The 57,671-nt window shown below is 37.6% G+C and carries 61 protein-coding genes (2 of these 61 only partly in view); 38 read left to right on the top strand and 23 right to left on the bottom strand.

Translation table 11 applies throughout. The features are described from left to right. Positions 1-927, bottom strand: partial view of a sulfate permease gene (gene sulP / locus MTO68_RS12290; RefSeq protein ID WP_244012658.1) — the 5' portion only. Its footprint begins 801 nt before the window's first position; only the first 927 of its 1,728 coding nucleotides appear in the window; the start codon lies at positions 925-927; the stop codon falls past the left edge of the window. 126 nt (positions 928-1,053) lie between these two features. Continuing rightward, on the bottom strand, positions 1,054-1,365 hold the full coding sequence (locus MTO68_RS12285) for a metalloregulator ArsR/SmtB family transcription factor (protein ID WP_244012657.1): 312 nt from the start codon (positions 1,363-1,365) through the stop codon (positions 1,054-1,056). Positions 1,366-1,598: 233 nt separating this feature from the next. On the opposite strand from MTO68_RS12285, the gene MTO68_RS12280 reads away from it, so the two are divergent. The 7 genes from MTO68_RS12280 to MTO68_RS12250 all read left to right on the top strand — a co-directional run bounded on the left by MTO68_RS12280 (position 1,599) and on the right by MTO68_RS12250 (position 8,902). Beyond that, on the top strand, positions 1,599-1,856 hold the full coding sequence (locus tag MTO68_RS12280; RefSeq protein ID WP_244012655.1) for a hypothetical protein: 258 nt from the start codon (positions 1,599-1,601) through the stop codon (positions 1,854-1,856). A gap of 6 nt (positions 1,857-1,862) precedes the next feature. Then, complete coding sequence (locus MTO68_RS12275; protein WP_244012654.1) at positions 1,863-2,606, top strand: zeta toxin; 744 nt, start codon at positions 1,863-1,865, stop codon at positions 2,604-2,606. 400 nt (positions 2,607-3,006) lie between these two features. After that, on the top strand, positions 3,007-3,423 hold the full coding sequence (locus MTO68_RS12270; RefSeq protein ID WP_244012652.1) for a YeeE/YedE family protein: 417 nt from the start codon (positions 3,007-3,009) through the stop codon (positions 3,421-3,423). 2 nt (positions 3,424-3,425) lie between these two features. Then, positions 3,426-3,836 carry a DUF6691 family protein gene (locus MTO68_RS12265; protein ID WP_034616528.1) on the top strand — a complete coding sequence of 137 codons (411 nt, stop codon included), beginning with the start codon at positions 3,426-3,428 and terminating at the stop codon, positions 3,834-3,836. A gap of 6 nt (positions 3,837-3,842) precedes the next feature. Next, positions 3,843-4,709, top strand: coding sequence for an MBL fold metallo-hydrolase (locus MTO68_RS12260; protein WP_244012650.1), 867 nt, complete (start codon positions 3,843-3,845; stop codon positions 4,707-4,709). Between the two features lie 534 nt (positions 4,710-5,243). Then, complete coding sequence (locus tag MTO68_RS12255; RefSeq protein WP_244012635.1) at positions 5,244-7,352, top strand: bifunctional diguanylate cyclase/phosphodiesterase; 2,109 nt, start codon at positions 5,244-5,246, stop codon at positions 7,350-7,352. 494 nt (positions 7,353-7,846) lie between these two features. Then, a complete protein-coding gene (locus MTO68_RS12250; RefSeq protein ID WP_244012633.1) occupies positions 7,847-8,902 on the top strand; it encodes a 3-deoxy-7-phosphoheptulonate synthase in 1,056 nt (351 codons plus the stop codon). A gap of 96 nt (positions 8,903-8,998) precedes the next feature. Here the strand turns inward: MTO68_RS12250 and gcvH are convergent, their stop codons facing one another. From gcvH to MTO68_RS12210, 8 genes are all read right to left on the bottom strand, one after another. Then, positions 8,999-9,373, bottom strand: a complete 375-nt coding sequence (gcvH, locus tag MTO68_RS12245; RefSeq protein ID WP_004720254.1) for a glycine cleavage system protein GcvH — start codon at positions 9,371-9,373, stop codon at positions 8,999-9,001. Positions 9,374-9,490: 117 nt separating this feature from the next. Continuing rightward, entirely contained in the window at positions 9,491-10,522 is a 1,032-nt protein-coding gene (locus tag MTO68_RS12240) for an AraC family transcriptional regulator (protein ID WP_004720255.1), read from the bottom strand. Positions 10,523-10,615: 93 nt separating this feature from the next. After that, entirely contained in the window at positions 10,616-11,065 is a 450-nt protein-coding gene (locus MTO68_RS12235) for a MaoC family dehydratase (RefSeq protein ID WP_004720258.1), read from the bottom strand. Positions 11,066-11,321: 256 nt separating this feature from the next. Continuing rightward, positions 11,322-11,810, bottom strand: a complete 489-nt coding sequence (locus tag MTO68_RS12230; RefSeq protein ID WP_096734191.1) for a GNAT family N-acetyltransferase — start codon at positions 11,808-11,810, stop codon at positions 11,322-11,324. Positions 11,811-11,946: 136 nt separating this feature from the next. Next, positions 11,947-13,146: an acyl-CoA dehydrogenase family protein gene (locus MTO68_RS12225; RefSeq protein ID WP_004821708.1), complete on the bottom strand. Its 1,200-nt coding sequence runs from the start codon at positions 13,144-13,146 to the stop codon at positions 11,947-11,949. Positions 13,147-13,170: 24 nt separating this feature from the next. Continuing rightward, positions 13,171-14,457 (bottom strand): acyl-CoA dehydrogenase family protein, encoded by a 1,287-nt coding sequence (locus tag MTO68_RS12220; RefSeq protein WP_244015974.1) that lies wholly within the window; start codon positions 14,455-14,457, stop codon positions 13,171-13,173. A gap of 258 nt (positions 14,458-14,715) precedes the next feature. Beyond that, positions 14,716-16,089 carry an AarF/ABC1/UbiB kinase family protein gene (locus tag MTO68_RS12215; protein ID WP_004720267.1) on the bottom strand — a complete coding sequence of 458 codons (1,374 nt, stop codon included), beginning with the start codon at positions 16,087-16,089 and terminating at the stop codon, positions 14,716-14,718. 151 nt (positions 16,090-16,240) lie between these two features. Then, positions 16,241-16,546, bottom strand: a complete 306-nt coding sequence (locus tag MTO68_RS12210) for a hypothetical protein (protein ID WP_004821703.1) — start codon at positions 16,544-16,546, stop codon at positions 16,241-16,243. A gap of 369 nt (positions 16,547-16,915) precedes the next feature. On the opposite strand from MTO68_RS12210, the gene MTO68_RS12205 reads away from it, so the two are divergent. The 3 genes from MTO68_RS12205 to aroC all read left to right on the top strand — a co-directional run bounded on the left by MTO68_RS12205 (position 16,916) and on the right by aroC (position 19,531). Next, positions 16,916-17,299, top strand: coding sequence for a lysozyme inhibitor LprI family protein (locus tag MTO68_RS12205; RefSeq protein WP_244012631.1), 384 nt, complete (start codon positions 16,916-16,918; stop codon positions 17,297-17,299). 114 nt (positions 17,300-17,413) lie between these two features. Then, positions 17,414-18,424 carry a 50S ribosomal protein L3 N(5)-glutamine methyltransferase gene (prmB, locus tag MTO68_RS12200; protein ID WP_004720275.1) on the top strand — a complete coding sequence of 337 codons (1,011 nt, stop codon included), beginning with the start codon at positions 17,414-17,416 and terminating at the stop codon, positions 18,422-18,424. Between the two features lie 12 nt (positions 18,425-18,436). Beyond that, positions 18,437-19,531, top strand: a complete 1,095-nt coding sequence (gene aroC / locus MTO68_RS12195; RefSeq protein WP_239045575.1) for a chorismate synthase — start codon at positions 18,437-18,439, stop codon at positions 19,529-19,531. A gap of 210 nt (positions 19,532-19,741) precedes the next feature. On the opposite strand, the gene MTO68_RS12190 is transcribed toward aroC, so the two are convergent. Then, a complete protein-coding gene (locus MTO68_RS12190; RefSeq protein WP_244012629.1) occupies positions 19,742-20,215 on the bottom strand; it encodes a hypothetical protein in 474 nt (157 codons plus the stop codon). Between the two features lie 129 nt (positions 20,216-20,344). Beyond that, a complete protein-coding gene (locus MTO68_RS12185; protein ID WP_244012627.1) occupies positions 20,345-20,824 on the bottom strand; it encodes a CinA family protein in 480 nt (159 codons plus the stop codon). A 464-nt stretch (positions 20,825-21,288) separates the two neighbouring features. Between MTO68_RS12185 and MTO68_RS12180 the strand changes: the two genes are divergently transcribed. Further along, complete coding sequence (locus MTO68_RS12180; RefSeq protein WP_034616591.1) at positions 21,289-21,519, top strand: hypothetical protein; 231 nt, start codon at positions 21,289-21,291, stop codon at positions 21,517-21,519. Positions 21,520-21,662: 143 nt separating this feature from the next. Here MTO68_RS12180 and MTO68_RS12175 read toward each other — a convergent pair whose 3' ends face one another. Next, positions 21,663-22,106 carry a universal stress protein gene (locus MTO68_RS12175; protein WP_234623531.1) on the bottom strand — a complete coding sequence of 148 codons (444 nt, stop codon included), beginning with the start codon at positions 22,104-22,106 and terminating at the stop codon, positions 21,663-21,665. A gap of 34 nt (positions 22,107-22,140) precedes the next feature. Beyond that, a complete protein-coding gene (locus MTO68_RS12170) occupies positions 22,141-22,602 on the bottom strand; it encodes a universal stress protein (RefSeq protein WP_004720286.1) in 462 nt (153 codons plus the stop codon). Positions 22,603-22,980: 378 nt separating this feature from the next. Between MTO68_RS12170 and ureE the strand changes: the two genes are divergently transcribed. The 16 genes from ureE (at position 22,981) to MTO68_RS12090 (ending at position 35,546) form a co-directional block, all read left to right on the top strand. After that, positions 22,981-23,463 (top strand): urease accessory protein UreE, encoded by a 483-nt coding sequence (ureE, locus tag MTO68_RS12165; RefSeq protein ID WP_244012625.1) that lies wholly within the window; start codon positions 22,981-22,983, stop codon positions 23,461-23,463. Further along, on the top strand, positions 23,450-24,115 hold the full coding sequence (locus tag MTO68_RS12160) for an urease accessory UreF family protein (protein WP_004821688.1): 666 nt from the start codon (positions 23,450-23,452) through the stop codon (positions 24,113-24,115). Before ureE ends, MTO68_RS12160 begins: the two co-directional genes overlap by 14 nt. A 58-nt stretch (positions 24,116-24,173) precedes the next feature. Beyond that, positions 24,174-24,788, top strand: coding sequence for an urease accessory protein UreG (gene ureG / locus MTO68_RS12155; RefSeq protein WP_004720292.1), 615 nt, complete (start codon positions 24,174-24,176; stop codon positions 24,786-24,788). 79 nt (positions 24,789-24,867) lie between these two features. Next, on the top strand, positions 24,868-25,434 hold the full coding sequence (locus MTO68_RS12150; RefSeq protein WP_004821686.1) for a HupE/UreJ family protein: 567 nt from the start codon (positions 24,868-24,870) through the stop codon (positions 25,432-25,434). Between the two features lie 43 nt (positions 25,435-25,477). After that, entirely contained in the window at positions 25,478-26,347 is an 870-nt protein-coding gene (locus MTO68_RS12145; RefSeq protein ID WP_244012623.1) for an urease accessory protein UreD, read from the top strand. 99 nt (positions 26,348-26,446) lie between these two features. Next, on the top strand, positions 26,447-26,749 hold the full coding sequence (ureA, locus tag MTO68_RS12140; RefSeq protein WP_004720298.1) for an urease subunit gamma: 303 nt from the start codon (positions 26,447-26,449) through the stop codon (positions 26,747-26,749). A gap of 28 nt (positions 26,750-26,777) precedes the next feature. Then, positions 26,778-27,086: an urease subunit beta gene (locus MTO68_RS12135; protein ID WP_151801394.1), complete on the top strand. Its 309-nt coding sequence runs from the start codon at positions 26,778-26,780 to the stop codon at positions 27,084-27,086. Between the two features lie 13 nt (positions 27,087-27,099). After that, positions 27,100-28,800 (top strand): urease subunit alpha, encoded by a 1,701-nt coding sequence (gene ureC, locus MTO68_RS12130; protein WP_004821679.1) that lies wholly within the window; start codon positions 27,100-27,102, stop codon positions 28,798-28,800. A gap of 193 nt (positions 28,801-28,993) precedes the next feature. Then, positions 28,994-29,608, top strand: a complete 615-nt coding sequence (locus MTO68_RS12125; protein WP_244012621.1) for a lysozyme — start codon at positions 28,994-28,996, stop codon at positions 29,606-29,608. Between the two features lie 208 nt (positions 29,609-29,816). Continuing rightward, positions 29,817-30,863: a hypothetical protein gene (locus MTO68_RS12120; protein WP_244012619.1), complete on the top strand. Its 1,047-nt coding sequence runs from the start codon at positions 29,817-29,819 to the stop codon at positions 30,861-30,863. A 96-nt stretch (positions 30,864-30,959) separates the two neighbouring features. Next, positions 30,960-31,541: a histidine phosphatase family protein gene (locus tag MTO68_RS12115; RefSeq protein ID WP_244012617.1), complete on the top strand. Its 582-nt coding sequence runs from the start codon at positions 30,960-30,962 to the stop codon at positions 31,539-31,541. Positions 31,542-31,556: 15 nt separating this feature from the next. After that, positions 31,557-32,615: a hypothetical protein gene (locus tag MTO68_RS12110; protein WP_244012615.1), complete on the top strand. Its 1,059-nt coding sequence runs from the start codon at positions 31,557-31,559 to the stop codon at positions 32,613-32,615. Positions 32,616-32,695: 80 nt separating this feature from the next. Beyond that, positions 32,696-33,661, top strand: a complete 966-nt coding sequence (gene puuE, locus MTO68_RS12105) for an allantoinase PuuE (protein WP_244012613.1) — start codon at positions 32,696-32,698, stop codon at positions 33,659-33,661. A 126-nt stretch (positions 33,662-33,787) separates the two neighbouring features. Continuing rightward, positions 33,788-34,309, top strand: coding sequence for a 2-oxo-4-hydroxy-4-carboxy-5-ureidoimidazoline decarboxylase (gene uraD, locus MTO68_RS12100; protein WP_244012611.1), 522 nt, complete (start codon positions 33,788-33,790; stop codon positions 34,307-34,309). A 33-nt stretch (positions 34,310-34,342) separates the two neighbouring features. Then, the gene (gene uraH / locus MTO68_RS12095; RefSeq protein ID WP_244012609.1) at positions 34,343-34,663 is read left to right on the top strand and encodes a hydroxyisourate hydrolase; all 321 of its coding nucleotides are present in this window, start codon (positions 34,343-34,345) and stop codon (positions 34,661-34,663) included. A 160-nt stretch (positions 34,664-34,823) separates the two neighbouring features. Beyond that, positions 34,824-35,546 carry an outer membrane protein OmpK gene (locus MTO68_RS12090; protein WP_244012607.1) on the top strand — a complete coding sequence of 241 codons (723 nt, stop codon included), beginning with the start codon at positions 34,824-34,826 and terminating at the stop codon, positions 35,544-35,546. A gap of 204 nt (positions 35,547-35,750) precedes the next feature. Here the strand turns inward: MTO68_RS12090 and MTO68_RS12085 are convergent, their stop codons facing one another. After that, positions 35,751-36,245 (bottom strand): ureidoglycolate lyase, encoded by a 495-nt coding sequence (locus tag MTO68_RS12085; RefSeq protein WP_244012605.1) that lies wholly within the window; start codon positions 36,243-36,245, stop codon positions 35,751-35,753. A 4-nt stretch (positions 36,246-36,249) separates the two neighbouring features. After that, positions 36,250-37,257 (bottom strand): allantoicase, encoded by a 1,008-nt coding sequence (gene alc, locus MTO68_RS12080; protein WP_244012603.1) that lies wholly within the window; start codon positions 37,255-37,257, stop codon positions 36,250-36,252. 213 nt (positions 37,258-37,470) lie between these two features. Here alc and hpxO point away from each other — a divergent pair, with 213 nt between their 5' ends. After that, positions 37,471-38,628 carry an FAD-dependent urate hydroxylase HpxO gene (gene hpxO, locus MTO68_RS12075; protein ID WP_244012602.1) on the top strand — a complete coding sequence of 386 codons (1,158 nt, stop codon included), beginning with the start codon at positions 37,471-37,473 and terminating at the stop codon, positions 38,626-38,628. Between the two features lie 172 nt (positions 38,629-38,800). Here hpxO and MTO68_RS12070 read toward each other — a convergent pair whose 3' ends face one another. After that, positions 38,801-39,733, bottom strand: a complete 933-nt coding sequence (locus MTO68_RS12070) for a LysR family transcriptional regulator (RefSeq protein WP_004821653.1) — start codon at positions 39,731-39,733, stop codon at positions 38,801-38,803. 294 nt (positions 39,734-40,027) lie between these two features. Here MTO68_RS12070 and MTO68_RS12065 point away from each other — a divergent pair, with 294 nt between their 5' ends. Continuing rightward, entirely contained in the window at positions 40,028-41,083 is a 1,056-nt protein-coding gene (locus MTO68_RS12065) for an aromatic ring-hydroxylating dioxygenase subunit alpha (RefSeq protein WP_244012600.1), read from the top strand. Positions 41,084-41,147: 64 nt separating this feature from the next. On the opposite strand, the gene MTO68_RS12060 is transcribed toward MTO68_RS12065, so the two are convergent. The 5 genes from MTO68_RS12060 to MTO68_RS12040 form a co-directional block, all read right to left on the bottom strand. After that, positions 41,148-42,629, bottom strand: a complete 1,482-nt coding sequence (locus tag MTO68_RS12060) for an aldehyde dehydrogenase (protein WP_244012598.1) — start codon at positions 42,627-42,629, stop codon at positions 41,148-41,150. 301 nt (positions 42,630-42,930) lie between these two features. Next, positions 42,931-44,073, bottom strand: coding sequence for an acetylornithine deacetylase (gene argE / locus MTO68_RS12055; RefSeq protein ID WP_244012597.1), 1,143 nt, complete (start codon positions 44,071-44,073; stop codon positions 42,931-42,933). After that, a complete protein-coding gene (locus MTO68_RS12050) occupies positions 44,066-45,052 on the bottom strand; it encodes a LysR family transcriptional regulator (RefSeq protein WP_224963512.1) in 987 nt (328 codons plus the stop codon). Before MTO68_RS12050 ends, argE begins: the two co-directional genes overlap by 8 nt. 35 nt (positions 45,053-45,087) lie before the next feature. Next, positions 45,088-45,759 carry a DUF1028 domain-containing protein gene (locus MTO68_RS12045; RefSeq protein WP_244012595.1) on the bottom strand — a complete coding sequence of 224 codons (672 nt, stop codon included), beginning with the start codon at positions 45,757-45,759 and terminating at the stop codon, positions 45,088-45,090. 24 nt (positions 45,760-45,783) lie between these two features. Beyond that, a complete protein-coding gene (locus MTO68_RS12040; RefSeq protein WP_004821640.1) occupies positions 45,784-46,197 on the bottom strand; it encodes a RidA family protein in 414 nt (137 codons plus the stop codon). A gap of 404 nt (positions 46,198-46,601) precedes the next feature. On the opposite strand from MTO68_RS12040, the gene MTO68_RS12035 reads away from it, so the two are divergent. Genes MTO68_RS12035 through MTO68_RS12025 form a run of 3 tightly spaced genes read left to right on the top strand, consistent with a single transcriptional unit; the run spans position 46,602 to position 50,776 of the window. After that, positions 46,602-47,891 carry an NAD(P)/FAD-dependent oxidoreductase gene (locus MTO68_RS12035; RefSeq protein WP_244012593.1) on the top strand — a complete coding sequence of 430 codons (1,290 nt, stop codon included), beginning with the start codon at positions 46,602-46,604 and terminating at the stop codon, positions 47,889-47,891. A 52-nt stretch (positions 47,892-47,943) separates the two neighbouring features. Further along, entirely contained in the window at positions 47,944-49,347 is a 1,404-nt protein-coding gene (locus tag MTO68_RS12030) for an APC family permease (RefSeq protein ID WP_244012591.1), read from the top strand. Positions 49,348-49,375: 28 nt separating this feature from the next. After that, a complete protein-coding gene (locus MTO68_RS12025; protein ID WP_244012590.1) occupies positions 49,376-50,776 on the top strand; it encodes an aminotransferase in 1,401 nt (466 codons plus the stop codon). Positions 50,777-50,948: 172 nt separating this feature from the next. Here MTO68_RS12025 and yddG read toward each other — a convergent pair whose 3' ends face one another. Next, positions 50,949-51,875: an aromatic amino acid DMT transporter YddG gene (gene yddG / locus MTO68_RS12020; protein ID WP_234623515.1), complete on the bottom strand. Its 927-nt coding sequence runs from the start codon at positions 51,873-51,875 to the stop codon at positions 50,949-50,951. 276 nt (positions 51,876-52,151) lie between these two features. Here yddG and MTO68_RS12015 point away from each other — a divergent pair, with 276 nt between their 5' ends. The 6 genes from MTO68_RS12015 to MTO68_RS11990 all read left to right on the top strand — a co-directional run. After that, positions 52,152-52,790 carry a VWA domain-containing protein gene (locus MTO68_RS12015; RefSeq protein ID WP_034613146.1) on the top strand — a complete coding sequence of 213 codons (639 nt, stop codon included), beginning with the start codon at positions 52,152-52,154 and terminating at the stop codon, positions 52,788-52,790. 17 nt (positions 52,791-52,807) lie between these two features. Further along, positions 52,808-53,452, top strand: a complete 645-nt coding sequence (locus MTO68_RS12010) for a TerD family protein (protein ID WP_151801410.1) — start codon at positions 52,808-52,810, stop codon at positions 53,450-53,452. A 14-nt stretch (positions 53,453-53,466) separates the two neighbouring features. After that, a complete protein-coding gene (locus MTO68_RS12005; protein WP_004821620.1) occupies positions 53,467-54,102 on the top strand; it encodes a VWA domain-containing protein in 636 nt (211 codons plus the stop codon). Positions 54,103-54,205: 103 nt separating this feature from the next. Then, positions 54,206-55,258: a TerY-C metal binding domain-containing protein gene (locus tag MTO68_RS12000; protein WP_244012589.1), complete on the top strand. Its 1,053-nt coding sequence runs from the start codon at positions 54,206-54,208 to the stop codon at positions 55,256-55,258. Positions 55,259-55,408: 150 nt separating this feature from the next. Next, a complete protein-coding gene (locus MTO68_RS11995) occupies positions 55,409-57,286 on the top strand; it encodes a PP2C family serine/threonine-protein phosphatase (protein ID WP_244012587.1) in 1,878 nt (625 codons plus the stop codon). A gap of 43 nt (positions 57,287-57,329) precedes the next feature. Beyond that, a protein-coding gene (locus MTO68_RS11990) for a lipopolysaccharide kinase InaA family protein (protein WP_244012585.1) crosses the window boundary here: on the top strand, positions 57,330-57,671 show its beginning. The gene runs 1,188 nt beyond the window's last position; 342 of the gene's 1,530 nt are visible here — the first part of the coding sequence; it begins with the start codon at positions 57,330-57,332; its stop codon lies off the right edge, out of view.

The raw sequence follows: 57,671 nt of genomic DNA, 5'->3' as shown, positions 1-57,671 counted from the left end.
AATCAGCTCTTGATTACTATTGAGCTCACTACGTTGTTGAAATGCTGTGGTCTGTGCAATAGAAATAGATTCGACAAAACTCACCATGGTAATCATGGCTGCACCGGGTAAAAGTTGGATCACCAAATCCCAACGCCAGTAAGGCATGGCAATTGCTGGAAATCCCGAAGGAATCTCCCCCACGGTTTTGATACCAAATTGATCTATATGCAGGAAATGTATTAACGTAATCGAAATAAACACCAGAACCAAGGGCAGTGCTTTCACCCAGAATTGTAGAGAATGTGCATAAGATTGGCATAACTTAGATTTAAAAAAAACGGGGATGTAAATCAAAAACAGAATCGCACAGACACCAAAAATTAAAGTCTCAATACTGGTAAAGCTAATGTATTGCCATATGCTTTGAATAAACTCGATAATATTGCCTGATTTTAAGGGAACATCGAGCATAAACTTAACTTGGCTGAGTGCAATCAATACTGCGGATGCGATGATAAAACTCTTAATCACAGGATGGCTGATTAAACGGATTAAAAAGCCGAATCTAAAAATTCCCAGTAAACTTGAAAGTATGCCGACGAGAAGTGCCAATAAACATGCTGCTTGAATATATACAGGTGAACCCACCTCATAGAGCGGTTCAAGCGTAGCAAAGGTCATCATGGAAATCAGTGCAACAGGACCAATAGAAAGCGTTGGACTGCCACCCACAATGGCATAGATGATCATGGGTAAAATACTGGCATATAAGCCAGTCACAGGAGGCAACCCAGCAACCATGGCATAAGCCATACCTTGAGGTACAAGCATTGCAATGACGATTAAAGCAGCAAGTAGATCAGCCCTAAATTTAGGGACATTATAGTCTTGCAGCCATTGCCATGCAGGGAGTATTTTACTGAGTTGAACTTTTGGGGCAGCCATTGGAACTTCATTAGCATATTTTCATATATATTATGCAGAAAAAATGCTAAGAAAAATAGCGACAGCTAACTTATATACTGAATTGTTTGTTTTTATTTTAAATTTATATAGACGCTAAGATGTGTATTAAACCTGTGGGCAATACAAATCATATAAGGTTGTTAATACCACTGTCAGTTTTTGATCTTTAATAGAATAATAAATTTGCTTCCCATCACGACGTGTTGAAACAACATCACTTTTACGTAACATCATCAATTGTTGAGAGAGCGTCGGTTGATTAATCTGAGTTTTTTCTTCTATTTGCGAAACATTTAACTCTTCTTGAGCAAGATGGCATAAAATGAGTAAGCGATCTGTATTGGCTAAAGATTTTAAAATAGCCACGACTGATGCAGCTGATTCACGCATTACATCAATTTCAAGATCACTAGACATCGGTAGGTTCCATCCATTATTTAATACAGTATAACTGTGTCAGTGCATGTCGTATGGCTTTTAGCTTATGTTTTTTGATGAATTTCTAAATCAATTTTGTGAATATATCTTCACATTCTGTTTTAACTTTCTACAGAACTAGATTTTCTCTGTTTACAGTTGAATAAATAGACAAAAATAAGTGATATGTTAAGATGTAACTACAGCTAAAAATAAAGCTGAGGATATTTGACATGACGACATTTACAGCAATGAAGACGACATTACGTGAGGAAGCAACGATTCCAGTGCTTGCTATCGATGCGTTTAGTGCGGCATTTAATCATGCAAGTCAGTCAAACGCTACAATCACTTATGTAAAAGATCAACAGCTGGTTCAACAAAACAATGGTGAAATCAAAGTTGTTGAAGATTTATCTTCTGCCTATGTGGTTCCCAAGCTTAAACACAGTGTGTTAAAACGTAAAAAGAAACAAGAGGTGATGGCATAACTTTATATGCGACAGCCGAGAATAAGAATGTTTGCTGGTCCAAACGGATCAGGTAAAAGCACAATTAAAGACTATTTAGCGCCCCATCAGATTGGGGCATATTTAAATGCAGATGAGCTTGAAAAACAATTATCTGCGACTCAAAGTTTGTGCTTAGATGATTATCATCATGATTTATCTAGCGTAGCGTTACTGAAATTTTTAAAACAAAAAAAACGTAAAAAGAATGACCAAGTCGTGCCGCTATTATCCTCAAAACCACAAATTGTGGATGGACTCATTGTATTTAACCGAGATGAAATTGATTCCTATCTTTGCGCACGCATTATCGATTTTATTCGGATGGAATTTTTAAGGTTAAAAATGAGTTTCACTTTTGAAACTGTGATGTCGCATATCAGCAAAGTAGAGTTTCTACGTGAAGCCCAGAAACAAGGCTTTAAAACGTATCTGTACTATGTGGCAACCGTTGACCCAAAAATTAATATTGGACGTGTGCAATATCGGGTCGCTACAGGTGGTCATGCTGTACCAGTGCAGAAAATCTGTGAGCGCTATTACCGCAGTTTAGATTTATTGATGTTGGCAATTGAAGCCTCAGATCGTGCATATATTTTTGATAATTCAAGTCACGGTGAAAAAGCAGCTTTTATTGCAGAGATCGAAAAGGCTGAAGTACTAAAACTAAATCCTGTTGTAGAGCATTTCCCTAAATGGTTTGTAGACAAAGTATTGAGTGAATTTAATTAATTTTAAGATTAGATCTGTTTGATAAACAAAAAATCATATTGAGTGAAACATATTGGTATTAAAAGTTTCTTCTTCGTTTGGGATAAGGCAAGAATGAGGGGATTTTATGTTGATTTATCGTATTAAAAAGGATTGATAAACGAAGTCTATTGGTAAAATATTAAAAATTAAAATAAATTGTAAGTTATTGATTTTATTCTTAAATATGAATAATACCATTCAGGGATTTAAATCAAAATTAAAAATTAGGCTGTGCAATTCGTAGCTAATCATATAGAGAGATTGTATTTGCAGTTATGCCTTTGATTTGCATATTTCTATATATCCTTATCTGAAGATGAGGTTGATTAATTTAAATAATTATATATTATAAAAACATATATTGTATGGGTTTAAAGCAATGCATGATTTTATACTGGCCTTTTTGGGGGGAGTCCTACTTGGGCTGGCTGTAGTTGGCTACTTATTTGTAAATGGTCGTGTTGCTGGGGTAAGTGGTCTAATTGCACAAGTCCTCAATCCACACAGAATTTTTAAAACACCCGCTTTGTGGTTTTTATTGGGCTTATTCAGCACACCATTTATTTATAGAGTGATTTTTAATCCTGAAATCGTGATGCTAACGACAAGCCCAATTTTACTTGTCATCGCAGGTCTATTGGTAGGCTTTGGCACACGATTAGGATCAGGCTGTACCAGTGGTCATGGAATTTGTGGGATAAGTCGTTTGTCTAAGCGTTCAATTGTCGCAACCTGTACCTTTATGCTGGCTGGGTTTATTACGGTGTATGTGATGCGCCATGTGATTGGAGCTTAATCATGAAAAATATCTTTGCATTTATCTTTGGCGGGCTATTTTCTGTAGGTTTAATGCTCTCGGGGATGTCGAATCCAGCAAAAGTCATCGGTTTTTTAGATATATTTGGCCAGTGGGATCCAAGTCTGGCTTTTGTGATGATTGGCGCAATAGTCGTTGCATTTATTCCTTTTCAAAAAGCGATACGTGATCCTGTAACTGTGTTTAATGAAGTGATCGAATTACCAAAAAATACCCAACTCGATACAAAGTTAATTGCAGGCGCTTTCATTTTTGGTATAGGTTGGGGAATAGCTGGAATTTGTCCAGCACCAGCATTTACATTGATTGGTTTAGGTTATTATCAAGCCCTATATTTTATTGTTGCCATGCTGTTTGGCGTATTGATTCATCGCAAAGTGACAGGAGCATAATTTTTTATGAATCCATTTGTACAAGATTTTTTTGATGAAGCCAGTAATACCTTTAGTTATGTGGTGGTTGATCCTGCAACTCAATACTGTGCCATTATTGACAGTGTATTGGATTATGATGCGTCATCTGCAACAACATCGACAATACATGCAGACCATATTATTGAGTATATTCAAAAACATCAGCTTACAGTGCAGTGGATTCTTGAAACACATGTACATGCAGATCATTTAACAGCTTCGCAATACTTAAAAGCACAATTAGGTGGTCAAATCGCCATGAGTGAAAAAATTGTGACTGTTCAAGATATTTTTAGTCAAATTTATAATCTTGATTATCAGGCTTTAAAAGCACAACATTCCTTTGATTATTTATTTAAAGATCATGAGATTTTTAAGATTGGTGAGTTAGAGGCATATAATCTCCCTACGCCAGGTCATACCCCAGCTTGTTTGACCTATGTGATTGGTGATGCAGCCTTTGTTGGTGATACTTTGTTTATGCCTGATTATGGCACAGCGCGTTGTGATTTTCCAAAGGGCAGTGCGGCACAACTTTATGATTCTGTAATGAAAATTTTTAACTTAGCAGAGCATACTCGGTTATATTTATGTCATGATTACCTGTCAGAATCACGCCTAGATTATCATTGCCAAACAGACATTAAGAGCCAACGTGAAGAAAACATCCATATCCATACAGGGGTAACTAAACAAGCCTTTATTGCGATGCGGGAACAGCGTGATGCTACATTGGCTATGCCGAAATTGATCCTTCCAGCCATTCAAATCAATATGAATGCAGGTCAATTTCCTGAACCTGAAATAAATGGTATTCGTTATTTAAAATTACCTTTAAATTATTTTAGGTAAATTGCTTAAATTAAAATGTATTTATTAAATGATAATGATTTGAATTTTTGTTCAATAATTATGCGATTTAATCACCATGATTATTTATTTAGTTTTTTAAAATAATTTTCTTTAATATGCTTGAAAATTACGCAATGATTGATTTTTTTATGAATATTGTTAAGATTATTGTAAATAAGTGCAGAACTCAAGCATGGAATTGAGTCTCTTTAGAATAAATCATAACAGGGGGATTTTTTCTCATATTACAAAATATAAAATTTATTTATCAGGTTGATATTTAAAGATAATTTAAATAAACATAGGTTTGTCATAAATTTGAAACATACCTAAAAACTTAAAAGAATAGATTTTATAAACATTATTGTATACAATTTAAACTTATTGGTTAAAGTGTGACTTATATCACATGGTTTTTTTAAAAAAATAACGACTCGACACTTGGGTTATACAAGAAGCTGTGGTTATTTAAAATACATATAAGTTTGAACAATGGTTTATCTTAATTTTTGCGTTGATAGATAGGATTAATTTATGGCAGGCATTTATTTACCTTTGCATTCGAGTTTGAATCAGGTGGGTTCATTTCCAAAGTCTATAACTCCTCGATCTGCGCAAATTTTGAATGAAGTCAAAGAAGCATTAGATCTGATACCCCACCTTATTTGGGTGACAAAATTGGGGATTGGCTATTGTAATACCCCATTAAAAGAATTTATTGGTGTAGATACGCACAATATTTGCGATTCCGATTGGATTAAATGCTTACATCCTGATGATGCAGAACATATCTATAATATTTGGATAACAGCGCAGAAAACTGGTCAGCGTTTTGAAAAAGAATGTCGTATCCGTCATGTGAATGGCGACTATCAATGGTTTTTGCTGATTGCTCAAAGTACGGTTTATAAACAACAGTTTTTTGATTGGACCATAACCTGCACCAATATTCATGAACGTGCAACGTTATTACGTGAAACCAGTGAGTCACTAAAAGCCAATACAGATATGCTTGATGTCAGTGTCGACTGTATCAAAATTATTACACCAGATGGTTATGTGTCACATATGAATAAATCTGGTTGTATTGCATTACTAGGACAAGAAAAAGTAAAAACTTTTGGTATGGAATGGCTTGGACTATTACCACCAGAAGTGCGTGAGCAGGGTAAAAAAGCCATTAAAGAAGCGGCAAAAGGGAAAAACGCCAGATTTGCAGGTAAAAGTGTCTTTGGTAATTTAACCATGTATTGGGACAATATTTTAACCCCAGTTGTCAATGAAAATGGTCAAACCACCAGTATTTTATGTGTTTCACGAGATATAACCAAACAACGTATTGCAGAAGAAAAACTCAGAGTGATCTGTGAATTTGATGAAATGACGAGTTTGATGAATCGTCGTGCATTTAAAAGAAGGCTAAAGGTATCAATCTCTAAAGCCAGAGAAAATCGAAGCAAAATTGGATTGTTACTGATTGATTTAGATCATTTTAAACATATTAATGACACATTAGGTCATTCTGCTGGTGATCATTTACTTAAGGTTTTATCTAAACGCCTTGCGCATTGTTTAGATGAAAATGCCTATATCTCAAGACTCGGGGGTGATGAGTTTGCGGTGGTGATTGACCATGTAGAAAGCCATGCACAGATTGAGGCTGTTTCCAAAAAATTATTACAACAACTCGATGCGCCTATTACTTATAGCGGTAAATTGCTGAACGGTGGTATGAGTATCGGCGGTTCAATTTATCCGCACGATGCCAAAGATGGCTCAGGATTGTTGAAATGTGCAGATGCTGCTTTAAATGATCTTAAAGAACGGGGTCGTGGCGGTATTCGTATGTTTGGTGTAGACATGTTTGAAATTGCCCAAAGTAAAGCCAAGCAATTAAATACAGCGCGCCAAATTATCCGTAACAATCAAATTGAACCATTTTACCAACCTAAAGTGAAACTGGATGATTGCTCAATTATTGGTTTTGAAGCATTACTCAGATGGCGAGATGTAGAGGGTAATGTTTATTTACCTGCGACTGTTGCTGAAGCATTTAATGATTTTGAGTTAGCGACCAAAATCAGTGAAACCATGCACGATAAAATATTTACAGATATTTCTCATTGGATCAAGCAAGGCTTTAACGTTGTACCGATTTCAATCAATGCTTCACCTGTAGAGTTTATGCGGGATAATTATGCCGAAATTTTATTAAAGCGCTTAACCCAGTATGCCATTCCACATCATCTTGTTGAAGTCGAAATTACTGAACATGTTTTGGCTGATCGTGGCTATGAATATGTCATTCGCGCGTTAAAAAAACTTAAACAAGAAGGCGTGCGGATTGCCTTAGATGACTTTGGAACAGGGCATTCATCGATGACGCATATTCGTGATTACCCTGTAGATAGTTTAAAAATTGACTATAACTTTGTAAATCGTATGCATGAAGAAAAGTCAATTAAAGCGATCGTAGAAGGGATTGCAAAATTAGGTCCAATCCTTTCTTTAGATATTATTGCAGAAGGGATTGAAACGATTCAGCAGCTTGAAAATTTAAGAGCCGTGGGCTGTAAATTTGGCCAAGGTTTTTTATTTAGCCAAGCAATTTGTGCTGAACAAGTGCAAGAAATGTTGCAGTGATGGGCTTTGGATTAACAACAATGATTGGGTTAAATTGTGCCTTAACTCAATCATTTGTATTGCATACATAAAATATAGAAAAACTTTAAAAAAGGGCTTGAAAAGTCTACAGACTACAGGTATTGTAAATTCAATATAGATTTTTATGAACGACATAAAGATGAAAAAGCAACCTGCAATCGCTACTTCTTATTATTTCTGGCAATTCTTTAGATAATTGCCTGAAGTCGTTCGGGCAATGAATTGGTTGCCCATCAAAGTTAATACCTGATCGGCAACACCGATCAGGTTTTTTTATATCTGAATGTTAAAAATATTTTGAATCAATTAAATGTAAAGATTTTGGAGAATGTCATGATGAAATTTAACTACGTATACTTTAGCAACTTTTATTGGACTTACTTTGGTCTAGTGAAAAACCTGATCGCCCATTTGAATAGATCCCATACGCTCAAATAAAAGTTCGGACTTTGTAGAGTCCAAAGGAATACATCATGAATGCACTAAATATTGCTTTACAACAAAATCAAACCATAGAAACTCAACTCAGTTTGCCTTATGAGTTAAAAGAAAAATTTGCATTAAAACACAAGCTTGCTTTACAAATCGCTGAGCAACGCCAAACAATTGAAAATATTCTCGATGGTACAGATGATCGTCTGTTGGTGATTACTGGCCCATGTTCTATTCATGATGAAAAATCCGCATTGGAATACGCAGATCGCTTAATACAATTACAAGAAAAAGTGTCAGATCAGATCTTTCTAGTGATGCGTGCATATATTGAAAAGCCACGTACAACAGTGGGATGGAAAGGGTTTTTATACGATCCAAATTTAGATGGATCTGCCAATATGCAATTGGGCTTAGAAAAATCACGCCAATTGTATTTACAAATTATTGAAAAAGGTTTGCCAATCGCCAGTGAAATTCTAAGCCCTATGGCAACTGCATATTTTGATGATTTGTTGGCTTGGGGTGCAATTGGTGCACGGACCAGTGAATCACAAATTCATCGTGAAATTTCAAGCCATATGCCTTTTAGTATTGGCTTTAAAAATGGGACAGATGGCTCGATTCAAATTGCTTTAGATGCAATTCAATCTGCAAGTCATCCTCATCAGTTTCTAGCCATGGGTCAAAAGGGATTGCCTTGTATTGTACATAGTCATGGTAATCCTTTAGCACACATCATTTTACGTGGTTCAAATAAGGGCACAAACTATGATGCAGAATCGATTCAGCAGATCCGCCAACAGCATCAAGGGAAATTGCCCGCATTGGTGATTGATTGTAGTCATGGTAACAGCAGTAAAGATCCTTTAAAGCAACCGTTGGTTTTACAGCAAATCATTGAAGAAAGACATATAACCCATGTACGTGGTGTAATGCTAGAAAGTCATTTGGTGGATGGTAATCAAAAAATCTCTTGTGATATGACTTATGGTCAATCCGTTACAGACGGTTGTTTAGGTTGGAATAAGACGGAGCAATTGTTGTTGGATGTTGCAGAGCAGCTTTCGAAACAGGAGTTGTTGCAGACGGCTTGATGTACCTTATTTTCCGTTACGATATAAACAAAAAGATCAGACTCATCTGATCTTTTTGTGTTTAAACATTATTTTTAAGCATTAGGATTTTAAAAATTAAAGCCCAGCTTCATATTCGCTATTGCTGAGTAACTTTTCAACATCTGCAATATTGTCTGGTTTAATCTTATAAATCCAACCTTTGCCATACGGGTCGTCATTCACAAAATCTGGATCATCTTCAAGGGCAGTATTCACTTCTACAACTTCACCCGAAACAGGCGCATGAATATCAGATGCTGTTTTAACGGATTCAACTACACCAGCCTGAGCGCCAGCAACCACATGGCTACCCACTTCAGGCGCTTCAACGTAGACTAAGTCGCCTAAAGCATCTTGAGCATGGTCAGAAATACCAGTAATCACAAGATCACCTTCAATTTTTACCCATTCATGTGTTGCTGCATATTTCAAATCTGAAGGATGATTCATAATGACTCCATTAATCAATTTATTTTTGGCACGAGTTATACAGGTTTTTTAATCAAAACAGAAAGCAGAGATACTGATAAACTTATTCATCGAAACAAATAATCATGATAAATCACATTATAAGTATGGGTCTTTGCGCCAACTACTTGGGCTACGACCACTCCAGCGTTTAAATGCACGACTAAAGTTTGCAACATCACTATATCCGAGTTCATCTGCAATTTGTTCCAGTGTATAGTCAGTACGTGACAGTAACGATGTGGCATGGCGATAACGTACTTCATCTACCAGTGTAGAGAAAGAAGTACCTTCTGCAGCCAACTGACGCTTTAATGTACGGTCTGACATATGCAGACGATCTGCGACATTTTCAATACTTAAATAATGCTGTTCCGAATGAGTCAAGATATCACGTACACGCATTGCCAAACGACGTCTTTCACCCAAAGCTGAAAGTTCTGCTTCACATTGATTAATCGCAATTTGACTGGCAATCGGGTCAGCATTGACCATTTTTAAGCCCAAGTAGGATTTGTCAAAACTTGCAATGAGATGCGGCTGTTCAAAACGCATATTGTATTGCTTTGCCAGTTTCTCTATGTATTTGTCAAAACCATCAGGCTTGGGAAAATCAAAATCGATATCGCCATGCAAATAATCAATACCAGTCAAAGCTTTTGCCATGGTCATAATACCAAAGGTTAGCCCCATCACAATTTCTGTACGTAACGGTTCGATTTCGATATCACATTGCAATTGAAGTGTGGCTTTTTCACCAAAAGTAGAAAAATACAATTGTAGAAAGGGCATACGCAACTGGATAAAACGGTTGGCTAAAACAAGCGCATCGGTAATATCGTGTGCTGTCATGATGGCATAACCAATAAAGCCATGAATGGAAATACGCATTTGTGTACCGAGATGAAAGCCTAAGGTACTTTCACCTGTGAGTTTTAATGCGTGTTTAATCAATTCATTGGCAAGTGGTGTTGGAATCCGACACTCAGGATCTGCTAACTGTTCGCTTGTAAAATTAAAAGGTGCGAACAGTGTTTCTGCGCTATACCCCCAACGAGAAACAATATCTAATAATAATAGTCCATAAACACCAGGAATTCCCTGATCTTGGCGAGCTGAGACTGTTTTCATGTGCTTTCCATTGCTCTGAACATTGTTTTTACTTGTTTAATCATATTGTCATGATATGGAAAAACCCTTAAATATTGTAAGACAAATTTAGGATTAATGTGCATCAAAATTGCGCTTAAATACCACAATTTTAGTGGTTGAAATCAGCAATACATCATCATCTTGATTTTTTGCTTGTGTTACATAGGTCACAATTGCGCGATCATTTTTGGTTTTAGACGGCTGGATAGATACAATTTCGACATCGACATGTATTTTATCGCCCACACGCGTGGGTTTTGGCCATCTTAAACTTGATTCTGAACCAATTAAGCCATAAGCAACAGGGAAGCATTCAGTCCAAAGACGCATGGTGACCGCTGAGGTATGCCATCCACTTGCAGCAAGTCCTTTAAAAATCGGGTGATCTTTGGCTTTTTCAGCATCAGTATGGAAAACTTGCGGATCATACTTATGTGCAAACTCTAAAACCTCATCTAAAGTCATTTCGTACTCACGACTTTTAAAATGATCACCAATATTTAAATCTTCCAAATACAACATTGTTTATACATTCCCTTAATTTCACACAATACTCATAAATGATGATGTTCTACGCATAAAAATTAAATTATCTAAACTTTTTCATTGTAAATCACCATTAAGCAATTTCAATGACTGTTTTGCCAATCATCCATTTTTTTAAGTCGCATTGAAATATCACTCAAAATATCGAGTGATTTAGACCATAATAACATTGTGTAATGTCCTGAAAGTAATGGAAATACGACCAAAGTGAATTGAGTAAGCTTATAGCATGTTAAAGCAATGTTTTAAGCATCCAAACTTCACAAACATGACTATGACCGGTATTACCTTTAGGTTGTGATAAATGCTCAAAACCTAACTTTTCATAAAGTTTAATGGCTTGCCAGAGATCTTGAGTGGTTTCTAAATAACAAGACTGAAAGCCTTGTTGTTGTGCAAATTCAAAACACTTTTCTAAAATTTTCTTAGCAAATCCTAAACCACGAAGTTCAGGCAAAAAATACATCTTTTGAATCTCTAAAACAGTTGCATCACCTTGTAATGGTGAAAGACCTCCGCCACCAACAACGCGACCATTTGCATCCTCAATAATCCAATATTGGGCATTGGGTTGAGCATATACCTGATATAAATCATCCAAGATCGGGTCGGCTACAGCAAAGCCTGATTCAGGTGCTAAGCCAAATTCTTTAGATACCTCACGAATGACTTGCGCGATCGACGGATTGTCTTGTATTTGTATCGTTCTAATTTGGTACATAAGTAAATGAAAATAAAAAAGGTAGAATTTTTATAACAAAAATTCTACCTTTTGTGATCAGTTAAAAATTCAACTGATCAAAACTTTACCACTTGAATCGTGGTAAATAAGTAAATTTACAGCTCTTGCTGCAATACTATTTTAATTCACTCGAAGATTTACCCAATTCTCGACGGGCAATAATCAGCTGTTGAATCTGTTGTGTTCCCTCAAAAATATCTAGAATTTTTGAGTCACGCGCCCATTTTTCTAATAATTCATCTTCGTTATAACCCACACTGGCAGCCAGCTCTACACATTTTAAAGTGATTTCATTACAAATACGTCCAGCTTTAGCTTTGGCGATAGAGGCCTCACGAGAGTTTGGTTTTTTGTTATCTGCCATCCATGTGGCTTTTATGGTGAGTAAGCGTGCAGCTTCCCATTCTGCCTCCATCCGATAGATTTGCGCAGCCAAATTGGATGTTTGCAAATATGGAGTAGCATAATCGGGATCTAGTTCATCTTTAAAGATTTCTTTAATCCGTTCTAAAGATGCTTTGGCACAACCCACTGCCATGGCTGCAACAAGTGGACGGGTATTATCAAAGGTTTCCATCACCCCCGCAAAACCTTTGGCTATATCAATTTCTGCATTACCGAGTAAGTTTGCCCCAGGGACACGGCAGTCAATAAAACTAATTGCCGCTGTATCGGATGCCTTAATGCCAAGTTTATGTTCAAGGCGTTCAACTTTCATGCCGGGTGTACCTTTAGGTACAACAAAAGATTTAATTGCAGCACGGCCCAATTTCTTATCTAAAGTTGCCCAAACCACGACTGAGTCAGCACGTTCCCCAGAAGTGACAAATATTTTTTCACCGTTCAGAATGTAATCATCACCATCTTTAGTTGCAGTTGTACGAATCGCAGCAGAGTCAGAACCACAACCAGGTTCAGTAATGGCCATCGCAGCCCATGTCCCCTTAAAACGCTCAAGCTGTTCATCATTGGCGACGGCAGCAATCGCTGAATTGCCTAGCCCTTGACGAGGCATGGTCAGCAGTAGGCCTGTATCGCCATAACACATTTCGATCACACCCAAGGCAGTCGACATATTGGTGCCATTTTTATTATTGCTGTCGATATCGCCACGTTTATTGATTGCAGCGCCAGCATTGAGTCCATCACCACCGTCGTTCATACCATCCAGTAAGGAAGCCAACATATCGAGTTCTTTGGGATAAGCATGTTCTGCTTTGTCGTATTTACGAGAAATTGGGCGTAAAACATTCAATGCAGTTTCGTGTGCTTGATCTAAAAGCATCTGGAATTTTTTTGGATTTTGTAAATTCATGATTTTTATCCTTTGTCTTCTAAGTTAGGCGTGTAAGCCAGAATGTAGAACGGCTGTTGCACGTAAGTCGCGGTACCAACGCTCAGCTGGATGTTCCTTGGTAAAACCATGGCCACCTAAAATTTGCACACCATCTGTAGCAATTTTCATGGATTTTTCTGCACAAAGTAGACGGGCTAAATACGCTTCTCTATGGAAGGGTTGTCCTGCTTCTGCAAGACTGGCAGCATTTAAAATCAGCATACGCATTGCATCAATTTCAATCGCCATATCTGCGATCATAAATGCCACGCTTTGGCGGTGTGAGATAGGCTCACCAAATGCAGTACGTTCATTGGCATATTTGATACTGTATTCTTTAACCGCTTCACAGCTACCAACAGCCATTGCACACCACATTAGATTGCCTAAATCTAAAAATGCAGGGTAATTAAAATCGTCGTCACCTAGACGTTGGGCAGGGGTATTGTCAAACTTCAAAGTTACCGTTTCAGTTGCTTTTAAACCCATTGCCGGTGATTTTTTCACTGTAATACTTGGGTCTCGCTTTACAACGAAAGCATCCGCTTGACCCTTAAAGTCTGCACTAACAAGGAATAAATCTGCTGTTGCACCCAATAGCACTAAAGTTTTTTCTCCAGTAATGCTGAATTGTCCATTGTTGGCAGTCGCTTTGGTTTTTAAGCGTAAGGGATTAAATGCTGGGGTTGCTTCTTGTACCGCAAAAGTGGCTTGAATATCGGTATCATTGGCAAAATTTGCTAAATAAACAGATTGAACTTTTTCAGAACCCCATTGTGTGATTGCATTGATGACACTAAAAGTAGAGAGCAGACCTGCAGCAAGTGAAAAATCACCTTTAGCCAAGCGTTCGGCAATTAAAATATTACTCACAATATTTTTTTCAGATGCAACACCGCCTAAAGCTTCAGGCAGTGCATAGTAATTTAGTCCTAAATCGGTACTGTGTTGCCAAAGCTCAACTGGAAACTTTTCGTCGTGATCCGCTTGATGGGCCAGTTGATAAAGTACTTCGGACGCAAATTGATCCATGGCATCCACCGTCATTTGCTGTTCTTCAGTCAAACTCAGATCAAATAGGGACTTTTGCTGATTGGGCAGACGTTGTTTGGTTACATTTGAATCTGATTTAAATGCTTTTTGTGTTGCACTTAAGGTTTTAAAACCAGCTTTAGAACCTTGATAAAGTGATCTTTCGATAAATTTGCGCAATTTAAACTGATCAAGTAAATCACTACCTGCAATTTTTGTAATTAGATTTAAACCCAAACCTTGAGCTTTATTTACCATATTGGTCATGCCGAAGTCCCTGTATTTTAGTGTCGGTATACAACAATCCTGACATGCATAAAAATAAAAAACTATGTCAAAGCTGACAAAGTGATTGACCTTAGATGAATGGTAGAGTAGATGATATATTTGTTATTAATATTCTGATTTTTATTGTTTATTTTTAAATAAAAAAACCCAACATTTGTTGGGTATTGGTAAAAGTGACATTTTTAAAACGTTTACAATCTCGTTTAACCTGTATGAAAACTAAAAAGATTAAACAAAAGGTACAATCATTTTACGAACATTGGTCTTTGCTTCAATCACCGTCATAAATGTATAAGCACCAATAAATTTACGACTGATAAACATAAATTCTTTTGGTGGAATACTGAAGTAACGTGAAGCCATTGATTTTGAAGCACGTTGCATCACACGGCTATGTAGCTGGCTTTTTTTCCAGTCATAACGGTTATGTTGATCCATCACGCCAGCAGGTAAATCTGGGTTATTTAAAGGTGTACTAAATGCTTCTGTTGCCAATAAAAATACTTTTGCCATATCGGGTTTAATGCTTAAAGGCATTGCATCAAAGAATTCATAGCCCGACATCGCATTGACCATTGCTTCTGCATCGTGGTTATAACCCGCTTTGATTAAATTACAAGCTACGCGAAGTAATTGGTCATCGAACTGACGTATAGCTCCAAAATCTAACAAAATAATTTTATCTTTTATCTCTTCACCATTGCCCAAACGAACAAGATAATTACCAAAGTTCGGGTCGGTTTGCATTTCGCCCCACTCAAACAATTCACGAACTGCGATTTCAAGTGATGCTTCACCTAAAAGATTACGTCGCTCTTGTGGTAAAGACAGCATGACAGGGCTGTTGATGGGTACACCACGTTCAAAGGTCATGCACAGGACTTGATTGGTACAATAGTCATCAATAATTTGTGGCACGCCATAACGTGGATCTTCTTTAAGTCGCTGGCCAAAACGACGGGTTGTTGCCGCTTCAACTTTATAATCAACTTCACGATGCATCATTTCACGCACTTCATCAAACCACTGATCGAACTCACGGGTTTGTGGCACCATACGTGTCAATTTAAGCATATTTCGAAATAGGCTCATATCTGAGTCGATGGCGTCGGCTACACCAGGATATTGGATTTTAAGAACCAACTCTAATCCATCTGACTTACGTGTTGCACGGTGAACCTGAGCCAGAGAAGCTGTACCAATCGGCTCATGATCAATGGTGAGATCGTTGAGTTTTGAACCCAATTGACTGACCAATTGCTCTTTAATCGCAGGCCATGCAAGGGCAACTGTTTGATTATTGAGGGTGTTTAATGCTTGAGTAATTTCTTCAGGTAAAAAATGCTCGCCATAAAGCGCCATCATTTGACCGATTTTAACAATTGAACCTTTTAGCTTGCCAATTTCTTGAACAAGATAATTGGCTTGTTCTTTCATAGCTTGTTTACGTTTTTTTTCTTTTTCTTCTTCACTTGAAAAGATTGAACTCGCACTTGAAGCTGCCCAGCGTGTACCTGCCAATAATGATGCTTTTGCAATTGATAAGCGACGATCCATTGATGAGGTTTTTAACTGTTTGAGCTTTTCGTTCTGATCTGACATGAAGATAAAATCCTTTATAAGAGATTCGAAAAGATAAAAAGATGACTAATTGTAAGGAATATTACATGGAATGACTGTATTTAAACAGTTCAATTCGCTGAATGGGGGAATTAAATTAATTCCATCAAAATAGCCTAAGCAATATTAAAATTTACATTCTAAATTGGATTTTAAGCGCTTTGCGGAGTATTAAACCCTGCTTATTTGAAGCAATGTAATGAATGATCAGATCCTTAACGCTTTGATTAGTAAAGCCCAGTGCATAGCCTTTAACAATGATAATGCTGGGCAAGCTAAAGAAAAAATATTTTACATCGTCTAGAGAAGGTGCTTCGTAAACACCTTGTTCAGTGAGAGTTTGTTGAAAAAATTGCTTTTCAATTTTGACATTTGGAGTGGATTCATCATCCCACCATGACTGACGCATTGCCATGAGGTTATTATGTTTGTAGCTCATAAATTGACTAAATTCATAAATATTTAAAAACTTGTTGTATATATAAAGGTGAAATGACCCAATTTCAAGTTAAGTGCTCAATCTCAGCAATTTTGCCACAAATAAGTTTATATTTTATAACCAAGCAGATTGATTTGTTTTAAAAACATACAACAATAGGCTTGAAAATAAACCTAAAAAACGAGTGATATGGCAAAACAAAGCTGATTGTTTTAAATCAAGTTTTAACAATAATTTATCTGCAATGATTGTATTTAGTTTCAAATCTTTTACACTCTTTTACATAGGCGATTGTTGCTAATCAGTGCCTGAGTTCTTTGGATTAAAAGTTTTTGAATTAAAATAATGATTTTGGGATAGGGGAATTGGATGTATTTAAAGTATTGGGGTATCAGTTTAGTGGTATTATTGCCGATGCACACGCAGGCGATCGGTTATAGCTCAGATTATTTAAGCTGTATGAATTCGGCAGGTTCAAGCTCGGCAACACTTGCCAGCTGTATGAAAACTGAGTTGAGTAAGCAAGATGATCGTTTGAAATCATTATTTAAACAGACACTGGACCTGTATACAGACAAGCAACAGAAAGCTCAAAAGAAATATCAGAAACAATGGTTTAAACTTCGATATCAGCAGTGTGATGAGTCGAATAAATCAGTTTCTGATGATTATAAAATGAAGTATTACAATTGTGCCCTCAAACAAACAGTCAATAGAGCCAATATGTTAGAGAAACAAAGCTATCGTTTATAGTGCTTTATTGCGCTATAAAATAATTGCTAAGTAAATTGTCGTAAAGCATTATAAATGTCATGCAAAACAAGGTATCATAAGGCGTTTAAAAATATGACCTTGGAGAAACCTTAAGTGGATCGACCGACTATTAGCCCTGAACATTTACAGGAAGCTGCTGAAAACCTATCAACAATTCGTGATTTTATTCGTTTTGGGGTTACAGCTTTACGTCAATACGATGCACATTTGGGTCAAGGTACAGAAGATTATTTCGCAGAAAGTTCTGCCTTGGTTTTACAAACGCTTTCTTTGGAATGGAAGGCGGATGCTGAAATTTTAGATTCAAAATTATTGCCAAGTGAAAAAGCTGAGTTTTTAAATCTACTCGAACGTCGTGTAAATGAAAGAATTCCAACCTCTTATTTACTTAACCTCTCTTATTTCTTTGGTAAGCCATTCTATGTTGATGAGCGTGTGTTAATTCCTCGTTCACCAATTGCTGAATTGATCGAAAACCGTTTTGCACCTTATTGTTTAGATGAAAATGGACAAACGCGTGCAGGCGTGAATAATTTACCTGAAAACCCAAATCCAAAAACACCGCAACGTATCTTAGATATGTGTACGGGTTCAGGTTGTATTGCGATCGCGCTGGCATATGCATTCCCTGATTCAGAAGTAGATGCAACTGATATTTCTAAAGAAGCATTAGAAGTGGCTTCTATTAATGCTGAGCACCACAATAAGCAATATCAGGTGGCTTTGCTTGAGTCAGATTTGTTTGCCAAAATTCCAGCTGAAAATCAATATGATTTGATCGTTTCAAATCCACCGTATGTGGATGCCGAAGATATGGCTGATCTTCCAGATGAATTCCATCATGAGCCTGAACTTGCTTTAGCTGCGGGTCAAGATGGTTTGGATTTAGTTCGAAAAATGTTGGCTCAAGCTGCTGATTATTTAACTGAAGACGGTTTAATCGTGATTGAAGTGGGTAACTCAGAATGGGCAATGAAACAGAATTTTAATACCATTGATTTTTACTGGTTACAGTTCCAAAAAGGCGGTACAGGCATTTTTGCTTTGACTGCTGAACAATGTCGTACATTCCGTGATTTATTTATTCAATCTATTCAAGCTTAAGGAGTCGTAAGCATGGCAGGTAACAGTATTGGACAACTCTTCCGTGTAACGACTTGTGGTGAATCTCACGGCGTAGGCTTGATGGCAATTGTTGATGGTGTGCCACCGGGTCTTGAATTATCTGCTGAAGATTTACAAATTGATTTAGATCGTCGTAAACCAGGAACGTCTAAGTTTGCCACTCAGCGTAAAGAGCCAGATGAGGTTGAGATCATTTCTGGAGTTTTTGAAGGTAAAACGACAGGAACTTCGATTGGTTTATTGATCCGTAATACAGATCAAAAATCTAAAGATTATGGCAATATTGCGCAAACTTTCCGTCCAGGCCATGCAGATTACACCTATACGCAAAAGTATGGTTTCCGTGATTATCGTGGTGGTGGTCGTTCAAGTGCACGTGAAACGGCGATGCGTGTGGCAGCGGGTGCGATTGCAAAGAAATTTCTTTTTGAGAAATTTGCGATTGTGATTCGTGGCCACGTGACGCAAATTGGTACAGAAAAAGCACAAGCTTTAGATTGGAATGAAGTTCCGAATAATCCGTTCTTCTGTGGTGATGTCAATGCGGTTCCACGTTTTGAAGCGCTGGTGACATCATTGCGTGAACAGGGGACCAGTTGTGGTGCAAAGCTTGAGATCCTTGCAGAAAAAGTACCTGTAGGTTGGGGTGAACCCGTATTTGATCGTTTAGATGCTGATATTGCCCATGCCATGATGTCAATCAATGCGGTGAAAGGTGTTGAAGTTGGTGATGGTTTTGCAGTTGCAGAACAATTTGGCCATGAAACCCGTGATGAACTTAGCACAGATGGGTTTTTAGCCAATCATGCTGGTGGTATTCTTGGTGGTATTTCTTCAGGCCAAACCATCCGTGTAGCGATTGCGTTAAAACCAACCGCAAGTATTACTACACCGGGGAAAACCATTAATCTAGATCGTGAAGATACAGATGTACTGACCAAAGGTCGTCACGATCCTTGTGTGGGCGTGCGTGCGACACCTATTGCTGAAGCCATGCTTGCCATTGTATTGATGGATCATTTTATGCGTCATCGTGCACAAAATGCGGATGTGGTTGCACCATTTGCACCAATTGAACCTAAATAGCAAATATATTTGAGATAAGAGAGGGTATTTTAGTTTTGAAATACCTTTAATTATTAGAGTAAATTTCAAATGATTTGTTTTTTTACTTAATAGAGTTATTGCTCAACAAATTTAGCTGAATGATCTTGGATTCATTATTTTAAGTTAAAGATTTTGAGTTAAAAAAACCAGACATTTTGTCTGGTTTTTTATATCTATACTTGCTCAGTCTTATTGAGTAACAATTTGACCTGTATAACCCTTTAAGAAAGTCAGGTACGCAGAAGACTGTTGACCATCTGCCTTTAAGATTGAACGTTCAACATCACCCTGGTTGGTTACCAATTTAAGTGAGATTTCTTTACCATTACGGAATGAGTTAAGAAAGCTGACTGGAACATTAATCGAGTTTAATGAAACTGTACCCGCGTATTGTGTCGTGTTAATGGTTGAATATGTATATGGCTGACCATCCACTAAAAAGACAAATTGGGTAATATCATATTTTGTTGGATTGTTAATTTCTGCTGTGATTTTAAATCCATCACGGACTTCATCTTTCCAACGCATAGAAAGTTCAGGGCAAACTTCATTTGCTTCACAGATTAAAGGGCCTTTTGTAACAACTCTTTCTGGATAAGAGCCAGCACAACCCGCCAAAGTTAAACATGCTAAAGAAGAAATTACCGCAAATTGAAGTTTCATACCGCTTCCTAATAAGTTCATTTGTGTTATTGATATGTTGATAATCTATGTAAAATTTACCGCTTTTTAGTTAAAAAGTGAATTAAATATTTCAGTAATTTGTATTTCAGTTAAGACATAGCATAAATCTTAAACAAAATTTAAGATTTTTAATATTTCCTTTGCAACATTTTCAGTTAATTGATTTAAACGAGTCAACGGCGAACCTTCGATAAAATATTTAAAATTCAACAATGTGTTTTGATAATAGATTGAGATAAAGAAAGTACCTTCTGGTTTTTCAATACTAGCACTACCACCAGGTTTAAGTAAGCCCGTACAACTGACAATGATATCTGCAGCGCTAAAGAGTTTTTTCCCTTGAACTGCCATTGCTTTCGTGACTTCAACTGATTCAGCGCTATATTTTTCGATGAGGGATGGATCAACTTGTAAAATTGAAATTTTAATAGAGGGGTCGTAGCTGACTAAACCGCCTAATAAAATATCTGCACCACTGTTTTTATAGATCGAAAACTGGCTGGATAAATAACCAGAACTTGCACTTTCAATAAATGCGACTGTTAAATTCTTTCTTTCAAGCAGATCACAACATTGTTTTAAAAGCATCGGTATGGCTCTAAATTAATTATTTATATTCAATAATTTAACTATAAGTGAATTGAGGGAATTTGCAAGAAAAGCAAATAAAAAATAAGCATATTGAGCTATGAATTTAATTATTTTTGGATATTTTTATATATAAATCAGAATATTAGCTTATATCGTTTGTTAAAGACAAAATTAATCAAAAGAACGCTGAGTTGAAATAAGTTTGTCATATTCATTTGCCATAATGACGGCACAAAACAACAAAAGCGAAGAATAAGCATCAAATAACAATCACAGAAAGTTAAAAGAATAATCAGCGTAAAGTCTGTAAATATGCAGTCAACCCACTTCTCAACAGGTGGGTTTTCCTTTTTTGGGCCAATTGTAGAATTACTATGCAATATGATGAATTTTTATATTTCAAACGCGTCAAAAAGTGATATAAATAAAAATAAAGTGCATATGAAAATGGAGTGCGAATGATGAAAACGACTGTTAAGTATGTTGTCTTAAAAAGTAGAGAATATCAGCTTGGCACAGCCTTATTTGAAGAAAGTATTGAAGCCGAAGGAAATTATTTTGATCAAATACCTGAGGTCATCCACTATCAAAATCATAATTTTAAAGTAAAGTCCAAAGAACTTAGCCGTAAGCAAATTTTTGATGATTTTGAAGAATCTCAAACCATTTTAGTCAAAGTTATCGCGGTTTAATAATTTTCCCAAGTTATCTTTGATCTGGACATTGCATAAATAAAACCCAGTTTAGCTGGGTTTTATTTATTTGGTTTTTAGGGACGTTTGACAATTCGTCTACAACGCAAATCATTTATAAACTGTCAATAGACCCTAAGCAATCACTGTTTAACAATCAATACAGGAAGTTTGGTTTGACCCAGTACATCTTGCGCAAAGCTACCTAAGAAAAACTTCTGGAAGCCTTTACGCCCATGTGATCCCATGATAATTAAATCTGTATGTAATGATTCAGCAGTTTTAATGATGGTTTCAGCTGCAACCGAGTCTCTCACGACTTGTGTATCAATTTGAACACCTTGCTGTTCAGCCAATTGTTTGGCTTTGCTCAAACCTTCTTCCGCATTTTTAATTGCTTCTTGAATGTAATCTTTTAACATATCTGGCGAATAGTAAAAATCAGCAGCAGCAAAAGGGTCTTCAGCAACGACACTGATCGCAGTGACTTTGCTTCCAAAGGCTTTGGCAATCGCAGCAGCATGTTTTAATGCAGAAAAAGAAATGTCAGAACCGTCAACTGGGACAAGAATATTTTGATAACTCATAATCACACCTTTTTAATTAACATTTCAAATAAAATTAAGCTTCTTCTTGGGTAGATTTAATAATCAACACAGGCAGTGGAGAAATCGACAACACTTCTTGTGCAACACTCCCTAAGAAGAATTTTTTCAGACCGGTACGTCCATGAGAACCCATTACAATAAGGTCCACATTCAGTTCATCTGCAACATCTAAAATTCCAGTAGCAGGAGGAACTTCACGCACCACTTTGGTATCTACTGTCGTTACACCATGGTGAACTAAAGTTTCTTGAATATCTTTTAAACGCGCTAAAGCATTTTTTTCAGCTTCAAATAAATATTGAGTTACAGCAGGCGCTATTTTATAAAAATCGACGCCTTTAAAAGGATCAACTGCGATCACACTCATCACAGTAATTTTACAGTTAAAAGCAAGTGCAAGTTTTTCTGCATGTTCAAGTGCAGCATAAGAAATAGGAGAGTCATCTACAGCAAGAAGGATGTGTTGATAAGCCATTATAAGTTTCTCCCTTTTTTGTCTGATTATTTATTTATTGATAACACATTGCGCTGTTAGTCGCAAATTGTCGATAAGAATTTTAGTTGATCAAAAGTGTGTTATTTCAAGCTTTTGTGAAATACACATAATTTTATTATGGTTTTATTTTGTAACGTTTAATTGTTCTTATTTTTTATTGAAATCTCGCTCATGTAAATTTGATCTTAGGTTTTAGGTTTTAGGTTGGTGTTCTAAATAAGATGCAGTTTGAATTCTTACGATTTTAAAAACTGGCATGATAAATGCTTTAATTTAATGCAAACCGATATTTATGAATAAAATTTTGGCATCAATTTGGAACATTTTAAATCGAGTGCCATAGATAAGTGGATCAGTATGAAAATTTATACGCAACGTCTAGACTATATAGAGTCAAACATTGAGGCTGAAAGTATTGAATTGACTTTTGATACTCGGCAAAAGAGCCGTTTTCGTGCAACTTTAAATAATGGGCGCGATATTGGTGCGGATTTACCACGTACAGGCATTTTGCGTAGTGGTTCTTATATTGCAACTGAACAAGGTGAAGTGTTACGTGTAGATGCCAAAGCTGAAAAATTAATGCAAGTTTCGGCGCTGCATAGTTTTGACTTACTTAAAGCTGCATATCATCTGGGAAATCGCCATGTCCCATTAATGCTTACTCCAACAGCACTTTATTTTGAACCTGATCATGTCCTTGCAGAAATGATCCAAGGTTTAGGGCTAACTGTAGATGAAGTTGAACATCCATTTGAACCTGAAAGTGGGGCATATGCACAACATCAGCATGATCATCGTTTAAGCCCGATTAAGGCTTTACATCATGTCCATCACTAACGCATCGCAACTATTAAGTCTATTGACCCTGTCATCGACAGCCTTACCCATCGGTGCATATTGCTATTCGCAAGGGGTGGAAAGTGCGATTGATCAAGGCTTGATTCATGATGAAGCAAGCAGTATTGCTTATTTTGAAGAAGTGCTGGAAATGTTGCTGGTTAGGTTTGAACTCCCCGTTTTAAAACGTCTGATGCAACATTATTTAGACGAAGCTGAATTTTTAAATTGGGCTAACTTTTATAAAGCGAGCCGAGAGTCGAAAGAATTACGGGCTGAATCTCAGCAGTTGGCATTTTCTTTGAATGCTTGGATTCGTGATGTTTTAAAACAGCAACCTGAGATTAAAAAGCAGTTTGGTTTTGTCCCTGTTTATGCACATTTATGCGGAACATTAAAACTTAATCTGGTGGATGTGCTGACAGCATATAGCTTTACTGTTTTAGAAAACCAAGTGCTAGGTGCGGTTAAAACTGTCCCTTTAGGGCAAATGAGTGGTCAAAGAATTTTGTGGCACTTACATGACTTAATTCCTCAAGCGGTAGTGCGTGCCTTGGCCTTAGAAGATGACGAGTTAAGTAGTGCCTTGCCCAATTATGCGATGTTAAGTATGTCGCATGAAACTTTATATTCACGATTATTCAGATCATAAATGACACGTTTCATTCGCTATTTTTTATTGAGAATGAAGCATAGAAAAGGAAAAAATGATGACAGAACGTAGCCCTTTACGTGTTGGAATAGGTGGTCCTGTTGGTTCAGGTAAAACAGCATTAACCTTGAATTTATGCCTTGCTTTACGCAATAAATATAATATGGCAGTTGTGACCAACGATATCTATACCAAAGAAGATTCTAATTTTTTAACTCGTCATGAAGCGATGTCGCCAGAACGTATTGTTGGCGTTGAGACAGGTGGATGTCCACATACTGCAATTCGTGAAGATGCCTCAATTAACTTGGCTGCAATCGATGATCTTTGTGAAAAATTTGATGGTTTAGAGCTGATTATTATCGAAAGTGGTGGCGATAATCTAGCGGCTACGTTTAGTCCCGAATTGTCTGATTTAACCCTTTATGTGATTGATGTTGCAGGTGGTGAAAAGATCCCACGTAAAGGTGGTCCCGGCATTACCAAGTCGGATTTATTGATTATAAACAAAACAGATTTAGCCCCAATGGTCGGTGCAAATCTCGATGTGATGGATCAAGATGCAAAACGCATGCGTGGTGACAAACCTTTTCTATTTTCAAATATGAAAACTCAAGATGGTTTAAAGCAAATTATTGAGTTTATTGAAAAACAAGGTTTATTTAAAGCTTAGCGTAGAGATTAAAGCTTATTCGCGATATTAAAAATAATTGTATCTATTTGAATTGAAAAATAATCAAAGGAGAATTCGAATGCGTTTTTTTAAACACAGTCTGATGGCATGTGCTGCATATTTACCTGTATTGGCTTTGGCTCATCCTGGACATGATCACCATAGCGGTTTTTGGGCAGGTTTTATTCACCCATTTACAGGTTTAGATCATTTGATGATGGCAATCGCATTTGGTGTATTGATGTGGACGGCAAATCAACGCTGGAAGCTTTTCGGCTTGATTGGCTTAGCTGTAGCGATGGTGATTGGCTTTATGATCGGTAGCCAAGGATTTATTCCAGCGGCAGTTGCTGAGTACGGCATCATTGCGTCATTGATTTTATTGGCTGTTGCGCTTTGGACAAAAACAAATCAAGTTTTACCTATCGCAGCAGTTCTATTGGCAAGTTTTCACGGCGTTGCACATGGCGCTGAATTAGGCCAATCAGGTCATGCCAGCTTACTGATTTTAGGTATGGTGACAGCAATGGCATTGATCTATGCGGGTGGATTAGGCATTGGTGCTTTTATCAAAAAGTACGTTCCATATGGCAAAAAAATTATTGGTACTTTGGCTGCAATCGTTGCCGTTATTGGTTTGGCTTAATGTTTAAGCACTTAATTGCGGATTTCAATTTATAAAGGCGGTCATGATAAGTTTAGTGGAACATCTTCCTGATCAGCGCCTGTGGTATGCCAAACTCGAATTGGGTTTTCAGGCTCAAACTGAGCGAACGGTATTGACGCATCGTAGACATTTTGGACCTGTACGTGTGCAAAAGATGCTGTGGCCAGAAAAAACTGGAATTTGTCATGCGATTATTGTCCATCCGCCTGCGGGTATTGCAGGTGGTGATCATTTAACATTTGAGATCAGTGTAGATACTGCTGCCCATGCCTTAGTCACAACGCCAGGTGCTGGTAAATGGTATCGGACCAATGGCAAACAAGCTTATCAACATATCCATATCTCAGTTAAACACAATGCTGTGTTTGAATGGCTTCCACAAGAAACCATGTTATTTGACGGTGCCAATGCTCACTCAGAAACCTTGATTCAGCTTGATCAGACAGCAAGCTTTATCGGTTGGGATATGTTGGTAATTGGTCGACAAGCTCGAGATGAAAAATTTCAATCTGGTGCTTATCACAGTCATTTTAAATTATGGCGAAATCAGCAATTACTGGTGGCAGACACACTGAGTTTTAAAGGCAATGATCGTTGGCTCAGTTCTTGTCTAGGCATGAATAATCATGCCGTTATGGGCAGTTTATGGGCAGTTCCTCCTGAAAAATTCCGAGCAAACATTTATTTAGAGGCACATATCGATTTAATTCGTGAGTTGATGATGCGAATGGATATGCCTGTAAGGTTAACCTTATTGGGTGATGTCATTAGTGCACGTTTTTTAGGCGATGATGTTCGACATTGTCATGATGCCTTTGCTGCAATTCGTGCCAGATTAAGGCGATATTGGTTTGATTTGGATGAAGCATTTCCACGCATTTGGCGAACTTGATTCATTCAAAGATCACCTTTTAGAAATAAAATCTGCGTGTTTAATTTAAAACTGAGCACATATTTTGCATAAAAAATGTGAGAACTTTAGGAAATACATATGGAACTCAATCCTACTGAAAAAGACAAACTGCTGATTTTTACAGCGGGTTTGGTTGCAGAACGTCGCAAAGCACGTGGATTAAAACTCAATTATCCTGAATCTATTGCATTTATTTCCGCAGCACTGCTTGAAGGTGCGCGAGATGGAATGACCGTCAGTGAGTTGATGCATTTTGGCACCACCTTACTCAGTCGTGATGATGTGATGGAGGGTGTGCCTGAGATGATTGCCGAAGTGCAGGTAGAGGCTACTTTTCCAGATGGCTCGAAGCTCGTCACAGTCCATCAACCGATTGTATAGAACACTTCTTCAAAATTAGGATAAGCATATGATCCCTGGTGAAATTATTACACCTGATTGTGATATTGAAATGAATGTCGGTCGTGAAGTACTGAAAATTTCAGTATCAAATATAGGTGATCGGCCGATTCAAGTGGGTTCACATTTTCATTTTTATGAAGCTAATGATGCTTTGCAATTTGATCGTGAACGTGCCAAAGGTTTTCGTTTAAATATTGCGGCTGGTACAGCGGTTCGGTTTGAACCGGGGCAGCGACGTGATGTAGAAATCGTTGCACTGGTCGGAAAACGTGAAGTCTATGGTTTCGCAGGGCGTGTGATGGGTAAGTTGGACTAAAAGGATAATCAAAATGAAAATGTCACGTCGAGCTTATGCTGAAATGTTTGGTCCTACCGTTGGGGATCGAGTACGTTTAGCAGATACCGAACTTTTTATAGAAGTTGAACAAGACCTCACCACCTATGGTGAAGAAGTTAAATTTGGTGGTGGTAAAGTTATCCGCGATGGGATGGGGCAATCTCAATTACTTGCAGCAGATGTTGCAGATACGGTGATTACCAATGCATTGATTGTCGATTGGTGGGGAATTATTAAAGCCGATGTGGGATTAAAAAATGGGCGAATTTGGAAAATAGGTAAAGCCGGCAATCCTGATATTCAACCTGATATTACCATTCCATTAGGTGCGGCAACTGAGGTGATTGCCGGTGAAGGACAAATTCTTACAGCAGGTGGTATTGATACTCATATTCACTGGATTTGCCCTCAACAAGTTGAAACAGCGTTAATGTCAGGAACAACGACCATGATTGGTGGTGGTACTGGTCCTGCTGCAGGAACATCGGCAACAACGGTAACACCGGGGCCATGGCATATTTCCACCATGCTGCAAGCCATTGATGATTTACCTATGAATATTGGCTTATTGGGTAAAGGTAATTTGAGTCAACCTGAACCGATTGCGGAGCAGATTAAAGCAGGTGTGGTGGGGTTGAAATTGCATGAAGACTGGGGTTCTACCCCTGCTGCAATTGATAATTGTCTAACTGTGGCAGATGAATATGATGTACAAGTGGCGATTCATACCGATACTTTAAATGAAAGTGGGTTTCTTGAAGAAACACTGGGGGCATTTAAAAATCGTACTATTCACACTTATCATACTGAAGGTGCGGGTGGTGGTCATGCACCTGATATTTTAAAAGCCATTGGTCAAGCAAATGTTTTACCATCTTCAACCAATCCAACCCGCCCCTATACCATCAATACCATTGATGAACACTTAGACATGCTCATGGTCTGCCACCATTTAGATCCAGCGATAGCTGAAGATGTCGCATTTGCTGAGAGTCGTATTCGTCGCGAAACGATTGCAGCAGAAGATATTTTGCAAGATCTCGGCGCAATTTCAATGATGTCTTCTGATTCTCAAGCCATGGGGCGTGTGGGTGAGGTGATTTTACGTACTTGGCAAACGGCGCATAAAATGAAAGTGCAACGTGGACCATTAGAAGGCGATAATCAGTATCATGATAATAATCGGGTGAAGCGTTATATTGCAAAATATACAATAAATCCCGCCATTACTCATGGTTTAAGCCACGAAATTGGTTCTATAGAAGAAGGAAAACTTGCTGATTTGGTGTTGTGGAAACCCGCGTTTTTTGGGGTAAAACCATCGATGATCATTAAAGGTGGAATGATTGCGGCAGCGCCAATGGGGGATATTAATGCCTCAATTCCAACACCACAGCCGGTACATTACCGTCCAATGTTTGGAGCGTATCCAAGAGGCGTGCATAATACCTGTATTACTTTCTTGTCACAGGCCGCAATTGAACTTGGTGTTGCTGAAAAATTACAATTAAAGAAGTTAATTTCACCTTGTAAAAATACCAGAAACATCACTAAACAAGACATGAAGCATAATAGCTATTGTCCTGTGATGGATGTGCATCCTGAAACCTATGAAGTTCGTGCAGATGGTGTACATCTAACTTGTGAAGCTGCTGAAGTATTACCAATGGCACAGCGTTATTTCTTGTTTTAATTTTATGTTTATCAACAGCAACAAGAAGATAAAACTCCTTTCTTATGATAAGAGCGGAGTTTTTCTATTTAAAATCAATAGATCCATACCCAATGCAACCAAAGACAACTTTATTTATTCAAAAAGCTATGTTTAATATTGGGTGGTATTGGTACAGCGATATAACCTTTTCCTTTTTTTTTGAGTTTTATTGATGACGCGATTTTGGTCTAAATTTTTTTCCAAGTTATTTTCTATGTTGTTTTCAAAGCCATTGAATCAACAGCAGCGCGAATCGAATAAACATAGGGCTGATTATTCCAATTCAAATATCGGTGTCGCTATTGATTCTGATACGAATGTCATTGGCTTTGCACAAGATCAAATTACTCATGTAAGTCCTCAAGGCGTGGATTTGATTTGTGGTTTTGAGGGATTAGAGCTTAAAGCTTATGATGATGGTGTTGGTGTGTGTACCATCGGTTATGGAACAACGATTTACCCGCATGGAAAAGCTGTTCAGTATGGTGATACTTGTACCATTGAACAAGCAAAAAACTATATGCAATATGACCTTAGACGTTTTGAGCAAGCAGTAACTGCTGCTGTAAATGTGCCGTTAAATCAAAATCAGTTTGATGCGTTGGTTTCATTGAGCTATAACATTGGTATTGGTGCTTTTAAAAATTCAACTTTATTAAAATTATTGAACGCCTCTGATTATCACGCTGCCAGTGATCAATTTGATGTTTGGATCAAAGCAGGTGGCAAAACAGTACAAGGTTTAGTAAACCGAAGAGCAGTAGAGAAACTCTTATTTAACTCATAATTTTAAAGCTCTTTGCTAAATTAAAAAATGCTCATCTGGAGTGAATCATATAGCTATAGAAGGTTCCTTCTCCCTTGGGGGAGAAGGCTAGGATGAGGGGGCTTTTATGTTGATTTATGATTTAAAAAAGAGCTGATGAAAGAAGCCTTTTGAAAATGAAGATGATTTTTAAAATATCAAAAAAGAGAAAAATATAAGGGCCAATTTGATGATTAGAGTATTAAAAATAGCAATTTTTATTGCTTTTATAGGGATGAATAAATTTGCGTATGCTGATGTGCGGTCTGAATTAAATTTAATAAGCCAAGATTTATTAATAGCATGTAAAAATGAAGATGATTATAGACCAATAAAAAACTTGAATAACTTCTTAAATGACTCAAAAGGAAGTGATATTCATGTATATGATCTTATGTTTATATTTAATTCAGATTTTTTACTTTTTATAAAAGATAAAAATTGTGCTTTGGCAGCAAGTAAATTTTCAGCTAATGGTATTTCAATTAAAGAAAAATATTTTAAAGATAAATATGATATAGAGAGAATGTTGAATAATGAAGTTTATAGGCAAGCAGGTTATGCTAATTTAATTGAGTATTCTTGGACGATGGATAACCAAAAATTACAACAAGCTCAAGAAAATTTTAATATTTATTTAAATAGAAATATTATTTCAAAAAATGAGAAAAGCCGATGTGGAGAGTTATGTAAAGATTATGTATATCTAAAAGAAGATCATGGATTTTATCTTCCTCTTCATTATGTGGGTATTTTAATGGCATATCATGATCTATTTCAACATCATTATAAAAATTTAAAAAAAACAGAACAGCAGATCACACAACTTCAAGAAATATTTGATTTAACTAATGATTTTGAAATCAAATATATAAAAAAAACAGGTTTAAATTCTTTCCCCTTCGAAGTTGCATCAATTGAAAACTTTAAATTCATTTTTAAAATTGATGACCGAAACATTAAAAATATTTTCTATGCAAAACTAGATGCTTATATAAAATATCGTATTGAAAACAATCTTCTTGATGATCGCATGATAGAAAATATATATGAGATTTTAAGCAAAGAAAGCAGATACTTGTACACAAAGGTTGAATATCTAGGTACACATGAGACTAAAAGCAAAAGTGTAACAAGTTATCAATTAGGTCAGCACATTTATAGTTTTATAGTTTCAGACAATAAGTTAAAACTAATTATGGAGCCGATAAATTTTTCTAACCAAAATTCTGGATGATTAATCTTCAAAAATGATGATTGAAATATGAGTTGTAAATTGATTGACTAAAAATTATTGATTATTTTCAAAATAAAGGTGAGGTAAGAGAATTTTATGAGCATTTATTTAATCCGTCATGCACAAAGTTTAGGTAATGTAAATGGTAAAACTGAGTCACATGCAAGTATTCCCTTAACCGAATTTGGACATGAACAGGCGCAAAAACTTGTTGATGTTTTACCTCCAGCAAAGCAAATTTTTATCTCGCCATTCCTCCGTACACGTATAACAGCTGAACCAATTTTATTACGAGATCAGATTACCCCTCAAGTTTTGGATATTCAGGAGTTTTCTTACTTATCTGATACGCGATGTAAAAATACCACTTTAGAGGAACGAAAACCTTGGGTAGATGATTATTGGAATCAAGCAGATGTGAACCTAGTAACAAGTGAAGGCGCTGAATCTTTTGCAAATTTTTATCAACGCGTTACGGACTTTATTTCACACTTGGATTCATTAAAAGCGCATTATCAACATGATCATTTACTGGTATTTAGCCATGGTCAGTTTTTACAGTTATTGAAAATGCTGGTTGAGCAAAAGAGAGAATTATCGTCACAATTAATGCGTGATTTTCGTTATGCATTGTTAAATCATCAATTAGACAATACAGAGTTTTTTATTTTTAAATAAAATGAGATTAACAGCATGAATTTTATAATAAGAAAAATTGCTCTATTGACGGTTTTTACGTTTATACCTGTATCTATATATGCAGATATTGTGGCTTTAAAGTCAGATTTAACTCAATTTGCGCAACCTCTTGAAACACAATGTAAGAGGCTTGAAAACTATATGCCTCTTAACATGTTGCATAAATTCTTAAATCGCTCAAATTCTGAAAAAATAGATGTGTATTCGATGGATGTTATTTTTGTTTCAGATTTTTTGGGTTATTTAGAAGATAAAAATTGTGCTTTAGCGGCTTCTGATTTCACCATATCGGGAGTTAAAATTTTGAATCAATATCGTGATTTATGGGAGAAAGATTTACCAAAAGAGAGAAAAATCTTGAGATATGAAACCTACCTTGCAGCAGGTGATGCAAGTTTGGTGAAATATAAATGGACGCATAAGATTCAATATCTAGATGACGCGTATCAATTTTATGCACAGTACTTAGTGACCAATGCAATCAGTCAACAACAAAAACAACAATGTGGGAAAAAATGTGCTGAATACTTAGCTGATGTAAGTAAGATGCAATACTTTAATCTGTATGATTACGCGTCTATATCCTATGAATATCAAAAACTTTTTCGTGATATCTATGAACAATATTCACAACAAGATGCAAATTTTTCAGACAATCTCGAAAGTCTGAATCTGGTTTTTGAACGTACTGATCAATTTGAAGTGAGTGCAATTAAAGCCACAGGATTAAGTTCAGTAAATAAAGAGGTGGCTTCTTTAGATAATTTTGATCGCATTTTTAGTTCTGGTGATAAAAAACTTATAGAACTTTATACAAAACGTTTAGATCAATATCTACAAAATAGAATCCAGCATAAATTATTAGATGCAGAGATGACGGATAAAATTTATCAATTTTTGTTAAAAGAATCGAATGAAAATAATACGATGATTGTACGTACTCAGCAGGAAAGTGCTCTTCAACCTAATCAAAGTTTTCAAATTGGAAAACACCACTATATTTTCAATGGAAAAAGTCATCACATGCAGTTAACTTTCCAACCCGTTGACTAAAACATGAGTGAGATTGGCACAAAAACTGCTTGATCATTCACACTAAAAAATGGTGATTGAAAAGTTTAAAGGCGGTTTGAGTGAGTAAAACTTATTTACGTGGGCAAGACTTAATAGACCAAATCCAAAATACTCCCTATTCACGAGATCTCATTGGCTATCACGGTGAAGTACCTAAAGTAGCATGGCCTAATCAAGCCCAAATAGCAGTACAGTTTGTCCTTAACTATGAAGAAGGTGCTGAAAACCATATCGAACATGGTGATGCCGGTTCTGAACAGTTTTTATCTGATATTGTGGGAGCAGCAAGTTTTCCCGACAAACACATGTCGATGGATTCGATGTATGAATATGGTGCTCGTGCAGGATTCTGGCGTATTCATCAAGAGTTTAAAAAGCGTAACTTACCCATGACCATATTTGGAGTGGGCATGGCACTGGCACGTAATCCATATATTGTGGAAGCCATTCAACAAGCCCATTACGATGTGATTTCACACGGACAGCGTTGGCTAAATTACCAAACTATAGATATTGAAACGGAACGTCAGCATATTGATCAAGCGATCAGCATTCTAGAAACCTTGTTTGGCACTACACCAATGGGGTGGTATACAGGGCGAGATAGCCCAAATACGCGTAAATTATTGGCTGAATTTCCACAGATCAAATATGACTGCGATTACTATGGTGATGATTTGCCATTTTGGACAAGCTTAACCAATTTACAAGGCCAAAGTCGCCCGCACCTGATCATTCCATATACATTAGAAAGTAATGATATGAAATTCTGTGCGCCTGCTGGTTTTAACAGTGGCGAGCAATTTTACCAATATTTAAAAGATGCCTTTGATGTGCTTTATGCAGAAGGTGAAACTGAGCCGAAAATGCTATCGATTGGCATGCATTGTCGTATTCTGGGACGTCCCGGTCGTTTTAAAGCATTACAACGTTTTTTAGATTATATCCAGACACATGAAAAAGTCTGGATCTGTCGTCGTGGTGATATCGCTGAACATTGGTTTAAACACCATCCAGCCGCATAATTGTCGCTATGAGGATGTGGCTTTTAAGGTAAGCACTTTAATTTTAATTGAATGAAGTAAAGCGCGTTGCAAAGTTTATATAAAAGTGTTTGAAAATTTTAGCGAACTCAAGCATAGGTATTATTCGTGAAAATAGAAGAATTTAATCAAGCATCATCAGAAGAGCTTACAACCTTGCTCAAGCATTTTGTGCACATTCAACGTTGGTCAGATGAAATTTTGTCACAACGTCCATTTGGTAGCACTCAAGCGTTAATGGATTTTGCAAAAGCACAAGCCTCAACTTGGACATGTTTAGAGGTTGCAAATGCATTAGCGACACACCCACGGATCGGTGAAAAAAAGGCTCAGGCTGTGCTGAGTGAAAAAGAGCAAGCATTTTCCAATCAAGAGCAATCAGCAATAAAACAGAGCACTGAAACACAACATGCTTTATTGCAAGGCAATATTACTTATGAAAAGAAATTTGGTCATATTTTTTTAATTCGTGCTATGGGCTTAGATCAGACTGAAATTCTACAAGCACTGAAATATCGTTTATTAAATGATCCTGAAACAGAACAGCGTATTGTTAAACAACAACTTGGTGAAATTGCAATGTTAAGACTCAGTCAAGAACTGAGTGAAGATGAAAGCTTAAATGATTGATTGCATTAAAATAATGTTTAGAAAGGAAATAACATGATCAGTACCCATATCTTAGACACGCATCTCGGTAAGCCTGCCGTAAATGTCCTGATAAAATTATTGGATAGCCAAGACAATATTGTTGCAGAATCAAGGACCAATGAAGATGGACGGGTAGCAGATTTTAATTTAAGTGGAATTAAAACAGGGAATTATAGTTTGGTTTTTTATACTGCTGAATATTTTGACCGTTTAGCCTTAGCAACGTTTTTCCCAAAAGTTGTGATTCATTTTTCAGTCCTTGATTTGGCACAACATTATCATATTCCTTTATTAATCAGCCCATTTGCTTATTCCACATATCGTGGAAGCTAGCTTTTGTAGAACTAGATTTATAGAACTCGTTTTTTCATGATTTTAAAGCCCATTGATTTGGGCTTTTTTTTTTGAAATTTTGACCAAGTGTAAAAAATTGGCTTTGTTTTTGCTTATTCACGCAGGTGTTTACCGCTATTTCTGATGGGGAATTTATACAATGAAATTAACACAATTTGCTGCGCTTTCAACTTTCGTTTGCACCGCTTTTAGCACTCATGCTGCGCCTATTTGGCAAGACTTTAGCATTACTGGATTATATGGAAAAAATTATGAATTAATTGCTCGGGAAGATGACCAATCGACCATTACTTTTGAATATGCAGCCAAATTAAAATATGGGGACTTCTTTGCATTTGCGGATCGTACCAATAATGATGTTTCAGGCAATGAGACCTATTTTGAAGTTTCACCACGATTGAGCTTAGGCGCGATTTCAGGGCATAAGTTGGAAGCAGGACCTATCAAAGACGTTCTCATTGCCACAGCATGGGAAGGCGGTGAAGGGTTTAACAATTATCTGTATGGGATCGGGGTAGATTTGGCGATTCCATATTTCCAATATGCACAATTAAACTTTTATAAAGCAGACAATTACAAGAACACAAATGATGATTATCAGCTGACTTTTGTTTTTGGTGTGCCTTTTAAAATTGCATCAGAAGATTTTCTTGTTGATGGTTTTCTGGATTGGTCAACCGCTGAAGATGATCATGCCAGTGAGTTAAACTGGACCACCCAGTGGAAATGGAATGCGGGTAAACATATTTCACCGGATACGAAATTGTATTTAGGCGTTGAATATTCCGTTTGGAATAATAAATACGGCATCTCAGGCAAAGATGAAAATAATGTCAGTGCTCTAATTAAATATCATTTTTAAAATGATCTTTATCTGATCATATTTTTAAATGCATGAATAGGATTGAGATAAGCTTAAGATCATTTTTCCAAACCAGCGCAACACTGAGTGATGCTGCACTGGTTTTTTAACAACATAGGGTAAAATCTTATCTCAGTACTTCTCAGCACTTTTAGAGGAATGTTTTGATCCATGTATTTTTTATTTGCTGTTATGAAATGGTGATTATAAGGTCAGGACAATATTTTCATTAAATTGAAAAACATCACAATTGTGACCCTCACCAATCCGATCGATTACAGCAAAGTCACTGGGTGCTTCAAGCGTCAATAACGGATGATGCCAAGTGCCTGCACGATAGTTTACAGCCTGTTGGCCATTGCTTATAAAGGCATAAATATGATCAAGATCAGGTTGATCCTGATCTAAAGCCACTGCAACAACAACCAAGAAGGATTGACCTTGCATCGGGATAAATGCCTGTGAACCGATTGGATGGCGTTCAAGCATTTGAATTTCGCAAGGCACTTGGGTTTTTTGAATATTACGGAAAATACTTAATCCGACTTCAGCATTAGTCGCTTGAGCCAAGGATAAAGCATGATAGCGTTCCGTATGCGCGCCATTGATATGGAAAAAGTCATTGCCAGCACAGGCAATGACCTCACCAAATGCGGCAAAAGCTTCAGCAGTTAATGGCTGAATTTGAATATATTTCATAAAATCACTCTGCAATTTTACCCCATAATCGGATACGGCTAATGCCACCGTCTGGAATCATATTGACACGAATATGTGAAATTTTTTCATGTTTTAAAATGTCGGCTACATAATCATGAATATGATCCATTTGCATATCCTGAGCATTGAGTAGAAATGGCCAAAACATACTTTGCGGAATTAATTGTGGATCAGTCGCATTTTCAATATATATCGCCTGAATCGATACTTGAGCGGGGAAATTGCCTTTAAAATGTGCGGTATCAATTTCAATTTTTTCAATTACACCACTTTGACCGAGCGCCAAAATACACCAGTCAAATCCAGGTGCACGGCGGCGTTTGGTTTCCCAACCATCACCCATATTGATCCCACGATTCGGATTGATCAAATTACGAGGATGGCCAAAATGGGCATCACTATAGGCAATCACGCGTCCACCATTTTCAAGTGCCAGTAAATCTAATGTATGTTGGCGATCTTGGATCTGTATTTGCACTTCACCATAGACGCGAAAACGTGCAATGCCACCATCAGGAAAAATATTTAAGCGGACATGGGTAAAGACTGCTGAATTTTTAATGTCAAAAATATGATGTTGGCTTGGTCCAAGAACAGAATTGTCTAGAATGGGCTGCCATAGTGCATTGCTTAAGTCCCCATTTGGTGCATAACAGGCTTCAATTGAAGCAGAAGCAGGGTAATTCCCCGTAAAAAAAGTGGTATCAATATCAAATGCTGTAATTTTTCCAGCAACACCTAATTTAACAATTGCCCAGTCATAGCCTGCATGGCGTTTACGGCGGGTTTCCCATCCATCCATCCATTTGCCGTGATCATCAAATTTATCTTCTACAAAAATGGGTGGATTAAATTGCAACATTCGTTGTGCTTCTGCAAAAAAATCATCTGAACATTCAAGTACTTTTGTACCAATTCGGGGATCTGCCAAATTGCTGTATTGTTGCAAATGTGCAGGAAGCTCAAAACTTGGTGCAAGTAAAGTTGCCATATTTATTTACCATTAATATTACGATTCATATCATTTTATTGATTGATATCAGTGTTTAAAGTTTAATAAGCACTCATAAAAACAATATCTTAGCGTCCTCATCATGCATAGCCTATGCCAACTTTGCTTAAGGAATGTTGTGATTTTTATATAAATGGCACGTTTTTAGCATTTTAGTCATAAGTGTTAAAGAAACAGACAGAGGAGAAATAGATGGAGATTACTATTATCGGTGCAGGTATGGGGGGATTAACCGCAGGTATTGCACTAAAAAAATTCGGACATACGGTCACCATCTATGAACAAACTGAACATATTCTAGCTGTAGGTGCTGCTATTTCTTTATGGTCAAATGGTGTTAAGTGTTTAAACTATTTAGGCTTAACGGATCAAGTTGCTAAACTTGGTGGTCGAATGGATCATTTAGCCTATATCGATGGCTTAACTGGTGAGCACATGACTCAGTTTAGTTTAATGCCTTTGATTGAAGAGGTTGGGCAAAGGCCTTATCCAGTTTCCCGTGCAGACTTACAAAACATGTTGATGGATGAATTTGGCCGTGACGATATTCATCTTGGGAAAAAAATGGTTGCATTAGAACAAGTAGATCAACAGATAAAAGTTCAGTTTGCAGATGGCAGTGAAGTCACCACAGCATTGTTAATTGGTGCTGATGGAACACATTCGCTGACCCGCCAATATGTGCTGGGTGAGCAGGTTGAACGTCGTTATGCAGGTTATGTTAATTGGAATGGCTTAGTCGAAATTTCAGATAAATTTGCCCAAGCAGATCAATGGACCACCTTTGTTGGAGAGGGAAAACGTGTTTCGCTTATGCCAGTGGCAGAGCAACGGTTTTACTTCTTTTTTGATGTGCCATTGCCTGTAGGTTTAGAAAACAGTAAAGCCCAATATAAAACACTCTTTAAAAAATATTTTAAGGACTGGTGCCAGCCAGTTCAAAACTTAATTGAAGCGATTGATGAGCAAAAAACCAATCGAGTAGAAATTCATGATATTGAACCTTTTACCCAGTTTTATAAAGGACGAGTGGTGATTATGGGGGATGCAGCTCACAGTACTACGCCTGATATTGGTCAAGGCGGTTGCCAAGCCATGGAAGATGCAATTTACTTAGCACGCGCTTTGCAAATCAATACATTAGGCTTAGAGGATGCGTTAAAACGTTATCAAAATAAACGTAATGAGCGTGCCAATGAGCTGGTATTACGTGCACGTAAGCGCTGTGATGTGACCCATATGAAAGATGAGGCCGTGACCGAAGCGTGGTATCAAGACTTACGTCAAGAACAAGGCCCACATATTATGCGTGGCATTATCAGCAATATTATCGGAAATCCTTTAGATTAAATGTTGCTAGGTCGATGCTGAATTTAAATTACTGAATCTAAATTCAGCATTGGAAATCTAATGCTTTTGATTCATATATTTAGGGAGTTATTGCTAGTCATCACTCAGCCACACGTCATTGCTTTGTTGCTTAAGGGTTATTGTTCATGTATTACAACATAGCTAAAGCTGATTATTGATAAGGGATCAACTTGAGCTTAAATACTTCGATTTGTTCAATAAGATGCTTAATCATAATTTGCGATACGCGTGAAAGTTGTCGTTTTGGCGCAACACATAAAGCCAGTGTTAATGGATATAAACCCTTTTCTCGAATCGGCTTAAAAACCAGCTCGTCACGCTCTAAATATGGATATGCATCAATAAATGACAATAAGCCAATGCCTAAATTCTTTTGAATTAATGACATAATCATTCGAATGTCATTACAATCTAAGTGCTGTTGTGGGCTAAATTTATGGTGCTTATACAAGGTCTGCACATAATCATGAATAATTAAAGGAGCGCCAGGAATTAAGTGTTTATCGTTGATACTATCTGACAAATAAACTTTCTCATTTTTTGTTAAAGGGTGATCTTTAGGTAAGACAAAACCGATTGGGATTTCGACAAAAGATAAAACCTCTAATTGATGATGGCCTTTCGGGTTTAATAAAACTCCAAAGTCAATTTCAGCGTCCATAATCATATTTGACACAGTTTCACTATCTTGGATATGAAAATTAAAATTAATCCAAGGGTAGTTGTCATACATATATTGAATTGAATCTAAAACGAAGCCATCACTAAGTGCAGAAATCAATCCGCAATCAATTGTTCCCCGAGAAAGCCCTTGGATTTCATCAAAACGATTACGGGTTAATTGAAATTCTTTTTGCCACTTAATCAAATCCGCATAGAGTAACTCTCCAGCAAGTGTCAGTTTTAATCCACTGGGTAAACGTTCAAACAGATCAATGCCAAACTCTTCCTCAGCGAGTGCGATTTGACGATGTACCGCTGATACTGAAATATAGAGTTGATCTGCTGCTTTTCTTAAGCTGCCTGTCTTGGCAACGGCAATAAAATAATCAGAAAATCGCGAAAAAGTTGTATTCACAGGCATATGGGCTGTCCATTATTTATATTTCACGGACTTATTCCTAAGCAATGAAAATCAAGGAAATTTAAAACTCGCTAAAATCACAGATCACTAAGCGATTTTTATGCCAAGGATGAGTTTTTTCTAAAAATAATTTTCAGATAGCTGTTCTATTTTTTAGAACAGGATAAGTAAAACATTCTAATAGACAGAATTAGACAAAATTCGTAATTTAAAACTCAGCCATGATTTTAGCTGAGCAACATGCTGAAATCACAGCATAAGATCATGAAATTAAATATATTCTGTGAGTTTTGTATGAATGCAATTCCAGTTCTGAACTTGTTTAGTCAGCCACAATGTAGTGGTTTTGAGCCTAAAGACTGGGAAATACTTGCTCAGCATTGGTATCCTGTCGCACGTGAGCAAGATGTCACAACAGACCCACAACAAGTACAACTCCTCGATGTGAAAATGGCACTTTATCAAACTGAAAGTGGTGCGATTCAGTTGGTGCGTGATATTTGCCCGCACCGTGGTGTACCACTCAGCAAAGGTTGGGTGCAAGGTGAAGAGATCGTTTGTCCCTACCATGGCTTGCATTACAACACAGCAGGTCAATGTACAAAAATTCCAGCGCAGCCAGACCTGACAAATATCTCAGAGCGCTTTAGTCTCACCAAATTTCCTGTAGTGTTAAAATATGGTTTGGTTTGGACAAGTTTATTTAGTCGTGATGCAAGCCATGCAAACTTTCCAATATTGGACACTTGGGATGATCCTGAGCATCAGCCCATACTGCCGCCATTTGTTGACATTGCGGGTTCAAGCGGGCGGCAATTGGAAGGCTTTATTGATGTCGCACATTTTGCTTGGGTACATCAGCAGTCTTTTGCTGATGCTGAAAATCCTGTCGTACCCAAATACACCACCGAGCGTACAGACTATGGTTTACATACTGAATATGTCAGTAATGTGAGCAACTACCCGCATGGCTTACAGCATCTGGCACCAGAGGGTTTTTTATGGAAACGAATTTTTGATGTTTACCCACCATTTTCAGCGGTGTTAAAGGTTGAATTTCCACGCGAGGGTATATTGAAAATTTTAAATGCCTGTTGTCCTGTATCACATAACAAAACTCGATTATTTGTACCACTCACCCGTAATTTTGATACCACAGGCGATTTGCAGGCAGTTTACGATTTTAATGCACAAATTTTTGCAGAGGATCAGGACATGGTAGAGAGTCAAAAACCAGAAGAGCTTCCATTAGATATTACAATGGAAGCACATTTTGAAGCAGATCGTTCATCTACAACTTATCGTCGAATATTGGCAGAATGGGGGCTAAGCAAACGCTATATTGTATAAATTTTCTTTATAGCATCAGGAGCAGTCAATCTTTCTTTTTGACGGATTCAGTGCTCTTTTGGATTTACAATTGAATCCATGTGGTTTTTAACTGTGTAAATTTATCAATCGCATGTAAAGATAAGTCACGGCCGTAACCTGACTGTTTATATCCTCCAAATGGAGTACTGACATCTAAAGCATCTACTGTATTAATAGAGACTGTCCCGACTAAAAGCTGTTTAGACAGAAGAATTGCTTTCTGAATATCTTGGGTCCAAATTGAGGCAGCTAATCCATAAATGGAGTGATTGGCAAGTTCAATTGCTTCTTCTTGGGTATCAAAAGTGGTGATTGAAACCACAGGACCAAAAACTTCATCATGGAAGATTTTAAAATCAGGATTGACACCCGTTAGAATGGTTGGTGCCACATAGGTGGCTGGATCTAAAGCAGCATCTAAATCAAACGGAATAATATGAGATTGCGCACCTTGAGCCTTGGCTTGATTAATAGCTGCTCTGACATTATCCGCATGTTGACGATCAATTAAACAGCCCATCGTAGTATTCGGATCTAGTGGATCTCCAATCTTAAGTGTTTTGGCTTTGGCTGTAAATTTCTCTATAAATTGTTGTGAAATGCTTGTTTCTAATAAAATCCGTGAATTTGCCGAGCATACTTCACCTTGATTATAAAATGCACCAAAAATCGCCTTATCGACCGCTTTATCTAAATCAGCGTCAGCAAAAATGATATTGGCACTTTTCCCACCGGTTTCTGGCCAAACAGGTTTCATATTGGATTCAGCAGAATAAGCCGAAAACTTTTTTGCCGTTTCGGTCGATCCAGTAAAGACTAAACAATCGACATCTGGATGTCGTCCAAGTGCTTGACCCGTGATATGTCCTAAGCCAGTAACTACTTGTAATACACCATCTGGAATGCCAGCTTGTTTTGCGAGTTCAGCGAGTTTTAATGCAGTAAAGGGTGATTGTTCTGCGGGTTTTAATACAACACAATTTCCTGTCGCTAAGGCAGGTGCAAGTTTCCAACTTGCCAAATCAAGCGGAAAGTTCCACGGGACCACAGCAGCGACAACGCCTATGGGTTCACGACTGACCATCGCCAGTTGGTCTACACTTGTAGGGGCAATTTCATCATAAATTTTATCAATAGTTTCTGCATACCATTCAAAGCAAGATGCTGCACCTGGAATATCAACATGCAGTGAATCCTGAATCGGTTTACCTACATTGAGGGTTTCAAGTAAGGCAAGCTCTTCAGCATTTTCACGAATAAGTTCAGCGAGCTTTTTAAGTATTTGCTTACGTTCACGCGGTGCTAACCGAGACCAGACACCGCTGTTAAAGGTCTTTCTCGCATGTTGAACTGCTTGTTCAACGTCATTGGCATCACATGCTGACATATCGACTAAAAACTCAGCGGTGGCTGGATTTGATACTTTATAGGTCTGTGTCGTATTTACAAATTGTCCAGCGATAAAAGCACAACTTGGCAGTGTTATCTGCGCGCGTTGTTCTAGCCAATCCTGTTTTAGTTTCATTCATCTTCCTTAAAATTTTAGCGATAGAGTAGGTTTAACCGTATTATTTTTCGCCAATTTTGTGAATTTGTTTTATACAAGCCTTTGGTTTAGAAAAAACAAATTAAATAGACTTCTTTCACCAGTCCTTTTTAAAACCATAAATCATCTTAAAAGCGCCCTCATCCTAGACTTCTCCCAGCGGGAGAAGGAACTTCACAATACCAATATGATTCACTACACATGATCATTTTTTATTTATGAAAGATCTTTAAGGTGTTGCTTATTTTTTAAACTAACTTTTTAAATCAATAGTCGCATCTTAGCGCTTAATATGACTGAGCAGGCGTTCAAAAAATGCATCACATTGTTGCATCTGTGAGATTTCAATATATTCGTCTGGTTTATGCGCAACTTGAATAGAACCTGGGCCACAAACGAGTACCGCAGAATTTAATTGTTGATGAAATAATCCACCCTCTGTACCAAATGAAATCTTCTGTAATGCAGTTGCTGGATCAAGGAGGTTTTGTAAAAATTTGACCGCTTGAATTGTAGTTGAGGTATTCAGTCCAGGGTATTGGTTGATTTCCTGAAAACTGACAAATTTTGCATAAGGGCTTTGCTCGATATATTCAAAAATTTTCGCTTGAACTGACTCCGTATCTTGTTCTGCAACATTACGAATCTCATAATCTAAAACACATTCATTGGGAACGATATTTAAAGCTTTACCACCCTGTATTTTCCCGACATGTACAGTGGTATAAGGCACATCGTAGTCCATATCGACAATTGGACCTTCTGCGATCTGTTTTTGTGTTGTGGTAATGGCCTCAACAACATTTTGAGCACAATAAATCGCATTGACATATAACGGGGCTAAAGCGGAGTGACCTTCTTGTCCACGACAAATTGCTTTAAATACTGCTTTGCCTTTATGGCCTGTGGCAATATTCATACTGGTAGGTTCACCAATCACACAAAGCTCTGGTTGAATAATTAATTCAGAGAGTAGGCCAAGAATTCCGCGTACACCAATACAGCCAATTTCCTCATCATAGGAAAGGCACAGGTGCAGTGGTTTAGCCAATTCTGGCATTTGTGCTGCTTTTAACATGGCCTGTATCGCGCAGGCGATAAAGCCTTTCATATCAGCTGTACCACGACCAAAAATTTTATCGTCTTTGATTACAGCATGGAAAGGTTCGGTGCTCCACGCTTGTCCTTCAACTGGAACCACATCGGTATGTCCAGAGAGCAATATACCAGCTTGGTCTTTAGGACCAATACTTGCCAATAAGTTGGCTTTGGTCTGCTCTGGATTAAAATTTAAAGTGATACTGATTCCCGCAGGTTCAAGTAAGTTTTTGACGAACATAATCAGTTCTAAATTACTTTTGTAGGACGTTGTATCAAATGCAACAAGTTTTTTAAGTAATTGAATACTCGACAGATTAGACATCTGAGGAATCCTTTTGTGTTTGGACTTTTATATAGGGATCGTAGAAATGCGGCGAGCTCATGCCCGAAATAAAGTGATCAGAGATAAAGCTTTTACAACGACTAATGAACGCTTCTACAACAATATTTTTGGGTACATTTTTCGGTGTTGCAATGCCGATATACATCGGGCGATGTTCATGCGCAATACGAATACGGACCAGACGTTTACCATCAAGGCTATAGGTGTTTTTCGGGCGAACATTCAAAATCGTGTAGCCAATATTATTGGCAACCATTGAACGAACGACATCGATATTTTTTGAAGAACGCACAACATTGGGCGTAAGATTTTGAGCTCTAAATAATGATAAGAAATATTCATTGCTAAAGGGCATGTCTAAAAGAATCATCGGGTACTGTGAAAGTTCTTCTAAGCTTACAACAGGCAATATTGCTAAAGGGTGCTCCTCACTGACCAATACATGAGGCGGCAATTTCGTTAAAGCTTCAAAATGAATAATATTTTCATCAATATTGAGATCGTAAGTTAAAGCAAGATCAATATCATTACGTATAAGCGCATTTAGAAGTGCTTGTTGATCATCTTCGTAAAGGTCTAAAGAAACTTGCTTATATAAGTTGGAAAAACCATTGATGATATCGGCATAGATCATCGGGGTAAAAGCAGGGAAGCAGCCTACTTTTAACGGCCCACGTATGGAACCAGAAAATTCTGCCGCAAGAGAATATAAACTTGAAGCTTGGTTTAAGATCTTCTTACATTCCAACATCACACTTTTACCAACAGTGTTGAGGATTAAGCCTTTGGCATGTTGGCGAATAAATAATTGGGTTTGTAATTCTGATTCAATATGTGCGATTGCGGCAGAAATAGACGGAGAGGATACATGTATCTTCTCCGAAGCGATAATGATGCTGCCACATTCAGCTGTTGCAACAAAGTATTCCATTTGTCTTAAAGAAATTCGATTTAACACTTTGGATACACCTCCATTGTATACCCTCGAAAAATTTATTCATTTCCTGGAACACCATAGCTGCGAGCATTGATCGGGTTTAAAGCTCTTAAAACATAATCATCAATTTGCGGTTCATATATCTGCCATAGTGCGATAAGGTCGGAAATGGGTTGATCTGACCAGTCCACGCGTAAGTCAACAATCGGCCATTCCAATTTGTCAACAACCAAAAGACCAGCAGAATGTACTGCTCCTGCTTCTCCACCAGCCTGTTTTCCTGCGTCTAATGCATAAAGTAAACGCTCAGCTAAAGCGCCTTTACTTTGTTCGAAGTGTTTGAGCATAACATGAGTAACATTCTCATTTGCAAGTAAATTACCCGCACATACAGCATGTTTCCCTATATGTTGTGTATAAATCCCTAAGCTATTTGCTCCACTATAGGCAAAAGGCTCATTCACGGCGTCAAGTAAAGTTAATTGGCGGTAATCAATAAAATCGGTATTTTTAGTTAATTCTGTAATCGCATTTTTAGGCGATATATTATATTTGGTCATTTCAAGTAAAATGCTGGCCAATTGAGGATCAGTTATATTTTGACTTGCTGCAACACCAATCCCAGCTTTGGCACGTATACATCTTGATGCAACGGCTGGAGAGGAGGAACTAATTGCTGCACCGAACTGTCCTGTTTCACTACATCTCGCAATAATTGAAAATGTCATATTTCCCTCACATCTTGATGGTTTTTAGTCTGGAATAACGGCAATTGCATCAACTTCGACAAGCCATTCTGGACGTGCCAAAGCGGAGACAACGATACCCGTTGAGACAGGGTAAACCCCTTTGAGCCATTTACCGACAACACCATAGACATCTTCACGGAAGCGTGGATCAACGATATATATGGTAATTTTACAAATATCTGCCAATTCTCCCCCAGCTTCTTTGAGTAGCATGTCAATGTTGTACATCGCCTGTTCGGTCTGACCCTTGACATCACCTATCGCAACACTTTCCGATGTATCCAGATTTTGTCCAATTTGACCGCGAAGAAAAACAGTTTGCCCACGTGCAACCACAGCTTGGCATAGGTCATTGTCTAAATTCTGCTCTGGATAAGTTTTCTTGGTATTAAATGTTCGAATACGGGTATGTTTCACAGCTCAATCCTCAGTTAATTATGATGTTTCTCTAGTATGCTTACTTCGTGAGCACTCACAATTTGTGTTTTCCTTTCTAGTAATTTACTTTTTCCGTAGTAATAAAAATAATTTAAAAAGAATTATAGTCTGGCATATATTTTCTATTTATTTCATGTGCTTAGTGTGTGGCTTCAGATTTTTTGATGCATTTGTTTTGGATATTCTATTTTCGCTTTGCTGCTCGGCTCCCTATATTTTTCTTAAATCATGTTTTGCGCAGCTTTGATATTTCATTTTTTAACAAGAAATCTGCAGCAAACACATACTGCCAAACACATGTGATTGGCAGTAGTTGGTAAATGTCTATTCAGCAAAAAAGTTGTTGTTGCAAGGACGTTCCTCGATCTGACAAGGGAAAAAAGATGAGTTTAGATAAATTAGAAATAGATACCGTTGTGGTTGGTGCTGGCCAAGCTGGAGTCGCGATGAGTGAGCACCTGACAGAGCTTAAAATTCCACATGTGGTATTAGAAAAAAACCGTATTGCAGAAGCTTGGCGTACACGCCGTTGGGATTCTTTGGTAGCGAATGGACCTTGCTGGCACGATCGCTTTCCCAATATGGAATTTGATCTTGATCCAGATAGTTTTGTACATCATGACCAAGTTGCTGAATACTTTGAAAAATATGCCAAGCGCTTTAATGCACCGATTTATAGCAATGTTGAAGTTAAAAAGGTCCAAGCAAATGCGCAAGCTGCGGGTTTTATCGTTGAAACCTCTAAAGGCACTTTAACAGCACAACGTGTTGTTGTAGCAACAGGGCCTTTCCAAAAAGCCATTATTCCTTCTATTGCGCCTCAGCAAAAGGGTTTATACCAAATCCATTCAGATCAATATAAAAATCCACAACAAATCCCTGAGGGTGCTGTTTTAGTGGTGGGTTCAGGTTCTTCAGGTATTCAAATCGCAGATGAATTAAATCGTGCTGGTAAAAAAGTCTATTTGTCTGTGGGAGCGCATGAACGTCCACCACGTGTTTATCGTCAACGCGATAATGTTTGGTGGCTCGGGGTGTTGGGCGGATGGGATAGTGTTAAAACCGATACAGGACCGTTGAAAGGTTTGGCTGTGAGCGGTGCACATGGCGGGCACTCCATTGATTTTAGACGTCTCGCACAACAAGGTATTACTTTACTGGGAATGACGATGCAATTTGAAGCTGAGCGGGTTCGTTTTCAAAATGATTTGCAACAGTCATTGGCCGATGGCGATAAAGCTTATTTTGAGTTTTTAGATGCTGCAGATGCCTATGTTCAGCGTACAGGTATAGATTTACCTGAGGAACCAGAAGCTCGGATTATTTTAGATGATGCTGCATGCATTCAACAGCCTATTTTAGAGCTTAATTTAGCACAAGCAGGGATCACTTCAATTATTTGGGCCTCTGGCTTTGGTTTTGATCATAGTTGGTTAGAAGTCAATGCTTTTGATGCAAATGGGCGGCCCAATCATAAGCTTGGTGTCTCAACAGAACCCGGTATTTATTTTATTGGTCTGCCTTATTTATCTGGGCGTGGTTCAAGCTTTATTTGGGGCGTTTGGCATGATGCAAAACGCGTGGCAGGCCACATTGATATTCAACGTCAGTATTTAAAGTATCAAGATAAAACTCAAAGAAATTTAATCGATAAAGAAGAAAAAACAGCATGAAATAAGTTTTTAAATTTCCAGTTTTAATGCCCACTCTAGGAGGGAGGAGCACATGACAGGCAAGAACAATCAGCAAGGAAGTCGTTTAATCGATCAGGCAAAAAAGGTAAATGAAAAACAGTTAACTTTGTTTAATTTAATCGCTATTGCGGTTGGTTTAGTACTATCGCAAGGTGTGATGGTGATTATTTTGCAAGGATTTGGCTTAAGCGGAATAAGTTTTTTTATTCCGTTGATTATCGGATTCTTTTTAGCACTGAGCTATGCGACCTCTTTTGCAGAGTTGGCATTATTAATTCCTAAAAGTGGCAGTATCAGTGATTATAGTCTAGTTGCAACAGGGCATTTACCCGCAATGCTTTCGGTGTTTTGTGGTTATATTTTGGTGGCGATGTTTGCTGTTTCAGCGGAACTGATTTTAATCGATGATGTAATCAAAAAAATATTTAAACTGGATGTTCCCTATTTTGGCATTGGCTTTTTGATTTTATTTATTTCAGTGGGTTTAAATCTGCTGAAAATTGATATCTTCTCCAAAGTTCAAAATACCGTAGCTTTTGTCATGGTGGTTTTATTACTTTTGCTCGGTATATTTGCGATCAGCGGCTGGGTTTATCCGCATACACAAGTGGTTGATTATACAATTACTTTTGATACAAATACCGTGGCACTGGTTGCGTTGGCTTTTTGGGGATTTGTCGGGGTCGAGTTTGTTGTTCCGATGATCGAAGAATCCAAAAATCCCAGTAAAAATATTCCAAGATCAATGTATATCGGTTTAACCACGATTTTTATCACCATTTCTTTATATGGCGTGGGTGCACTGTATTTCTTACCCCAAGAGCACTTGGTTAATTCTTTGACCCCGCATATTGAATATGCAACGGCGGTATTTGGCCCGACAGGCTTACTCTTTATTGCGATTGGTGCTTTATTTGCCACCTTAAGTACCTTAAATGCGACTTTAGCTGCCTTACCGCGTATGTTGCAGGGCATGGCAAGCAATAAACAAGTGTTATCAATTTTTGCCCGAGTCAATCAGAAGAATAATGTGCCTTGGGTGGGCGTTGTATTTGTTGCTGTCATCATCATGATACCAATGCTGTTCTCACAGAATGAAACCGAAGTGATAAAGGTGCTGTTAACAGCCGCATGTATCTCTTGGTTGATCGCTTATGTGATTGCACATATCAATGTGATTGTGTTGCGTAAACGCTACCCACAGATGGCAAGACCTTATAAAGCACCATTTTATCCATTCCTGCAAATCATTGGCATTATCGGGATGGTACTTACGATTTTCTATGCTGTGCCTACCCCAGATTTGAGAGTCAAAATATTTACTTGGGTCGGAATTGTGATTGGTTTTACCACAATCATCAGTATTCTTTGGATCAAATTGGTGATGAAAAGACAACTCTTTCAACCAGAATCCATCGAAAGTTTGACCAAATAAAAGCAGAATTTTAACAAGGAGTTATCTTATGAAGCAGTTATCAACAACAGAAATTACAGAAGTTTGGAAAAAAGATAAAGATCACCATATTCATCCATGGACTGACTTTGCAACTTTTAAAGATGAAGGTGCCATGATTCTTGCACACGGTGAAGGGTGTTATGTTTTTGATGCTGAAGGCAATAAATATCTGGATGGTATTGGTGGTTTATGGTGTGTCAATGTGGGTTATGGGCGTCAAGAAATTGCCGATGCTATTTCAGAACAGATTATGCAAATTCCTTATTATTCTGCATTTGGTCACCATACTTCGATCCCCGCTGCAAAATTATCTGCAAAACTGGCTGAACTGGCGCCTGGAAATTTGAATCATGTGCTGTTTGGCTGTGGTGGCTCAGTTGCCAATGATACAGCGGTACGACTTATTCACTTTTATTTTAATCAACTTGGTCAACCAAGCAAGAAAAAATTAATCTCGCGCAAAGATGGTTATCATGGCAGTACCTATATCAGTATGTCATTAACAGGGGTTGAGTTTGACCATATCGGTTTTGATATCGATCGTGAATTGGTCCACCAGATTTCATGCCCCAATCCATACCGTAGAGCGGAAGGTCAAAGCTTAGACGCGTTCTGCAATGAAAAGGTACAAGAGTTAGAAAATAAAATTTTGGAATTGGGCCCAGAAAATGTCGCTGCGTTTTTTGCAGAACCAATCATGGGTGCTGGCGGTGTTATTGTACCTCCACCGGGATATCATAAAAAAGCCCTTGAAGTGTGTCATAAATATGGGGTTTTATATGTGTCCGATGAAGTTGTGACTGCGTTTGGACGCTTAGGGCACTTTTTTGCTTCAGAATCCGAGTTTGATATCGTTCCAGATATTATTACTTGTGCCAAAGGCTTATCTTCAGGCTACTTACCTTTAGGTGCAACGATTATATCTGATGATATCGCAAAAGTGATTGGCAAACCTCAGGCGGATGGAGCGTTATTTACCCATGGATTTACCTATTCTGGTCATCCTGTTTCTTGTGCAGCGGCATTAAAAAATATTGAAATTATCGAACGTGAAAATTTACTGCAACATGTCAATGATGTAGGCCAATATTTTGAAGATCAATTACACACATTGGTTGACTTAGACATTGTCGGTGAGGTTCGTGGTAAGAAGTTTATGATGTGTATTGAAAACTTAGCCAATAAGAAAACCAAGGAACTTTTCCCAAGCTCAGTCAATGTCGGTTCTCGAATTGCAGATTATTGCCAGAAAGATGGATTAATTATTCGTCCAGTTGGCCATATGAATATTATGTCGCCACCCTTAATTTTAAATAAACAACATGTAGACTTTATCATAACAACTTTACGTAAAGCGATTCTGAGTACGACAGATGATCTTAAACGTGAAGGTTATTTGTCTAGTTAAACTTGCAGATAACTTTAGGCAAACAAGTTAAGCGGTTTATGGCCCCTAAACTGAATAAAAGTAGCGGGGCCATTTACTGAGTTGATCATTCAATATGGATTAAATGCAGCTTAAGCTGTTGAATGATTGCTTAGATGGTATTTATTTAAAATGCTTGCAGATCGGCAAGCATTTAATTTAATACACTGAATAGTTTGTCTTTTAATTGTTGCCAATTTGTCGAAATCCAACACACTAAAGAGCCTGAAGTCACCAAGATCACGCCATACCAAAACTCTGTTGGTAGATTGGTTTGTAAGATAAACATTGAAATCAAAGTTGAGATGACTGGACTAAAATAAGATAAAGTCACCAAAATCGTAATATTGCCTTTGATAATGCCGATATTCCAAGCGGCATAGCCCAAGGCCATCACCACTGAAACAATGCCTAATAATCCTATTGTTGTAAGTTCAACTTCTGGAATTGCATTTAAACTCAATCCATGTGACCACAAGTATTTAGTCCACAGCACTATACTGATCGCCACAAAGAAAAATGAAATTGGATTATGCCCATCACTATATTTTTTGGTAATCACACAATATAAAGACCACAGCGTTGCACCAACAAATGCCAAAATATAACTGATTGGATTTTCGAGAATATTGGATAAAATATTGGACCAAGTTAAAGCACCTTGTCCAGTTTGAATCAAAATAATTCCACTTAAGCTGATGGCTAAACCGACAATAACAAAGACATTAAATTTAATTTCTTTAAAGAGGATCAGCATCGCAACAGTTAAGCCCGGCCACAGGTAATTGACTAGGCTAACTTCTATGGCTTGTTGGGCGGTTTGTGCCAGTGCAATGGCATAAGAAAAACATAATTCATAAATAACAAACAGTAAGGTAGAAAAAATCAGATATTTTTTTGAAATTAATTTTAAATTTGGGATTTTAAAAAATATTAATAAAATACACGTGCTCAGTGTATACATCAGCAGCACAGCCAACTCAGCGCCCAAACTAAAACTAATTTTTTTCAATAAACCGACAATGGAAGACCATTGTAAAATGGCACTTAAACCAATCAGGGTTGCGAGATTTTTTGACATATTGGGCTTTAAAATCTGAGGATTCAGATTAAGGTAAGTAATGGAACAATTATAGCTTAGAATTCTGCGATTATTTTTAAAATATCACCCAGCATAAAACAAATAATATGTCAGGATAAGCTCAATTAAAAAACAGCGGATTTAAGCAAAATTTGATATTTGGATAAAAAATTAGGTATTAAAAATGATAAAAAAGCTTTGTTTTTAGTTCAATTTTTTATATAAACATATGCATAAAGATTAAAAATTAACGAGACATTCAACAGAGATAAACAAATGAGAAGATTACCCGTATATTTATTATTAGATACCTCAGGTTCGATGCATGGTGAACCGATTGAAGCCGTTAAAAATGGTGTTGAAATACTGGTTTCTTCACTCAGACAAGATCCTTATGCGCTCGAAACAGCCTATTTGTCTATTATTACCTTTGATACTCAAGCCAAACAACTGATTCCATTAACTGAAATTGCGATGTTTCAACCCCCTCAATTACAGGCAACAGGGACTACACAGTTGGGTGAAGCACTGGGATTACTGGCAGATAAAATTGATCAGGAAGTGCAAAAAACCACACCTGATACCCGTGGTGACTGGAAACCCTTAGTTTTTATTATGACAGATGGTGCACCAACGGATGATTGGACTAAAGGTTTTGCAAAACTAAAACAAGCCAAGACGGGGATGATTATTGCTTGTGCAGCGGGGCATAATGCAGATAGCAGTATTCTCAAACAAATTACAGAAGTTGTGGTAGAACTTGCAACTGCAGATTCAAATACCATTAAAGCCTTCTTTAAATGGGTTTCTGCAAGTATTTCTACAGGTAGCCAAAAAGTAGATGCAGGTCAAAAAGAAGTCACAGGTTTAAATGATCTTCCACCACCACCACCTGAAGTGAATGTGGTTCTATAAAAATAAAGGAAACTAGCATGGCAATTACATTGGCGAAAGGTCAAGGACTCAGCCTTGAAAAATCTAAACATGATTTAGAACGAGTGACGATTGGACTCGGTTGGGATATCACTGAGCAAAAGAAAGGCTTTTTAGGCGGATTATTTTCGGGTGCAAAGAGCGAAGAACACGATCTAGATGTGGTGGCATTTTTATGTGATGCCAGTGGAAAAGTAAAAGATCTGGGCTGGAATGCCGCAGGTCAAGCCACACTCGAAAATAGTGATGTTATCTTTTTTAATAATTTAAAACATCGTTCAGGGCAAATTTGGCTGACTGGAGATAACCGTACAGGTGCTGGCGACGGCGATGATGAGCAAATTATTGTCAAATTAAATAGCTTGGCAGCTGAATATCACAAGATTGTTTTTATTGTGCAAATTTACAATGGTGCAAAAAATAATCAGCATTTTGGTCAGGTGAAAAATGCCTTTATTCGTGCTGTCGATGGTACTGGCAAAGAAATGGTGCGTTTTGATTTATCAGGTATCGGTCAATATGATCAACAACGTTCATTATTATTTGCTGAACTGGTCAGAGAAAATAGTGGTTGGAAATTTAATGCGGTCGGTAATGCATCACCCGCGGATAATTTCGTGGAATGGTTAAAAAAATATAGTTAAAAAATGAGAATATAATGCGCCGTTTACCTGTATATATTTTATTGGATACATCTGGCTCTATGCGTGGTGAGCCAATTCACTCGGTGAATGTGGGCTTGCAGTCGATGCTCAGTGCATTAAGGCAAGATCCTTATGCGCTTGAAAGCGTGTATTTAAGTGTGATCACTTTTGACATTGAAGCAAAAGTTTATTTGCCGCTTACCCCTTTGGATCAAGTTCAAATTCCCGATCTAGATGTGCCGAATGTGGGTGCAACATTTATGGGGGCAGCACTGGAATTACTGGCACAAGAAGTACAACAGAATGTGCAGAAAAGTAGCAATGATGTTAAAGGCGATTGGCGTCCGTTATTGTTCTTGATGACAGATGGTTCACCCTCAGATGTCTATGCTTATCAGCAAATCGTTCCCACAATTAAACAGCTTAATTTTGCCACGATTGTCGCTTGTGCTGCGGGGCCAAAAGCGAAAACTGAATCTTTGCTACAATTGACGGATCAAGTGGTTGTGTTAGACACCATGGACTCAAATAGTTTTGCCAGCTTCTTTAAGTGGGTTTCTGCAAGTGTGGTTGCTGGTAGCAGTAGTGCAGGAGTATCCGATTCAATTTCTTTACCACCACCACCCGCCGAAATTCAGTTGGTTTTATAGCTGGCGATTACGTGACGATAAAAATGTTAAATCAAACAGATCAGCGCTTATCTGTTTGATTTAGCTATTTGAATAATATGATAAAAATAATGTAGGTGAAGTTATGCGCCGTTTACCGGTATTTTTTGTTCTTGATTGTTCTGAATCAATGGTCGGGCAGCCGCTTGAATCAGTTCAAGAGGGTGTGGAATTTATTTTAAGCAGTTTAAGGAAAGATCCTTACGCACTTGAAACTGTATATGTTTCAGTGATTGCATATGCAGGGATTGTCAGAACATTGGTCCCTTTAACTGAGTTATTTGCCTTTAATCACTTTAATTTGCCCTTGGGTGGTGGGACTCATTTGGGTAAAGCTTTAGATCATTTGGGTCAGGAAATTGATCGTTATGTGATGAAAACCACCAGTGAAGTCAAAGGCGACTGGAAGCCAATGGTCTATATATTTACCGATGGTCGTCCAACCGATGAATATGATCAGGCAATTCAACGTTGGAATGCCAAATATGCGCATAAAGCGACGGTTGTCGCCATTGGTCTAGGTGCAGATGTTGATTTTTCTGTGCTGAGTAAGATCACTGAAAATACCATTTCAATTGATCAGATCAATCAAGAATATGTCAAAGGTTTGTGTAAGTGGATCACAGCCTCTGTAGTGTCACAAAGTATCAGTATTGGTAGCCATCAACAAAAAGATGACCTGTTGCCGATTGATGAGCGTTATATGCGTTTGGCAAAAGATGCATTATCTCTACAAAAAAATAAAGCCGATGATCACTGTGCGATATTTGTCGGTCGTTGCCAAAAGATGAATAAACCTTATATCATCAAATATATACGTAATTTACAGTACAAAGGTCCAGCTGATTTAAATATCAATATCTATAATTTTAAGTTAGATACCTGTAGTGCGATATCTGAGGAGTATTTTACTTGGTCAGATCATAATGCATCCAATAAGCAGATCAATACAGCCGAACTCGATGGTTTCCCTGAATGTCCACATTGTTTTTCTGAGACCGCTTTTGCGGTATGTGCATGCGGTAATTTGATGTGTTATGACGGCTATCGGGAATCTGTGGTTTGTCCGTGGTGTCGTCGACAAATCAGTTTTTCTTCTGGTGATGGAGATTTTGATTTAACCCGTGGGCAAGGTTAGGCTTTATCGGTTGATGTGTTGATACATGATTAAAGCATTGCTGCATTGAACAATATTAAAAATCTATATCGCTTAACGCTTAAGTGCATCGTGATTGGTGAGTGACCAAGTGACCAAGCAAATAGAATAGAAAAATGAGTAGAGGGTAAAATGGACAGTGATGTATGCAAATTAAAGCAAATTTTGGAACAAAATCCTGCTGATTTCAGTGAGGATTTTTCACAATTTTTATTAAGTGATCCACAAAATCTCAAACAACTTTCAAAACTCATCAACGAATTGGAAAAAGTGAAGATAGCTGCACCGCGTTTGAGCAATATTCATGAAGCTGATTTATTGGATAATGCATCTGCTGCACAGTCTCAGCATGAAATTATAAGCTCGGATACAACTCAAGCCACTGTACAAAAGAATGTTCAAGAGCAAGCCTGCCTTAATCAGCAAACTGGAACCAATCAACACGCTAGAGTTGATGACCAAGTCAAGCTTGATGAAAATATTCAACAAAATTGTGCTGAGCCTTTAGTCGATCTGGATCAATTCCACACATCATCTGAAAACACCAACTTAGTTGGAGCAATTTCCGAAACGCAAAATATCACTTTAGATCTTCATACAACATTGCAACTGGCACCGATCCTACAAGTTGAACAGCAAGTTGTTGCAGATCAAGTCGAGCAAACATCAGCCTTTGCAACTGAACCCAATTTAGTAAACAAGCTGACAATTGATTCTGAAAATATAAGCTCAACCCCTGAAATAATATCTTCTGAAACTGAGAAGAATAGATTAGAGATCGAATCTGTGTTTAGACGAAGTAAATATGAAGACATTAAATTTCAGGTTGAAAATGCCCGAGTTGGACAACACTATCAATCTCAAATTTCAGTGATTTCACAACATGATGTCAATCAATTAACATTCAAATCTGAAAGCTTTAAATTTCCAGATAGCAGCTTTTATTTCGATGAAGCCACACAATGTATTCGTGGTGAACCACTACAAGCAGATTCAATCGAATTTTCTTTTCAGTTTATTGCTGATGGAGAAACACGCTCCGCCCAGTGTCGGTTGAATGTCATTGCAGACCCACGCAGTTTATGGAAAGTCATTGAACCTGAGTCTGGGCAGAAATTTAGTAAGTCGCATCAGGATCAAGCCTTAATTGATGCCGTGGACTATAAAATTATCGCTGCAAGTCGTCGTGGCCGTTCACATGAACATGCAGGCTTATTTAGAGATGACGATTTTTCTATTACCTTAATCGACAATACACCTTGGTCGGTTTTAACTGTGGCAGATGGTGCAGGCAGTGCGCAATACTCCAGAGAAGGCTCTCGAATTGCGGTAGAGATTGTTGAAAATGAGTTTAAAAACTATTTAAACCCACACACGGTTAAAAGCCTGATTGCTGATTTAGAAAAGTGGCAAGTGGGCAGTCAGGATGCTGAAACTGTTGCAGTTGCCAAGAAGTTAAATGAGCAGTTTCATCATGTATATTATGAAATTTATAAATCAATTATTAACCAAATCAAATTACAAGCAGAACAGATTGGGGCAAATACTAAAGATTTTTCAACCACATTGCTGGTTGCGGTCGTATGTAAATTAGCTGACAAAACCTTTATCAGTGCATTCTCAGTGGGAGACGGTGCAATCGCAGTATATAGCGAGGACAATGTGCGTCTGATGAATGTTCCAGATGGTGGTGAATATGCAGGACAAACCAAGTTTCTAGATCTGAGTATTGCAACAGAATTTCCAAACCGTTTAAAAATAGGCTGCTTTAAAGATACCCATGCGATTATGTTGATGACAGATGGTATTTCAGATCCAAAATTTGAAACAGATTCTGGCTTATCCAATTTTGACAAATGGCAAAGTTTATACCATGAACTGGATCCGTTGCTACAGAATGAAGCAGCTGATATAGCATTGTTGGAATGGATGCATTTCTTTACAGCTGGGCATCATGATGATCGTACCATGGCCGTATTATGGAATAAGCATTCAACAACATCTGTATAAATAATGTCTAAGTATTTGAAGAATATAGTGTAAGGTGGCAAGTATGTCAGCAAAAATTATTAAATGTACAACTGTTGATGGACGTGAAATTGAATTTGTAGATGAAATTATCGGTTCAGGTGCAATGAAAGATGTATATTTTTCACCTGATCGTAGTTATGTGGTGTGCTTTTTCAGTAAAGAAAAGAATAAGTTTTATGAATCTAAAGCCACCTTTGAGCAGCAAAAAGATCGTTTAAAAGAAATTGTAGGCAATAAGTGGCAAAGTATCTTTAATGGGATTGGTGGGGATTATTGGAAGAATATTTTCTGCTGGCCAGATGGTTTAGTTGAATATAATAATTTGCTTGGGATTACCGCCCCAACCTATAGAAAACAATTTTTC

This window comes from Acinetobacter sp. NyZ410, assembly GCF_022828975.1.
GTDB classification, from domain to species: Bacteria; Pseudomonadota; Gammaproteobacteria; order Pseudomonadales; family Moraxellaceae; genus Acinetobacter; species Acinetobacter guillouiae.
Note: the sequence above shows the minus strand (reverse complement) of the source record. Positions and strands in the feature narration are given on the sequence as shown.

Coding starts and splice junctions, on each gene's coding strand:
- MTO68_RS12265 (WP_034616528.1), top strand. CDS start 3,426: ATGAAAAATATCTTTGCATTTATCTTTGGCGGGCTATTTTCTGTAGGT.
- MTO68_RS12190 (WP_244012629.1), bottom strand. CDS start 20,215: ATGAAACTTCAATTTGCGGTAATTTCTTCTTTAGCATGTTTAACTTTG.
- aroC (WP_239045575.1), top strand. CDS start 18,437: ATGGCAGGTAACAGTATTGGACAACTCTTCCGTGTAACGACTTGTGGT.
- MTO68_RS12215 (WP_004720267.1), bottom strand. CDS start 16,089: ATGTCAGATCAGAACGAAAAGCTCAAACAGTTAAAAACCTCATCAATG.
- MTO68_RS12120 (WP_244012619.1), top strand. CDS start 29,817: ATGATTAGAGTATTAAAAATAGCAATTTTTATTGCTTTTATAGGGATG.
- argE (WP_244012597.1), bottom strand. CDS start 44,073: ATGTCTAATCTGTCGAGTATTCAATTACTTAAAAAACTTGTTGCATTT.
- MTO68_RS12175 (WP_234623531.1), bottom strand. CDS start 22,106: ATGAGTTATCAAAATATTCTTGTCCCAGTTGACGGTTCTGACATTTCT.
- MTO68_RS12205 (WP_244012631.1), top strand. CDS start 16,916: ATGTATTTAAAGTATTGGGGTATCAGTTTAGTGGTATTATTGCCGATG.
- MTO68_RS12210 (WP_004821703.1), bottom strand. CDS start 16,546: ATGAGCTACAAACATAATAACCTCATGGCAATGCGTCAGTCATGGTGG.
- MTO68_RS12030 (WP_244012591.1), top strand. CDS start 47,944: ATGACAGGCAAGAACAATCAGCAAGGAAGTCGTTTAATCGATCAGGCA.
- uraH (WP_244012609.1), top strand. CDS start 34,343: ATGATCAGTACCCATATCTTAGACACGCATCTCGGTAAGCCTGCCGTA.
- MTO68_RS12005 (WP_004821620.1), top strand. CDS start 53,467: ATGCGCCGTTTACCTGTATATATTTTATTGGATACATCTGGCTCTATG.
- MTO68_RS12015 (WP_034613146.1), top strand. CDS start 52,152: ATGAGAAGATTACCCGTATATTTATTATTAGATACCTCAGGTTCGATG.
- MTO68_RS12145 (WP_244012623.1), top strand. CDS start 25,478: ATGATAAGTTTAGTGGAACATCTTCCTGATCAGCGCCTGTGGTATGCC.
- gcvH (WP_004720254.1), bottom strand. CDS start 9,373: ATGAATCATCCTTCAGATTTGAAATATGCAGCAACACATGAATGGGTA.
- MTO68_RS12235 (WP_004720258.1), bottom strand. CDS start 11,065: ATGTTGTATTTGGAAGATTTAAATATTGGTGATCATTTTAAAAGTCGT.
- alc (WP_244012603.1), bottom strand. CDS start 37,257: ATGGCAACTTTACTTGCACCAAGTTTTGAGCTTCCTGCACATTTGCAA.
- MTO68_RS12250 (WP_244012633.1), top strand. CDS start 7,847: ATGAATGCACTAAATATTGCTTTACAACAAAATCAAACCATAGAAACT.
- MTO68_RS12240 (WP_004720255.1), bottom strand. CDS start 10,522: ATGAAAACAGTCTCAGCTCGCCAAGATCAGGGAATTCCTGGTGTTTAT.
- MTO68_RS12065 (WP_244012600.1), top strand. CDS start 40,028: ATGAATGCAATTCCAGTTCTGAACTTGTTTAGTCAGCCACAATGTAGT.
- MTO68_RS12230 (WP_096734191.1), bottom strand. CDS start 11,810: ATGTACCAAATTAGAACGATACAAATACAAGACAATCCGTCGATCGCG.
- ureG (WP_004720292.1), top strand. CDS start 24,174: ATGACAGAACGTAGCCCTTTACGTGTTGGAATAGGTGGTCCTGTTGGT.
- MTO68_RS12260 (WP_244012650.1), top strand. CDS start 3,843: ATGAATCCATTTGTACAAGATTTTTTTGATGAAGCCAGTAATACCTTT.
- MTO68_RS12110 (WP_244012615.1), top strand. CDS start 31,557: ATGAATTTTATAATAAGAAAAATTGCTCTATTGACGGTTTTTACGTTT.
- MTO68_RS12115 (WP_244012617.1), top strand. CDS start 30,960: ATGAGCATTTATTTAATCCGTCATGCACAAAGTTTAGGTAATGTAAAT.
- MTO68_RS12255 (WP_244012635.1), top strand. CDS start 5,244: ATGGCAGGCATTTATTTACCTTTGCATTCGAGTTTGAATCAGGTGGGT.
- ureE (WP_244012625.1), top strand. CDS start 22,981: ATGAAAATTTATACGCAACGTCTAGACTATATAGAGTCAAACATTGAG.
- MTO68_RS12225 (WP_004821708.1), bottom strand. CDS start 13,146: ATGAATTTACAAAATCCAAAAAAATTCCAGATGCTTTTAGATCAAGCA.
- MTO68_RS12185 (WP_244012627.1), bottom strand. CDS start 20,824: ATGCTTTTAAAACAATGTTGTGATCTGCTTGAAAGAAAGAATTTAACA.
- yddG (WP_234623515.1), bottom strand. CDS start 51,875: ATGTCAAAAAATCTCGCAACCCTGATTGGTTTAAGTGCCATTTTACAA.
- MTO68_RS12270 (WP_244012652.1), top strand. CDS start 3,007: ATGCATGATTTTATACTGGCCTTTTTGGGGGGAGTCCTACTTGGGCTG.
- MTO68_RS12035 (WP_244012593.1), top strand. CDS start 46,602: ATGAGTTTAGATAAATTAGAAATAGATACCGTTGTGGTTGGTGCTGGC.
- MTO68_RS12275 (WP_244012654.1), top strand. CDS start 1,863: ATGCGACAGCCGAGAATAAGAATGTTTGCTGGTCCAAACGGATCAGGT.
- MTO68_RS12090 (WP_244012607.1), top strand. CDS start 34,824: ATGAAATTAACACAATTTGCTGCGCTTTCAACTTTCGTTTGCACCGCT.
- MTO68_RS12025 (WP_244012590.1), top strand. CDS start 49,376: ATGAAGCAGTTATCAACAACAGAAATTACAGAAGTTTGGAAAAAAGAT.
- MTO68_RS12285 (WP_244012657.1), bottom strand. CDS start 1,365: ATGTCTAGTGATCTTGAAATTGATGTAATGCGTGAATCAGCTGCATCA.
- MTO68_RS12000 (WP_244012589.1), top strand. CDS start 54,206: ATGCGCCGTTTACCGGTATTTTTTGTTCTTGATTGTTCTGAATCAATG.
- MTO68_RS12170 (WP_004720286.1), bottom strand. CDS start 22,602: ATGGCTTATCAACACATCCTTCTTGCTGTAGATGACTCTCCTATTTCT.
- MTO68_RS12280 (WP_244012655.1), top strand. CDS start 1,599: ATGACGACATTTACAGCAATGAAGACGACATTACGTGAGGAAGCAACG.
- MTO68_RS12160 (WP_004821688.1), top strand. CDS start 23,450: ATGTCCATCACTAACGCATCGCAACTATTAAGTCTATTGACCCTGTCA.
- hpxO (WP_244012602.1), top strand. CDS start 37,471: ATGGAGATTACTATTATCGGTGCAGGTATGGGGGGATTAACCGCAGGT.
- MTO68_RS12135 (WP_151801394.1), top strand. CDS start 26,778: ATGATCCCTGGTGAAATTATTACACCTGATTGTGATATTGAAATGAAT.
- MTO68_RS12180 (WP_034616591.1), top strand. CDS start 21,289: ATGAAAACGACTGTTAAGTATGTTGTCTTAAAAAGTAGAGAATATCAG.
- MTO68_RS12010 (WP_151801410.1), top strand. CDS start 52,808: ATGGCAATTACATTGGCGAAAGGTCAAGGACTCAGCCTTGAAAAATCT.
- MTO68_RS11995 (WP_244012587.1), top strand. CDS start 55,409: ATGGACAGTGATGTATGCAAATTAAAGCAAATTTTGGAACAAAATCCT.
- MTO68_RS12125 (WP_244012621.1), top strand. CDS start 28,994: ATGACGCGATTTTGGTCTAAATTTTTTTCCAAGTTATTTTCTATGTTG.
- MTO68_RS12060 (WP_244012598.1), bottom strand. CDS start 42,629: ATGAAACTAAAACAGGATTGGCTAGAACAACGCGCGCAGATAACACTG.
- ureA (WP_004720298.1), top strand. CDS start 26,447: ATGGAACTCAATCCTACTGAAAAAGACAAACTGCTGATTTTTACAGCG.
- MTO68_RS12150 (WP_004821686.1), top strand. CDS start 24,868: ATGCGTTTTTTTAAACACAGTCTGATGGCATGTGCTGCATATTTACCT.
- ureC (WP_004821679.1), top strand. CDS start 27,100: ATGAAAATGTCACGTCGAGCTTATGCTGAAATGTTTGGTCCTACCGTT.
- MTO68_RS12220 (WP_244015974.1), bottom strand. CDS start 14,457: ATGGTAAATAAAGCTCAAGGTTTGGGTTTAAATCTAATTACAAAAATT.
- MTO68_RS12045 (WP_244012595.1), bottom strand. CDS start 45,759: ATGACATTTTCAATTATTGCGAGATGTAGTGAAACAGGACAGTTCGGT.
- MTO68_RS12085 (WP_244012605.1), bottom strand. CDS start 36,245: ATGAAATATATTCAAATTCAGCCATTAACTGCTGAAGCTTTTGCCGCA.
- MTO68_RS12070 (WP_004821653.1), bottom strand. CDS start 39,733: ATGCCTGTGAATACAACTTTTTCGCGATTTTCTGATTATTTTATTGCC.